Below are 56,013 nucleotides of genomic sequence, written 5' to 3'. Positions count from 1 at the left end.
GCTCTCCAACGCCATGTCGACCAGCGCGGGAACGGCGGAGGAGTCGCGGACGCCGCGCATCATGTCGCCGATCGATCCGGCGCCGGCGTCCTTCATGAACGCGCTGTCCGTGAGTTTGTCGAGGCCGGCGTAGACGAAGGTGATGCCCAGGAAGATGCGCAGGGGCACGAGGGCGTAGCGGGTGGCGGTGTCCCGCCAGTCCCTGTCGCCGCCGGAGTGTGGGGAGTGCGTGTTCGTGCGCATACTGTGAGTCATCGCTGTCCGCCGCCTCTCACTGCCGTGCCGGGGCCTCCGCGTCAGTCCATACGTGCGGCAATCGTTCACGGTTCAACCCTGGGCGCGAGGTTTTTCTTGAGAAGCAGCGTGGGTGTGTGCGGACCGGCGCGTTATGGGGTGCTCCGTGTAGGTGCGGGCCGGGGGTAGGTCGCGCAGCCCGGCGCCAGCGGGGTGCCGTCGCGCCCACCCGTGCCGCCCTGGGGGCACCTCCCAGGCCCTTCAGGCACTGGGGGGAGGCACGACTGCCCGCGGAAGCGGCGGAAGCCGCGTACGGCGCGGAGGGGACGGGGCGGGGGTGGCCGGCGCGTCCGCGCCCTCGGCCCCACCAAGCAACGTGATCCGCGCCGGTCCGAGGACGGACACCCCCGACACGGCCCCGACCCACCCACCGACCATGGGCGCTACGCCCACCTTCACCGGACCGAACGCCGCGCCGCAGGCACCCCACCGAACCCGACGCCGCGCCGCAGGCACCCGCTCCGGCCTACTCCGTCACGTCGATCGCGTACCGGTTCGTCTCCACGCCCGCCGCCGTGACGACCTGTACCTCCACCCGCCCCGGTTCCACCTCCGCCGGCACGGGCACGGTCAGCAGCGCGTCCGTCGGGTTGTCGAAGCCGCCCGTCACAGGGACCAACGGCACATGTACGTTCACCGGCCCCACCCGCACCACCATCCGCGACAACCGGTCCGCCCCCTGCGCCCCCGCCGGCACGAACCCGGCCCCCCGGATCTCGATGTCGTCCCCGGTCCGGATCGGCGCGTCCAGATCGCCGGCCTCCCGCGCCCGCACCACCGACAGAATGACCGGACGTCCACCCTCCGCGTACTTCCCCGCGAGATATGTCGCCGCCGACACCAGCACCACCACCGCGAGCCCCCACGGCAGATCCGGCAACTGGTCCGGCCGCCGGGCCAGCCGCACCGCCGCGAACGCCAGGGCGACACCGCTGATCACGACGTACTGGATGTCGGCGAAGCTCCCCCGCCCCGAGTCGTCGGTCAGCAGGTCCGCCGCCCTGGGCCGGTGCGCGCGTACCTTCTGCAGCCGCTGCCCCAGCACCCGCAGCCCGACCACCCGCCGCACCAGCACGGCGATCCCGCACACCACGGCCAGCACGGTCACCACACCGGCACCGCGGGCGAGTTCCAGCCCGTCGATCAGGGCGTCCCGCTCCCGGTTGCCGGAGGCGGCCGCGAGCCGCCCCACCAGAACGAGCACCGCGAACGCCAGGAACAGCACCCAGCACGCGGCCACCGCACGGGAGGTGGAGAGCCGGTTGTCCTCCCCGATCACCGGCGCCAGCACACCCCCGCGCGCCCGGTGGAACCACGACGCGGCGGTCAGCGCCCCGGCCACCACCAGCGCGGCCAGCAACCCGGCGGTGCGCGCGGCGGTCCATCCCGCGCCGATCGCCGTGAGCGCCTGTCCCAGGAGCAGCAGCACGACGCCCGCCCACACCACACCCGCGGTCCGCCGCCACAGCCGCACCAGCCACGCCGCGCCCTCGGCCCGCCCCCGTTCGGCGACGACCTCCGCGGCCTGCGTCAGCTCCTCCGACACCCACTGCCGGGAGGCGGAGGCGGAGTGGGCCACCGCGGCCGGCACCCCCTGCCCGGCCGCGAACTCGTCCCGCTTCAGCAGGAACGCGGCGACCGCGCGCCGATGCCCCTCACGCACCCCGTGCGGACAGTCCCCGCAGGTGCAGCCGCCCCCGTGGGCGCCCATGTCGGGGCCGCCCTGCCTCGCCTCCTGCACCGCCACGCCCGAAGCCCGCCTTCCCCACCGTCACGACCACGAATCGACCCACGATCACCGCCACCGGCCCCCACACAAGTCCCCGGTGACGACAGCGAATTGTGCCCTACCCCGTCCCCTCCCCGTCCGGCAGGCCCGGTCCGTACGGGTGAACTCCACGACGCCGGGTTGACCCGCCGCCTATGTCAGCAGATCCGGCTCGCTCCGGCTGATGTCCTGCCACATCGGCTGGTAGCTGATCCACGCCACCAGGTCCCCGCCCAGCTGCTCCCGCGTCGCCACCGCCTGCCGGTGGTCGATGAGGACGGGCCGGCCCGCCGCCTTCGCGGCGAGCTGCACCTGGCAGGACCGCTCCATCGCCACGAACCACCAGGCCGCCGCGTCCACCGAGTCGCCCACGGTGAGCAGCCCGTGGTTGCGCAGCACCAGCGCCTTGCGGGAGCCGAGCACACCCGCGATCCGCCGCCCCTCCTCGGCGTCGACGGTGACACCGCTGTAGGCGTCGTAGAGGGCGTGGTCCTCGTAGAAGGCGCAGCTCTCCTGGGTGATCGGGTCGAGCAGGCCGCCGAGGGCGGCGAGGGCGCGGCCGTGCACCGAGTGGCAGTGGGCGACGGCGACGACGTCGGGCCGGGCCGCGTGCACCTGGGCGTGCACGGTGAACGCGGCCTGGTTGACGTGGTGGCCGCCCTCGACGACCTGGCCGTCCCGGTTGGCGAGCACCAGGTCGCTCACGGTGACCTGCCGGAAGGACATCCCGAACGGGTTGACCCAGAAGCAGTCGCTGAACTCCGGGTCGCGCGCGGTGATGTGCCCGGAGACACCGTCCTCGAAGCCGAGCCGCCCGAAGAGCCGCAGCGCGCCCGCGAGCCGCTCCTTGCGGTGCCGGCGCTCGTCCTCGGCCGACTCGTGCCGGGGCGGCATGGCGAAGCGCAGTCTGTCGGTGGGTAACGGCAGGGGCGGCGTGGGCCCGTGCATGAGTCCTCCCGCGGGGGTTGCGTACGGGGCGGAAGTTACCGGTGGGCAGCCCCGGACGACAGCTCTCTTCGATAAAGAAGGGGCGCGGGCCCGAAAGAAGCGGCGCGGGCCCCTCTGCTCCATCCGGAGGACACCGCCGATATCCGACACAAGGTGTCCGGTATCCCCGCCACACTCGGCGCCATGAACACGAACTGGGAGGCTTTCGCCGCCGCCGAACCGGACTTCGCCAAGACTGTGGAGGAACGCTTCGCCGCGTACACCCACCACGTCCTCGCGACCCTGCGCAAGGACGGCTCACCACGCACCACCGGCCTGGAGGTCCGCTTCCTGAACGGAGAACTCTGGCTCGGCATGATGCCGCACTCGCTCAAGGCGCTCGATCTGCGCCGCGACCCGCGCTTCGCGCTCCAGGCGAACCCCGGTGACGGCACGGGCATGGGCGGCGGGGACGTCCGCATCGGCGGCCGGGCGGTCGAGATCGCCGACGCCGACACGGAGACCCGGGCCGGATACGCCGAAGAGGTGGAACCGCCGGAGCCGTTCCACCTCTTCCGCACCGAGCTGACGGAGGTCGTACGGACCTACGTCGAGGACGACAAGTACCTGGTCGTCCAGGTCTGGAAGCCCGGAGAGCCGGTGCGCACTCTCAGGCGGACGTGACGGCGGGGACTACTCCCACTCGATGGTGCCCGGCGGCTTGGAGGTCACGTCGAGGACGACGCGGTTGACGTCCCGCACCTCGTTGGTGATCCGGGTCGAGATCTTCGCGAGGACGTCGTACGGCAGCCGGGACCAGTCGGCGGTCATGGCGTCCTCGCTGGAGACCGGGCGCAGCACGATCGGGTGACCGTAGGTGCGGCCGTCGCCCTGGACGCCCACCGAGCGCACGTCCGCGAGCAGGACGACCGGGCACTGCCAGATGTCCCGGTCGAGACCGGCCGCGGTCAGCTCCTCACGGGCGATGGCGTCGGCCTCGCGGAGCAGGTCCAGCCGCTCCTTGGTGACCTCGCCGACGATCCGGATGCCCAGGCCCGGGCCGGGGAACGGCTGGCGCTGGACGATCTCCTCCGGCAGGCCGAGCTCCTGGCCGACCATCCGGACCTCGTCCTTGAACAGCTTGCGCAGCGGCTCGATCAGCTTGAACTCGAGGTCCTCGGGCAGGCCGCCCACGTTGTGGTGGGACTTGATGTTGGCGGTGCCGGTGCCGCCGCCGGACTCGACGACGTCCGGGTAGAGCGTGCCCTGGACCAGGAACTCCACTGCCGGACCCTCGTCCGCGATGATCTCGGCCTGGGCCTGCTCGAAGACCCGGATGAACTCCCGGCCGATGATCTTCCGCTTCTCCTCGGGGTCGGAGACGCCCTTCAGAGCCGTGAGGAACCGCTCCTGCGCGTCCACGACCTTCAGCTGCACGCCGGTCGCGGCCACGAAGTCCTTCTCGACCTGCTCGGTCTCGCCCTTGCGCATCAGGCCGTGGTCGACGTACACGCAGGTCAGCTGGGAGCCGATGGCCTTCTGGACGAGGGCGGCGGCGACGGCGGAGTCCACGCCGCCGGACAGACCGCAGATGGCGCGCTTGTCGCCGACCAGCTCGCGGATCGCGGCGACCTGCTCGTCGATGACGTTGCCGGTGGTCCAGTCCGGGGTGAGGCCCGCGCCCCGGTACAGGAAGTGCTCCAGCACCTGCTGCCCGTGCGTGGAGTGCATCACCTCGGGGTGGTACTGGACGCCGTAGAGCTTCTTGTCGTCGTTCTCGAACGCGGCGACCGGGACGACGTCCGTCGAGGCGGTGACGGAGAAGCCCTCGGGGGCGGCGGAGCAGGCGTCGCCGTGCGACATCCAGACGGCCTGCTCGTCCGGGGTGCCCTCGAAGAGGGTGGAGGAGTTCTTGGAGACGTGCAGACCGGTGCGGCCGTACTCACGGGCGCCGGTGTTGTCCACCTGGCCGCCCAGGCTCTGGGCCATGAGCTGGAAGCCGTAGCACATGCCGAAGACCGGGACGCCGGCCTCGAAGATCTCGCGGTCGAGACGGGGGGCGCCCTCCTCGTACACGGACGAGGGGCCGCCGGACAGGATGATCGCCGCCGGGTTCTTGGCGAGGATCTCCTCGACCGGCATGGTGCTCGGCACGATCTCGCTGTAGACCCGCGCCTCGCGGACGCGACGGGCGATGAGCTGGGCGTACTGCGCGCCGAAGTCGACGACCAGGACGGTGTCGGGCGCGTTGGCAGCGGGAGACGCTGATGACACGAGGTGCCTTCCGGCGGTGGGGCGGGGGTCTTGTGCCTCCCAATTCTACCGAGGTGGCGGCGGGACACGTCCCGGGCCGGGTCGGCGCCCCCGCCGGGGCCCCGTCTCACCATGCGATCCGTGTTGGACGGCCGCGGCGGGCCGGGCATACTGGCCCCATGCTCACGCACCCGACCTTCCTCTTTACCTATGGCGACCGGCCCGCCGGCTGCCATGGTCGTGCTGCTTGAGCAACTGACAAGCGACTTCCCAGGCGCCCCGGGCCGACAAGGTCCGGGGCGCCTGGCGTTTTCCTCCGGACCTCGCCGCTCCGGGGCACCGCACCCACCCACCGAGGAGCCCCGGCATGACCGCCACCACGACGGAGTCGACCGAGAGGACCGGCGCCCGCACCACCGAGGCCGCCGAGCTGATCACCAACGCCCGCGAGCGGATCGACGCGCTCGACGACCGGATCATCGGTCTGGTGCAGGAACGGATGGCCGTGTCGGCCGTCATCCAGAAGGAACGGATCGCCTCCGGCGGGCGGCGGGTGAACCTGTCCCGCGAGATGGAGGTCCTCACCCACTACCGGGACGCCCTGGGCAAGCCGGGCACCGCGCTCGCGATGACCCTGCTGGAGCTGTGCCGCGGCAGGATCTGAATCCGCGTCCGCGGTACGGGCGCACGCACGCTCCTCACCCGTCCGGCGCGTGACCGGCACCGGGACCGCTTCGTTGGTACCGGTGTCCGTGCCGGCCAGGGACGGGACCGGGAGAACCACGCGTGGCTCTCCGGAGCGATGAGGCGTGCGGTTCCGCCGTGCGCCGTGGGACCTCGCTCCGGAGGAGTGACCGGACAGCAGGGGACAGCGGCCCGGTCACCCGGAGAACGGCCGGTCCCGGGGACGCCCGGGACCGGCCGGCGGGAACCGTCCGGGACCGTGCCGGACGAACGGCGCGCGTCTCGGACAACGGCGCGCGTCTCAGGTACGGGTCACGACGCCGCACTCCTCGTCGCGCCCGTCCGCCGTCAGCTCCTTGCTGCGGTCGTACGGATCGCGCGCCTCCCCGGACGGCTCGGGAGCGGCGGTCCGCCGGTCGGCGAAGAACTGCGGACGGATCACGCCGTCGCCCTCCCGGCAGTCGTCGTTGGCTATCTCGCTGTTGACGGCGGCGAGCCGGATGTGCCCCTCGCTGTTCCGGAACCTGGCCGGGTCCACGGCTTCCACCTCGACCGACCGGCGAACGACGGCCCGGGTCACCTCGTCACCGCCGCCGGCCCGGGCCACCGGGTACACAAAGGTGTAGTCGGCCTTGATCACGGCCCTTCCGGCCGTTCCGCTCACGGCCTCGACCGTCATACGGCCACGGACCCGCACGCCGCCCACGAGTTCGACCTCCTCGGGATCGAAGCGGGTGAACGTCCACACCGGGTCGTTCTTCACCGTGGGCTCGCGCAGCCCGGCGCGCAGCTCGGCGAGGTACTCCTTCTCCAACGGGTCCACGAGGTCCAGCGCCTTCTCCGGCCGGCCGCCCTTCAGCACCGCGGGATCGAGGTTGGAGGCGACCAGGAACTCCTTCGTCCCCTTCAGCGCGGCCTCGATCCGGGCGGCCGGGACTCCGTTGACGGCCTCGGCCTCGGGCAGCCGGACGGCGTCCGCCCCCGTCTCCCACCCGGCGGCCGGGGATCCGGCGAACGGCCTCTCACGGGTGGGGACGTCCGCGGGGACGGCGGAGGGCGCGGCGCTGGGCCGGGCGGTCTCGGGGGCCAGCGGCGTGGCGTCGGCCGTCCGCGCCCCGTCCGACGCGCCGGACCCCTCACCGAGGCCGCCGGGCAGCCAGGACAGCGCGGCGGACGGATTGACGGCGACCACGGCCAGCGCCGCGGCCACCACCACGCCGACCGCGCTCCAGACCCGGCGCCGTCGCGAGGTGCGGCCGTTCCCCTCCTGCCAGGCCTGGCCCGTACGCCACCCCTCGGGCCGGGCGGGCCGCACGGGCTTCCGCTTCCTGCCCCAGCGGCGTTTGCCGCCACCGGCCGCCCCGGCCTGCGCCTCGTCCATGGCCCGCAGCCGTTCGGTCACCATGCGCGCCCGCGCCGACGGCTCCTTGGGAGCGGAGGCGCGGATGTCGCGCTCGCTGTCCCGGACGAACTTCTCCCAGACGTCGTCGGGGAGGGACGAGGACTCCGGTCCGGACTCTTCGGACGACTGTTCGGCCACGGGGTCGTGGGCTTTCTCTCGGTGGCGGTCGTAGGCGGCCGAGCGTACGCCAATGATGATCACCCTCCGCTTGTGATCCACCTCACATAAGAATTCCGTGAAGAGCAGGACAACCATCCACCGGCCTTGTTGATCGAACTCACCGAATCCTCACGGATCACACCCGTGGCTCCCTCTGCGGAGGAGCCTCCCTCTCGTACCGCACCCGAGCAGTACGCCGGACTCACCGAGGTCTTCATGAAGCTTCGCCGTGCCATGGCCGCAGCGGCCGCGACGGCCGTCATCGCGCCACTGGCCCTTCTCTCGGCTCCGGCAGCCTTCGCGACCGGCAGCGAGGAAACGCCGGGCACGTCGACGAGCACTTCCGTCGAGGACGAGAACCCCCCGGCAGAAGGCGAGAACCCGCCCGCCGAAGGCGAGAACCCCCCGGCGGAGGGTGAAAACCCGCCCGCCGAGGACGAGAACCCCCCGGCAGAAGGCGAGAACCCGCCCGCCGAAGGCGAGAACCCCCCGGCGGAAGGCGAGAATCCCCCGGCGGAGGACGAGAACCCGCCCGCCGAGGACGAGAACCCCCCGGCAGAAGGCGAGAACCCGCCCGCCGAGGACGAGAACCCCCCGGCAGAAGGCGAGAACCCGCCCGCCGAGGACGAAGACCCCCCGGCGGAGGACGAGGACGACGTCGAGCTCTGCCTCGACGAGGAGGGCAACAGCACCGCCGAGCTCAGCGCCGACCTGCGCAGCGGTCTGTCGGGGCTGCCCGAGACGATCGTCGCCGGCAGCGGCTGGACGGCGTTCTCGTTCGACGTGTCCAATCGCAGCGACGACGAGATCAAGGACATCAAGCCGCTGATCGGCGTCGCGGCCCTCGGCTGGGACGAGAAGGACTACTCCGGCCAGATCACGGTCCAGGTCTTCGACAAGGCCGCCGGGACGTGGAACACGCTCGCGGACGCCGCCGGTGAGGGCGGTACGTTCGCCGCGTTCTCGCTCGGCGCCGGTCAGTCGGTCTCGTACCAGCTGCGGCTGAGCGTCAGCGGCAAGGTGCCCGACGCGCTCGGCATCACCGGCGGTTTCGCCGAGTACGCGGACGACGAGGGCTGCTGGCTCGCCGACGACTCCAACGGCTGGATCTACTTCTTCGACATCCTGGCCGCCGGCTCCGACCCCGGTGAGCCGAACGACGCCAAGCCGCAGACCGGCGGCAAGGTCGAGCTCGCCGAGGTGAAGGACGTCAAGGTCACCGGCAGCCTCGCCGAGACCGGTTCGAACTCCGCCCTGCCGATGATCGGCCTGGCCGGCGGTCTCGCCGTCGTGGCCGGTGCCGGTGCGGTGTTCGTGGTGCGCCGGCGCAAGGCCGGTGCGGAGGCGTAACGCCGCCCGGCCGCACCGCGTGCGGCCTCACCCAGGACAAGGGAAGAGGACCTGAGCTCGGAGGGGGGCACAGGTCCTCTTCCCTTTACTTCCTCGGCGCCACCGCTCACTTCTTCGGCGGCACCGCCGGCATCCCCAGGAACGGCAGCCGCAGCGCGCCGAACGCCTCCGCCGGGACCGCCGGGGACTTCGGCTCGACCGGCTCCAGGCGCCGGTAGGCCTCCCCCTGCGCGGGGCGCGGATCGGCCTCGCCCTTGTTGGGCCAGTACGACATCGCCCGCTCGGCCTGTGCCGTGATAGTCAGGGAGGGGTTGACGCCCAGATTCGCCGAGACGGCCGCCCCGTCCACGACCGAGATGCCGGGGTGTCCGTAGAGGCGGTGGTACGGGTCGATCACACCGGTCTCGCGGGACGCGCCGATCGGGCAGCCGCCCAGGAAGTGGGCGGTCAGCGGCATTCCCGTCAGCTCGCCGACGTTGGAGCCGGCGAAGCCGTTGATCTCGGCCGCCAGCGCCGACGCGCCCTCCGTGGCCGCCTTGATCTGCTTGGGGTTGGGGGCGCCGTGGCCCTGCCGGGCGGTGAGCAGCCCGCGGCCGGCCCCGGACGGCTTGAGGTACGTCGTCAGGGAGTTGTCCAGCGACTGCATCACCAGGCCGATGATGGTCCGCTCCGACCAGCGCCGGTTGGACAGCGAACGCAGCAGCAGCCAGGGATGCCGCGCCGCGTTGCCCAGCCAGCCGAGCACCCGGGCGGCGCCCGATCCGCCGCCCGCGTACGGGACCTGGAGGATGGACAGCCCGCCCATCGAGTTGGAGCCGCGGCCGTAGCGGACCGGCTCGATGTGGGTGTTCTCGTCCGGGTGGATCGACGACGTGATGGCCACACCGCGGGTGAAGTCGGCCTTCGGCGCGCCGGTGGCCCTGCGGTAGCGGCGGTCGTCGGTCTGCGCGCCGACGAGGGCCTCGGAGTTGGTGCGGGTCAGCTCGCCCAGCCTCTCCGAGAGGTGCGGCAGCTGCCCGCCCGCCTTCATGCGGTGCAGCAGCGTCTGGGTGCCGTAGGTGCCGGCGGCCAGGACGACCCGGCGAGCGCGGAAGGTGCGGCCCTCGCCCTTGCGGCGGTCGTCGGTGGGGAGCGTGGCGACGGCGAACCCGCCCCGCGAGTCCTCCGTGACCGACACGGCCGTCGTCATGGGGTGCACGACCGCGCCCGCCTTCTCGGCGAGGTGGAGGTAGTTCTCGTTGAGGGTGTTCTTCGCGCCGTGCCGGCAGCCGGTCATGCACTCGCCGCACTCGGCACAGGCCCGCCGCGACGGTCCCGCCCCGCCGAAGTACGGGTCGGGCACCTCCTGTCCCGGCTTCGCCCGCACCTTCCCGTCGGCGTCCTCGCCGTCGCCGAAGAAGACGCCGACCGGGGCCATGTGGAAGCTGTCGCCCACGCCCATCCGCTCGGCCGCCGCCTTCAGGTGCACGTCCGACGGGGTCATCGTCGGGTTGAGCCGTACGCCGAGCATGCGCTTCGCCTGGTCGTAGTACGGGCCCAGCTCCTCCTGCCAGTCGGTGATGTGCCCCCACTGCGGGTCCTCGAAGAACGGCTTCGGCGGCACGTAGAGGGTGTTGGCGTAGTTGAGCGAGCCGCCGCCGACGCCCGCTCCGGCCAGCACCATGACGTTGCCCAGCAGGTGGATGCGCTGGATGCCGTACATGCCGAGCTTCGGCGCCCAGAGGTAGTTCCTCAGGTCCCAGGAGTTCTTGGGCAGGGTGTCGCGGGTGAAGCGGCGGCCGGCTTCGAGGACGCCGACGGTGTATCCCTTCTCGGTCAGGCGGAGGGCGGTCACGGAGCCGCCGAAGCCGGAGCCGACGACGAGGACGTCGTAGTCGTAAGCGTCCTTGGGCACGGGTGTCTCCTCGTTGAGTGTCGCGTGCGGGTGATCCGCGGTTGCTCGCGCTCGCGCGGCGGAGCCGCATATCGATGCGGCCCCGCGCCCCTGAAGGTGGTTACCTGAACCGGAACGCCTTCATCAGGCGCAGACTGCGGCTCATGAAGGCCGCGTACCTCTCGTCGTCCATGCCCAGTGAGGGGGCCATGGGCAGCACGCGCTGGTGGGCGACGGTCTGGGACTCGGTGTACTTGAGGATGCCCTCGGAACCGTGCCGGCGGCCGAGTCCGGAGTCCTTCATGCCGCCCATCGGCGACTGGACGCTGCCGTACGCGGCCGCGTATCCCTCGTTGATGTTCACCGTGCCGGTGCGCAGCCGGGCGGCGATCCCGCGGCCGCGCCGGGCGTCCCTCGTCCAGACCGACGAGTTGAGCCCGTACGGGGTGGAGTTGGCGCGCTCGACCGCCTCGTCGTCCGTCGCGAAGCGGTGGACGGAGACGACCGGGCCGAAGGTCTCCTCGCAGGCCAGGGTCATGCTGTCGGTCACGCCGTCGAGGATGGTCGGCTCGTAGAAGAACGGGCCGATGTCGGGCCGCGCCACACCGCCCGCGACGACGCGCGCTCCCTGGGCGACGGCGTCGTCCACGTGCCGCTTCACGGTCTCCAGCTGGTGCCCGCTGACCAGCGAGCCCATGTCCGCGCCGTAGGACAGCGACGTGCCCAGCCGCATCGCGCGGGTGCGTGCCGCGAAGCGGTCGAGGAAGGCGTCGGCGATCGACTCGTGGACGTAGAGCCGCTCGATGGAGATGCACAGCTGACCGGCTGAGGAGAAGCAGGCGCGCACGGCGCCGGCCGCCGCCTTCTCGATGTCGGCGTCCTCCAGGACCAGCATCGCGTTCTTGCCGCCCAGTTCGAGGGAGACGCCGACCAGGCGGTCGGCGGCGACCGTGGCGACCTCACGGCCGGTGCGCGTGGACCCGGTGAAGGAGACGTAGTCGCCGCGCTTGACGACCTCGGGGCCGACGACCGGCCCCAGGCCGATGACGGCCTGCAGGACGTCGGCGGGCAGACCGGCCTCGATCAGCAGGTCACGGGCCCACAGGGCGGTCAGGCAGGACTCGGTGTCTGGCTTCATGACGACCGCGTTGCCTGCCACCAGTGCGGGCAGCGCGTCGCCGACGGACAGTTCGAGGGGGTAGTTCCAGGGGACGATCTGTCCGATCACACCGCGCGGGTGGCGCAGTTCGGTGACCTTCGTGAGGGCCGGCACGGCGCCCGCGTGCCGCTTGGGCCGCAGGTAGGCGGCGGCCCGGCGGCCGTAGTGGCGGGCGGCGACGGCGACGGCCTGCACCTCCTCGTGGGCGTGCAGCCGGGCCTTGCCGGTCTCCAGCTGGATCAGGTCGAGCACCTCGGCCTGGCGGCTCAGCACCAGGTCGTGGAAGCGCAGCAGGACGGCGGCGCGCTCCCGTACCGGGATCCGCGCCCAGACGGCCTGGGCGGCGCGGGCCGCATCGAAGGCCTTCTCGACGTCCTCGGGCGTCGACTCGGGCAGGTCGGCCAGCTTCTCGCCGGTGAACGGCGTGTGGTTGGCGGTCCGGCCGGAGCCGGCCACGCCCTTGGTGAGCTGGGCGACCAGCTCCGGCGTGACCACGTCGGCGGCGGTGCGGGCCCCCGCCGGCGCGGGGGCGAGGGGGTTGGTGCCGGTCGTTTCCCGGGTCTGCGCGTCCGTCATGAGCCGCAGGGTATGCCCGGGGGAACACTTTGTGTACCCGTCGGTAACAGATTCGCCCACCGCTCACACATCGCCAGTGAACGCTGGCAACGAAGCTCCTGATCAGGGCGTTGGCCGCGACACCGACCGTTCAGAGCTCGCGGATGTCCCACGAGTCGACGACCGTACGGGCGATCTCCCGGCCGGCCTCGGTGAAGTGGCCCTTGCCCGGATACACGATCCAGAGCCGGTACATGTCGCCGTCCTTGTTCCGGTAGTACATGACCTGCGCCTCGCGCACCAGCGCCGGATCGGTGGTCGTCGTGTAGACGATGGTGTTCGTGGCCGCCTGGCGGTCCTTGTACGTGGTCTCGCGCGGCTGGCCCTTCGGTGCCGGGGTGTCGGCGATGCCCCAGCCGTACTCGCCGTCCTTCAGCTCTTCCCAGTGCGCGAACGCCCGTTCCGACGCCGAGGCCTCGATCTCGCCTTCCTTGTCCTCGGCCTTGACGTCACGGTCGACCTCGACCCGCACCAGCCCGCTGGGGTCGGTGAAGGAGGCGACCGTCCCGTCCGTGTCGTCGGGCTGCTCGTCCTTCACGAAGCCCTCCGGCACCGCGAGGGCGACGCCCACCCGCTCCGGGAGATCGTGGCGCTTCCAGCCGTCCGGCAGCGGCCCCGCGAACGGGTCCGCGATCACCAGGTACGCGGCCACCGCCGCCGCGACGACCGCCGCGCCCAGCGCCGTCAGCGTCTTGCGGCCGATCCGGACGCCCTTGCCCCCGGGCTCACCGGCCGGGAACCGGGCGACCTGGGTGGGCCGCGGGGCGGGCGGGTTCGCGGCCGCTTCCAGCGCGGCACGGACCTGGGCGGTGTTCGGACGGCGCGCCGGGTCCTTCTGCAGCAGCCCGGTGATGACCTCGGCCAGCGGGCCCTGCGCGGAGGCGGGCGGCGCCGGCGTGGCGTTGAGGACCGACTGGAGGGTGGCGGGGGTGTTGCTGCGGCGGAACGGTGAGACGCCCTCCGTCGCCGCGTACAGCACGACACCGAGCGACCACAGGTCGGAGGCGGGACCGGGGCGCTGGCCCAGCACCCGTTCCGGGGCGATGTACTCGGGCGAACCGACGAATCCGCCGGTGTCGGTCAGATTGGTCTCGCCCTCGATCTGGGCGATGCCGAAGTCGGTGAGGACGACCCGGTCGTACCGGCCGAGCAGCACGTTGTCCGGTTTGACGTCCCGGTGCAGGACGCCCGCCGCGTGCGCGGCCTCCAGCGCGCCGAGCACCTCCAGGCCGACCCTGGCCGCCTCGCGCGCGGAGAGGGTGCCCTCCTCCTGCAGCACGGCGCCCAGTGAACGGCCCCGGACCAGTTCCATCACGATCCACGGCCGGCCGTCGACCACCGCGACGTCATGGACGTCGACCACCGCGGGATGGTCGAGCCGGGCGGCGGCGCGGGCCTCGCGACGCATCCGCTCGAAGGCGTTGGAGCGTTCGCGTTCGGGAAGGTGGTCCGGGACGCGGGGCTCCTTGACGGCGACCTCGCGGTCCACGGTCTCGTCCACGGCCCGCCACACCGTGCCCATGCCGCCGTGTCCGAGCTTGGCGAGCAGCCGGTAACGGCCGGCGATCAGCCGGCCGACACCGGGGTCGTCCTGTGTCTGCGGCTGCGGCTGTGACTGCGGTTGTGGCCGTGCCTGCGGATGCGACTGCGGCTGCGGTCGCATCTGCGGCGGTACCACCTGGGTGGGTGCCGCGTACGGGTTGTCGGGGTGCGGCACGGCCGCGGGCGGTTTCGGGTCCGGTGGCTGCAGACCAAAACTGGTTGGCTCGTCGGCCCCGTGGCGGGCTCCCCCGTTGCTGCTCATGGCTCATCCATATCGCGCCAAGCACCCACGTATCCACTGCGGATGCCGACCGGTCACAGACCCGTGACCCTCGCGGCGACTTATCTCCCGTTTACGGGGCTATGCGGCCGGACCGAGGAGTCGGCCGGCGTGGGACCGGCCGAGGGAGGCGGGGAGCCGGAGGGCGATGTGCCCACGGGTGTCTCCGGCGCCGTGCTCGTCGGCGTGCCGCCTCCGTCGCCGCCCCGGTCCTGCAGGAGCAGCGCCGCCGCGGACAGCCCCGCTCCCACCATGGCGGCGACCGCCAGTGCCGCGACGAGCGCGCCCCTCGTGGGCTGCCGCCGGACCGGACGCGCCTCAAGCCGCCCGCCCGTTTCCTCCCGCCGCACCGGGGGCCGCCGGCGGGGCGCGTCCCGGTGCGGGGGCAGCAGTCCGGGGGGCGCCGACTCCGGCGTACGGCCCGTCTCCCGGAACGCCCGCAGCATCCGCTCGGCCCGGTCCGCGTCCAGCCGGCGGTCGGGGTCGCGCTCCAGCAGGCCGCGCACCACGGGAAGAATCGGTCCCGCTTCGACGGGCGGCCGGATCTCGTCGACCACGACGGCGTGCAGGACCCCGCCGAGCGAGTCGCGCCGGAACGGCGACTCGCCGCTGAGCGCCGTGCACAGCAGCGCGCCCAGCGACCACAGGTCGGACTCCGGTCCCGTCCTGGCGCCGGACATCCGCTCGGGAGCGGTGTACTCGGGCGAGCCGACGAAGGAGCCGGTCTCGGTGAGCGTGGTGGAGCCCGACAGCCGGGCGATGCCGAAGTCGGTGAGGACGACCCGGTCGGTGCCGTTCTCCAGCAGGACGTTGGCGGGCTTGAGGTCGCGGTGCAGGACGCCCGCCGCGTGCGCGGCCCGTAACGCCCCGAGCAGGTCGATGCCGATGCGCGCGGCCTCGGCGGCGTCGACCGGGCCCTGCTCCGCGACACGGTCGGCGAGGGACGGCCCGTCGATCAGCTCCAGGACGATGTACGGGCGTTCGTCGTCCTCGACGACGTCGTGGACGACGATGATGTGCGGGTGGCTCAGCTGGGCCAGGGCACGCGCCTCGCGCAGGGTGCGGTCCCGATGCCGCCGGGCGTCCGCCGCGGAGAGCGTCTCGTCGAGGGGGAGTTCCTTGACGGCGACACCCCGCCCGAGCAGTTGGTCGGTGGCCCGCCAGACCACACCCATGCCGCCGCGCCCGAGCCTCGATTCCAGACGGTAACGGCCCGCGATGACCCGGCCGTTGGTCCTGGCGGTCGCGTTCTCGGCGTCCCCGTCGGTCCCCATGGGCCCATCATGCCCCACCGGATGTGTCCCCTCCGGTACGGCGATCCGGCCAAGCGGCGCGCGTTTGCGTCCGCCACGGGGGTCAGGACTCGCGCCACCCCTTCAGCACCGTCTCGAACTGCCCGCTGGTCGTGGCCCAGTCCTCGGCCGGCCCGGACATGTAGATCGCGTACTCGACGCCGTCCCGCGAGAGGTACATCTGGTCGACCGCCCGCCGCGGCCCCGGGAACTCGGTGTCCTTGGCCAGCGCGGTCCAGGCGTACTCCAGCCGGGCGCTCTCGCGGTCCCGGTAGACGCGGCGGTCCAGGACGATCCGCTGGTAGTCGACCAGGCGCTGCCCTATCTGCTGGTCGAGATCGCGCAGGTGCTCGTACGGGTCGTCGAAGTCGGGCGAGTCGTCGACGGCGATGCGGATGAAGTGCTCGCCCCCGTCGGGCGTGTAGTCGACCTGCCGGGTCGCCTCGTCGAAGACCACGCGCTCCCAGTCGTCGCCGGGCAGGGCGATGCTGAAGCCGTAGGGGTCGCTGCGGCGGACCCAGCCCTCCGGGAGGCCTCCTCGCGGCTCGGTCCCGGTCTTCCCCGTCTCCGTGGGACCGGGCGTGGGTGTGGCGGTGGCCGTCGGGGACGGATCGGCCGTGGTGCCGCCCCGGTCCTCCTGCTGGAGCATCACCGCGGTCCCCCCGCCGATGATCGCCGCCAGGACGACGACCAGGGCGAGCACCCGTCCGCGCACCCGCCGGCGGGGCGCGACGGCAGGGGGCGCGTACGGCTGCTGAACGGCCGTGGGGCCGCCCTGCGGGTACTGCGGGGCCTGCGGCACCTGGGGAACCTGCGGGGCCCGGGGGACCGACTCCGGTCCGGTCTCGTACGGCAGGGGCGCATGGGCGTCGACGGCCCGGGTCGGCACGTACTCCTGCGCCGCCCGGGGCCGGCGCCCCTCGGCCGCCTCCGCGAGCATCTGCTCGGCCCGGGCCGCGTCGGGGCGGGTGCCCGGGTCCTTGCGCAGGAGTGCGCTGATGACGGGCCCGAGCGGGCCGGCGTGCCGGGGCTCCTCGGCCTCCTCCTCGACGACCGCCTGCATGGTGGTCAGCGGTGAGGTGCGGCGGAACGGCGAGACGCCCTCCACCGCCGCGTACAGCGTCGCGCCGAGCGCCCACAGGTCGGAGGAGGGGCCGGGATCGTGGCCGCGGACCCGCTCGGGCGCGAGGTAGTCGACCGAGCCGACGACCTCGCCGGTGCGGGTGATGGCCGTGTCGCCGTCGATCTGCGCGATGCCGAAGTCGGTGAGCAGCACCCGGCCGTCCCGCCCGAGGAGGACGTTGCCGGGCTTGACGTCACGGTGCAGCACGCCGGCGGTGTGCGCGGCGCGCAGTGCGCGCAGCACCCACAGGCCGATGCGCGCGGCCTCGCGGGGGTCGACGCGTTCCTGTTCCTTCACCGCGTCGGCCAGCGAACGGCCCTCGATCAGCTCCATCACGATCCACGGCCGGCCGTCGTGCTCCAGCACGTCGTGCACCGTGACGACGGCGGAGTGGTTGATCCGCGCGGCCGCCCGCGCCTCCGCGCGGGTGCGTGCCAGCAGCATGGCCTGTTCGCTGTCGGAGACGTAGAGCGCCGCGGTCAGTTCCTTGATGGCGACGGCCCGGTGCAGCACCTCGTCATGGGCGCGCCACACCCGGCCCATGCCACCGCTCCCGATGGTTTCGCCGAGCCGGTAGCGGCCCGCGACGAGCGAGCCCTGCATCTGATTCACGTTGCCCCGCAATGGTCTTGACAGGGTCAGCGTAAGTATCTCGGCGCGTCCTGGGAACCGAGGGCGTGCCATGGAGACAGCACTGTGACAGTTGTCGCTGTAGGGGACGGAAGGCAACCAAAACCCCTGCGAATGCGTGGGGTCGGTGGTTCAGCCGGTGAACCGGTAGGTCGCCGCCGCCTGCTCGAACAGCCGCGTCACCTCGTCCCGTTCGGCCTCCGGTCCGCGTACCTGCACCACGTGGTAGCGGCCGTCGATCAGCGCCGCGAGGTTGCGGACGTACAGCTCGCCGCCGTCGCCGGTCCAGGTGAACTGGCCCTCGGCCATGGTCCGTCCGCCCACCTCGATGGTCTTCAGACCGGTGGAGGTGGCCCAGCTGGAGTCGCGGTAGGGCTGCAGCTCGCGCTCGTCGTCCCGCTGGTAGGCCATGGGGTCGCTGCCGTACGTCCGCGCGCTGTCCCGGCCCGGTACGACGATGAGCTCGAAGTCACCGCTCGCGTAGACGACCTGACCGCTGCCGTTCTTCGCGGTGCGCTGCCAGCCCTCGGCGACGGCGACCCGGAAACCCTCCGGGTCCTTGGCCAGGGTGAAGCCGTCGGCGACCTCGGGGTCGGTGGTCTGCGTCTCGGCGGAGGCGTCCGACTCCTCGGGGCCGCCCTGGGAACCGTCCTCCGGCTTCGGTGAGTCCTTCCCGTCCTCCGGCTCCCCGCCGGTGTCCGGCGGGCTCGGTGCGGGGGTCACCGCACCGGCTGAGCCGGTGCGGTCGTCCGCACCCGAGGTGTCCTCACCGGACTTCGGCATGAACAGCATGGCGTACGCGATCGCCGCCGCCATGGCGAGCAGCACCACCAGCAGGAGGGTGCGACCGAGCCTGCGCGGGGAACCGGTGTCCTGTTTGGTCCGCTTGTGCCGTCCGTGGTGCGCGGGGAGCCCGGCGCGGCGCCTGCGCACCAGCTCTCCCCGGCGCCGTATGACGGGCAGCCGGCCGGCGTCCACGGGCGGTGCCGCTATGACGTGCACACCCGCCTCGGGCTCGGGCGCCGACCGCACCAGCGAACGCAGCCAGCCGCGCAGCTCCTCGAAGTCAAGGCGCTCGGTGGGGTCCTGACGCAGCAGCGACTCCACGACCGGCCGCAACGGTCCGCACTCCTCGGCGAACGCGGGCGGCTCGGCGCACACCATCTGCACCAGCTCGGCCGTCGACTCCTCCGGGTAGGGGGCGTGTCCCTGCACGGCCCGGAACAGCAGGGAGCCCAGTGCCCAGAGGTCGGTGGCGGGGCCGATCGGGGCGGCCAGCTGCCAGTTCTCGTGCACGGGGCCGGCCTGCTCCGGTGCCCACCGCTCGGTCACGGGGCCGACGACGGCCATGCGTGCCTGGCGCGCCCGCTCGGCGGCCAGCGCGGTGGTCGGGCCGCGGCGCGCGGGGGCGTGGGCCGCCGGGTCGTCCCAGCGTGCGGGCGGGGCGGCGCCGGCCGCCGGTTCGAGGGCCGCGGGGGCTCCGGGGGCGGCGCGTCCGCTGCCGCCGCCCGTGCGGGGCACGGCCTCGTGCCGGTTGGTGGCGCCCACACCGTAGGGGTCGGCTATCTGCCCCGGCGGGACCGCGGTGACGGCCGTGCCCGCGTCCTCGTCCCCCGGCCGGGAGACATACGGCGGCCGTGCGGAGTCGTTGCCGTGCTGCGGGGCGGAGGCCGGACCGCCACCCTCGGGGGCGGGCCGGGCGCCGGGCAGGGCGGCACGGCCGTTCTGCTGGGCCTCCTGCACCCGGGCGGCGGCACGGGTGCCCGCCCGGTACGCGGCGATCGCCCCCGCGCGGGCCGCCCGCACGTCGCCCGCGCTGTCGAGGGCCTTGGGGGCCGCCACGGGCGAGAGACCGCCCGCCGTGTCCGCCCCGCCACCGTGCATCCGGCCGGCCCGTGCCTCGATGGCGGCCCGGCGCGCGGCGTCGGGGTCGGGGTCGGCGGTGACCCCGGGCGGCCAGGACGGGCCGCGCCCGGCATCCGGTGTTCCCGCGGGTGTCACCGGGCCCAGGGCCTCGAGCGCCGCCGCGGGGCCCGGCTCCTCGTCGTCCGGAGGGGGCACCGGGTCGTACCCGCACAGTGCCTCCTCGGCCGCGCCGACCGCGAGACCGGTGAGCATCACCCGGCCGTCGTCGCAGACGAGCACCGTGCGCGCGGTGATGTTGCGGTGCACCCAGCCGTGGGAGTGCAGTACCCGCAGTGCGGTCAGGACGTCGGAGGCGACCTCCGCCGCCCGGTACGGGGACAGCGGCTTCTCGGCGAGCAGGGCGGCGAGCGGACGCGCCGGCACGAGTTCACTGACGATCCACAGCGAACCGCCCTCCGCGAACACGTCGAAGACCTGGTCCAGGCGCGGGTGGTCGGGGACGGCGGCCGCCGCCTGCGCGGCCTCGATGGCGCGCCGCACGACCGGGTCGGCGGGCCGTCGCGTGTCCCCGCGCGCGGGCCCGGGACCGCCACGCCGCGCACCCCCGTCACGGGCGGTGAAACCGTCGGGCAGCCCTCCCGCGTCCAGCACCTCGGCCTCGACGACCTCCGGCAACGGGACCTGCCTGACCAGGACTTCCTGCCCGCTGTAGGTGTCGAAGGCGCAGGTCTCGGTCAGTTCGTACTCGTCGGAGGGCGGCAGCGGCAGGCGGTAGCGGTCGGCGAGAACCCGTCCCGCGTAGTCGTCCACGTTGCCTCCCCCGGCACTACGGTCGGTCGGTTTCGTTCGCCCGGCGGGCCGTTCCGGCTGCGTACGGTCCGCGAGCATTCACGATACGTGCCGGAGGCAACCCGTAGAGAGGGGATGCCACATCTGACTCCCCATTCCGCGGGCCGGTCATGCTCAGGACTTCGGCCGGAACGTCTTCGTCAGCGTCCGCCAGGTGTCCTTGCGCTGGTCGCTGCCCCAGTCGGCGGCCTTGGCCGTGTACATCAGCCCGTACCCGAGCCGGTCGTGGACGACGGTCCCCCGGTCTATGGACCGGTACTTCGTCCCGCTCTCCACATAGGTGAACTCCCAGTCGGCCGTGTCCCAGCCGCGGTAGTCCACCGCCTCGATGCGGATGCGCTGGTACTGGGCACGCACCATGGCGCGTTCCTGGTTCTTCCAGTCCGCGACCGGGTCGTCCTTCGGCGTGGTCGTCCAGCCGATGAGCAGCTTCTGCCCGTTCGGCCCGGTGAACCGGTCCCCGGCGGCCCCCGTCGACTGGAACTTCCACCCCTCGGGCAGCCCGATCGAGTAGCCCTGGTTCCCGTGGTACGTCTCCGCCGCCGACGTACCACCGCCGTCTTCCTGCTTTTCCCCTCCCTCGTCCCCCGCCCCGTCTTCGTCCTCGGCCGAACCGCCGGCGCCGGCGCCCGTGGTGGCGGTCGCCCCACCCGCTCCCGTGCCCGTGCCCGTCGGCTCGGTCGTCGTGCCGTCGGTGCGGGTGCCGTCGCCTTCGTCGCCCTTGGTGTCGGCGCTCGGGGTCCCGCTGACGACGGTCGCGCCGCCGCTGCCCTCGGCTCCCTTGCCGCCCTCGTCGTCACCGCCGAGCGTGAGGGCCAGCACGGTGCCGAGCACGGCGAGCACCACGACCACCGCGATGACGATCAGTGTCCGTCGCGGCACCACATCGGTGAGCGGCGCCCGCGGCACGGTCCTCGCCGGCAGGTCCGGCGGCGTCATCACCGGCCAGCCCGAACTACGGCCACCGGCGGCCGGCCCCTGCCGCGCGGTCCTCCGCGCACCCGAGCCGGACGCCTGGGCCGGCTTCGCGGCCGGGGCGGAGGGCGATGCCGTGCCGGGCCGAGTCCCGGAGGCGCCCGCCGGCGTGTTCCTGGTTCCCGCGGCCGGTTCGGCGGCCGAAGCGGTGCCGCCACTGCCGGACTTGGCGCGGGCCGCCGCGGCGGCACCGGCCGAGCCGGCCGCCACCGCCGCCTTCCGCACGGAACGCAACGCGCCCCGCAGCTTCTCCCCGGCCTCCTCGCCGCGCCTGCCCCCGGCGTCCGGCTGCTCGGGCAGCGGCACGACCTTCGTCGCGTCCGCCGGTTCCCCGGCCTCCTTGGCCGCGGGCGCGTTGACGATCGCGTTCAGCATGGCCCGGGCGCCGCTGTCGTCGAGCCGCTGGGCGGGGTCCTTGGTGAGCAGCCCGTAGATGACGTCCCTGAGCGGTCCCGCGTTCTTCGGCTCCTCGAGCGGCTCGGTCATCACCGCCGTGAGCGTCGCGATCGCGGACCCCTTGTCGTACGGCGGAGTGCCCTCCACCGCCGCGTACAGCAGTCCGCCGAGCGACCACAGGTCGGCCGCCGGGCCCGGCTTGTGCCCGCGGGCCCGCTCCGGGGAGATGTAGGAGGGGGCGCCGACCAGCATGCCGGTCGAGGTGATGGACGGGTCGCCCTCGACCTGGGCGATGCCGAAGTCCGTGAGCACGACCCGGCCGTCCTCGGCGATCAGCACGTTCGACGGCTTCACGTCACGGTGCAGGATGCCCTCGCGGTGCGCGGAGCGCAGGACGTCCAGGATGGCGAGACCGACCTCGGCCGCGCGCCGCGGCTCCAGCAGGCCGTCCTCCCGGATGGCCTCGGCGAGCGACTTGCCCTCGACGAGTTCCATCACGATCCAGGGCCGGTCGTCCTCCTCGACCACGTCGAAGACGGTCACGGCGCTGTTGTTGCGGATCCGCGCGATCGCCTTGGCCTCGCGCAGGGTCCGGGTGATCAGCCGCCGCTTCTCCTCCTCGTCGATGTTCGACGGGAAGCGGAGCTCCTTGACGGCGACGGTCCGCCCCAGGGTCTCGTCCTGGGCCCGCCACACCGTGCCCATGCCGCCGCGGCCGAGCACATCTCCCAGCCGGTACCGCCCGGCGAGGAGACGTGCGCTCTTGTTCTGACGGGATGTCCCCGCCCGCTCCGCCTCCGACATGCGTCCCCTCATGCAACCCGCCCTGACAGAGCCTTCATTGTCCCTCACCCGACAAGTGGTCGACGCCCAGGGTGCCTCTGGCCGTACACCGGGCCCGGCGCGCACGGCACCCGGGTGACGGATGCCCTCCCCAGCCCTGCATGATGGGCCTCCGACAGGGGAGGAGCCGGGATGCCGCCGATTCGGACGCTACTGGCCGTTCCGGTGTCCCTGGCCCTGCTCGCCCTGGCCCCGAACGCCTCCTCGGCCCCGGCCGTCCCGCCTACGGACGCGCTCCTCCCGCTCCTGGTCACGCGGGGCGGCGCCCCCGCCGCGGCCCTGCTGGCCCTGGGGGAGACCGGTGTCCGCTACGCCGACGCCGGCCCGGGCATCGAGCGCGCCGACCACTTCCGCGCCGGCAGCATCACCAAGACGTTCGTCGCCACGGTCGTCCTGCAACTGGCCGACGAAGGCCGCCTGTCCCTCTCCGACACCGTGGAGGAGCATCTGCCCGGCCTGGTGCGGGGAGCGGGCAACGACGGCCGTGCGCTGTCCCTGCGTTCCCTGCTCACCCACACCAGCGGCCTCCACGACTTCTCCGCGGACACGCGGGGCACCGTGCCGGCCACCCCCCTTCAGGCCGTACGCATCGCACTCACCCACCCCCCGGCCGACCCCGGCCGCTTCTCCTACTCGAACACCAACTACGTCCTGCTCGGCCTGGTCGTCGAACAGGTCACCGGCCGCTCGTACGCCGCCGAGGCCGAGCGCCGCATCATCGCTCCGCTGCGTCTGACGGGCACCTCCTTCCCCGGTTCCCGGACCTCCCTTCCCTCGCCGCACGGCCGCTCCTACGCGGCCGACGGCACGGACGTCACCCGGCTCGACCCGCGGGTGGCCGGCGCCGCGGGCGAGCTGGTGACCACGCTCGCCGACCTGGGCCGCTTCTACGGGGCCCTGCTCGGCGGTGAACTGCTGCCCCCGCGCCGGCTGCGCGAGATGCTCGGCACCCGCACCGCACACGGCTCGTACGGCATGGGTCTGTTTCCTGTGCGGCTTCCGTGCGGCACCACGGTGTGGGGGCACAACGGGCGCATCTCCGGCAGCTACGTGCGCACCGCGGCCACCGCCGACGGCCGGCACGTCCTCACCTTCCGGGTGAACACGGACGCGATGGCGGACACCGGTCTCGAGCCCGCGTTGCTCGCGGCCGAGTTCTGCCCTCGCACCTCCTGGAACGACCGGGTTCCGAACGAAGATCCCGGTTTCCGCCACCCGTTCGAGTGATTCGCTCCGGGGCCGGCCCCCGGCGCGACTACAGCGGAGCGATGTCCGGTGCCCCCAGCCGTGCCGCGTCCGCCGTCAGGTCGTCGGGCTGCCGCTGCGACTCCCGTTCGGCCTCCACCCGCTTCTCGTAGTGCTGCACCTCGCGCTCGATCTGGTCCTTGTCCCAGCCCAGCACCGGCGCCATCAGCTCGGCCGCCTCACGGGCGCTGCGCGTCCCCCGGTCGAACGTCTCGATCGAGATGCGGGTGCGCCGGGTCAGCACGTCGTCCAGGTGCCGTGCGCCCTCGTGCGAGGCGGCGTAGGCGATCTCGGCACGCAGATAGTCGTCGGCCGCCCGCAGCGGCTCGCCCAGCGCGGGGTCCGCGGCGATGAGGTCCAGGACCTCCTCCGCCAGTGCGCCGTACCGGTGCAGCAGGTGCTCCACCCGTGCCGTGTGCAGTCCGGTGCGCGCGGCCGTGCGCGCACGCGCGTTCCACAGCGCGTGGTAGCCCTCGGCGCCGACCAGCGGCGTGTCCTCGGTGACGCAGTCGGCGACGCGGACGTCGAGTCCGTGCACCGCCGCGTCCACCGCGTCCTTGGCCATGACCCGGTACGTCGTGTACTTGCCGCCCGCCACCACGACGAGGCCGGGCACGGGATGGGCCACGGTGTGCTCGCGGGACAGCTTGCTCGTGGCGTCCGACTCGCCCGCGAGCAACGGCCGCAGACCGGCGAACACGCCCTCCACGTCGTCCCGCGTCAGCGGCACCGCGAGCACCGAGTTCACGTGTTCCAGCAGGTAGTCGATGTCCGCGCTGGACGCGGCCGGGTGCGCCTTGTCGAGGTTCCAGTCGGTGTCCGTGGTGCCCACGATCCAGTGCCGGCCCCAGGGTATGACGAACAGCACGGACTTCTCGGTGCGCAGGATGAGCCCGGTCGTGGAGTGGATGCGGTCCTTGGGGACGACCAGGTGGATGCCCTTCGAGGCCCGCACGTGGAACTGGCCGCGTTCGCCGACCATCGCCTGCGTGTCGTCGGTCCACACCCCGGTGGCGTTGACGACCTGCTTGGCGCGGACCTCGTACTCGCCACCGCCCTCGACGTCCTGCACCCGGGCGCCCACGACGCGTTCGCCCTCGCGCAGGAACCCCGTGACCCGCGCACGGTTGGCGGTCTTCGCGCCGTACGCCGCGGCCGTGCGCACCAGCGTCGTCACGAACCGGGCGTCGTCCATCTGGGCGTCGTAGTACTGCAGCGCTCCGACCAGCGCGTCCTTCTTCAAGCAGGGAGCGACCCGCAGCGCGTGACGGCGGGTCAGGTGGCGGTGCACGGGCAGGCCCCGCCCGTGTCCCCGGGCCGTCGCCATGGTGTCGTACAGCGCGACGCCCGCTCCGGCGTAGAGCCGCTCCCAGCCCTTGTGCTGCAGGGGGTACAGGAACGGAACCGGGCGCACCAGATGCGGGGCGAGCCTTCCCAGCAGCAGGCCGCGCTCCTTCAGCGCCTCCCGCACGAGCACGAAGTCGAGCATCTCCAGGTAGCGCAGGCCACCGTGGATCAGCTTGCTGGACCGGCTGGAGGTGCCCGACGCCCAGTCACGCGCCTCGACCAGGCCCGTGGACAGACCGCGCGTCACGGCGTCGAGCGCCGTACCCGCACCGACCACGCCGCCGCCCACCACCAGCACGTCCAGTTCGTGCTCGGCCATGGACGCGAGTGATTCGGCGCGCTGTGCCGGCCCCAGTGTCGCTGTCCTCACCGCTGCCTCCCGCTCATCGGTCGCATCGGCCGCACCCGTCGGGCGAAGCCCGGTCCCCCACCCTCATGCCCAAATTCTGACCGGCTTGCCCGACTTCAGCCACCACGGCTCCCGGCCTGTGGACGAACCCGCGGAACGACTCACCGAAACTCGGCCGACCAATCCCACATATCGGTCATATTTACTCCTAGTCTGACATTGCGCTCGCCTGCCCGGTCCACAGGGCTTGCGCACCTGTCGCACTCCGGTTATTGGGAAGGACGGCCCACGCCATGCCCGCAGATCTCGCCGTCATCGGACTCGGCCCGTACGGCCTGCCCCTGGCCCAGGCCGCCGTCGCCGCCGGCATCCCCACCATCGGTTACCGGACCGGCCCCGAGGAGGGCTCCCTCAGCGCCGCCGAACAGCGCCGCATGCTCGCGCAGGGTTTCCGGACGACCGCCAACGCCACCGAGCTCGGCCGGGTGCGCACCGCGGTCATCTGCGCGCCGACGCCGCGCGGCGCGGACGGCGGGCTGGATCTGGGCCAGGTGGAGACGGCCGCCCGCACCCTCGCCGCGCGGCTGCGCCCGCACACCACGGTGATCCTCGAGTCCCCCGTGCCCCCGGGGACGACGGAGGGCCCCCTGCTGCGCCTGCTCGAGTCGGTGTCGGGCCTGCGCGCGGGACACGACTTCCACCTCGCCTACTCCCCCAGCCGGGTGGACCCCGGCAACCGCGACCACACCCCCGCCAACACCCCGAAGGTCATCGGCGGCCTCACCCCCGCCTGCACCGAGTCGGCCGCCGCCTTCTACGGACGCATCACCGACAAGGTCGTACGCGCGCGCGGCCTGCGCGAGGCGGAGACCGTGCAGCTCCTGGAGACCAACTTCCGGCACGTCAACATCGCCCTCGTCAACGAGATGGCCGCCCTCTGCCACGACCTGGGCATCGACCTGTGGGACGTCCTGCGCTGCGCGGAGACCAAACCCTTCGGCTTCCAGGCGTTCCGCCCCGGCCCCGGCGTCGGCGGCCACACCGTCCCCCAGGACCTGACCGCCCACGCGGGCCGCACCCTGCGCATGGCGGAACTCGCCCAGGAGGTCAACGGCCGCATGCCGCGCTACGTCGTGCAGCGCGCCGCCGCCCTCCTCAACGAGCACGGCAAGTCCGCGCGCGGCGCGCGGGTGCTCCTCCTCGGCGTCACCTACAAGCCCGACCTCGCCGACCGGCAGGGCTCCCCGGCCCACGAGATCGCGGTCCGGCTGATGGAGCTGGGCGCCTCCGTCAGCTACCACGACCCGTACGTGCCGTTCTGGAACGTCCTCGACCACCCCGTCCCCCGCGCGGACTCCCTCTACGAGGCCGCCGCCGACGCCGACCTGACGATCCTGCTCCAGCACCACCGCACGTACGACCTCCAGGGTCTGTCGGTGAAGGCCCAGCTGATGCTGGACACGCGGGGGGCGACGCCTACGGGGGCGGCGCACCGGTTGTGAGGGGGCGCGCGGGTGCCGTCTGCGCCACGGAGGCTGGTGGTGGGAGGACGGCTGCGCCAGTACGGCAGAAAGCAGTCCGAGGACGGATCCGGTCCCAGGCGGTGGGCTTGCGGTGACGGCCCACGGCGCGCCCCCTGAGCGCCACGCGCGCCCCGCCCGACACGCAAAAGGGCCGGTCACCCAACCAGGTGACCGGCCCTTTCAGTGCCGTACGAAAGCCCGCGCAGGCCCTACCGCCGGTGCTGCGAGTCCGCCACCGTCACCTCGACGCGCTGGAACTCCTTCAGCTCGCTGTAGCCGGTCGTGGCCATCGCGCGGCGCAGGGCGCCGAAGAGGTTCATCGAGCCGTCGGGGGTGTGGGACGGGCCGGTGAGGATCTCCTCCAGCGTGCCGACCGTGCCGAGGTCGACCTTCTGGCCGCGCGGCAGCTCCTCGTTGACGGCCTCCATGCCCCAGTGGTTGCCCCGGCCCGGACCGTCGGTCGCGCGGGCCAGCGGGGAGCCCATCATCACGGAGTCCGCGCCGCAGGCGATCGCCTTGGGCAGGTCACCGGACCAGCCGACACCGCCGTCCGCGATCACGTGCACGTACCGGCCGCCGGACTCGTCCATGTAGTCGCGGCGGGCGGCGGCCACGTCGGCGACCGCGGTGGCCATGGGCACCTGGATGCCGAGCACGTTGCGCGTGGTGTGCGCGGCGCCGCCGCCGAAGCCGACGAGGACACCCGCCGCGCCGGTGCGCATCAGGTGCAGGGCCGCCGTGTAGGTGGCGCAGCCGCCGACGATCACCGGGACGTCGAGCTCGTAGATGAACTGCTTCAGGTTCAGCGGCTCGTGCGCGCCGGACACGTGCTCCGCGGAGACCGTCGTACCGCGGATGACGAAGATGTCCACGCCCGCGTCGACGACGGCCTTGGAGAACTGGGCGGTGCGCTGCGGGGAGAGCGCGGCGGCGGTGACCACGCCCGAGTCGCGCACCTCCTTGATGCGCTGCCCGATCAGCTCCTCCTTGATGGGGGCGGCGTAGATCTCCTGCAGGCGGCGGGTGGCCGCCTCGGCGGGCAGGCCGACGATCTCGTCGAGCAGCGGCTGCGGGTCCTCGTAGCGCGTCCACAGGCCCTCGAGGTTCAGCACGCCGAGGCCGCCGAGCTCGCCGATGCGGATCGCGGTGGCCGGGGAGACGACCGAGTCCATGGGAGCGGCCAGGAACGGCAGCTCGAAGCGGTAGGCGTCGATCTGCCAGGCGATCGAGACCTCCTTCGGGTCCCGCGTACGGCGGCTGGGGACGACGGCGATGTCGTCGAAGGCGTACGCCCGGCGGCCGCGCTTGCCGCGCCCGATCTCGATCTCAGTCACGTCTGTGGCCTTTCCCTGATGCGTTGCAGCGCCTTCCAGTATCCCCGACGGACACGCCGAGGGCGGTCCCGGAGGTGTCCGGGACCGCCCAGGAAGGCCTTCTGGCTACTTGCGGCTGTAGTTCGGCGCCTCGACCGTCATCTGGATGTCGTGCGGGTGGCTCTCCTTGAGGCCCGCGGAGGTGATCCGCACGAACCGCCCGTTGTCCTGCAGCTCGGGCACGGTCCGGCCGCCGACGTAGAACATCGACTGGCGCAGGCCGCCGACCAGCTGGTGGACGACCGAGGAGAGCGGGCCGCGGTAGGGCACCTGCCCCTCGATGCCCTCGGGCACGAGCTGCTCGTCGGAGGCGACGCCCTCCTGGAAGTAACGGTCCTTGGAGAACGACTTGCGGTCGCCGCGGCTCTGCATGGCGCCGAGCGAGCCCATGCCGCGGTACGACTTGAACTGCTTGCCGTTGATGAACAGCAGCTCGCCCGGGGACTCCTCGCAGCCCGCGAGCAGCGAGCCCAGCATGACCGTGTCGGCGCCCGCGACCAGGGCCTTGGCGATGTCGCCGGAGTACTGGAGGCCACCGTCGCCGATGACCGGGACACCGGCCTCCTTGGCGGCGAGCGACGCCTCGTAGATGGCCGTGACCTGCGGGACGCCGATGCCGGCGACGACGCGGGTGGTGCAGATGGAGCCGGGGCCGACGCCGACCTTGATGCCGTCCACGCCGGCGTCGACGAGGGCCTGGGCGCCGTCGCGGGTGGCGACGTTGCCGCCGATGACGTCGACGCCGGAGGAGTTCGACTTGATCTTGGCGACCATGTCGCCGACCAGGCGGGAGTGGCCGTGCGCGGTGTCGACGACGATGAAGTCGACGCCCGCCTCGATCAGCGCCTGGGCGCGCTCGAAGGCGTCACCGGCCACGCCGACCGCGGCGCCGACCAGCAGCCGGCCCTCGGCGTCCTTGGCCGCGTTGGGGTACTTCTCGGCCTTCACGAAGTCCTTGACCGTGATCAGGCCCTTGAGGACGCCGTCGTCGTCGACCAGCGGCAGCTTCTCGATCTTGTGGCGGCGCAGCAGCTCCACGGCGTCCGCGCCGGAGATGCCGACCTTGCCGGTGACCAGCGGCATCGGCGTCATGACCTCGCGCACCTGACGGGAGCGGTCGGTCTCGAAGGCCATGTCGCGGTTGGTGACGATGCCGAGCAGCTTCTTGTTGCCGTCGGTGACCGGGACGCCGCTGATGCGGAACTTGGCGCACAGCGCGTCGGCCTCGCCGAGGGTGGCGTCCGGGTGGATGGTGATGGGGTCGGCCACCATGCCCGACTCGGACCGCTTCACCAGGTCGACCTGGTTGGCCTGGTCCTCGATGGACAGGTTGCGGTGCAGTACGCCGACACCGCCCTGGCGGGCCATCGCGATCGCCATGCGCGACTCGGTGACCTTGTCCATGGCGGCGGACAGCAGCGGGATGTTGACCCGCACGTTCTTGGAGACGTACGAGGCGGTGTCGATCTCGTCGGGCGCCATGTCCGACGCGCCCGGCAGCAGCAGCACGTCGTCGTAGGTCAGCCCGAGTGTCGCGAATTTACCGGGCACTCCGTCGACGTTGGCAGTCATGACACCTTCCCCAAATGGCCTTGATCGGTGCGGATGTCCATGCTAACGGGAAGCGAGGGTGTCACATTCCACGGTTTCGCACGGCTCCTGGCTTCGTATGTTCGTACGGGAACGGCTGGTCGTCCGTTCATGCGCCGAAGGGGCGGCGCGGCGGCGGCGGTTACTGCTCCGCCAGGGCGCGCAGCCGGCTCAGCGCGCGGTGCTGGGCCACCCGGACGGCGCCGGGTGACATTCCCAACATCTGTCCAGTCTCCTCCGCCGTGAGGCCCACGGCGATCCGCAGCAGAAGCAGCTCGCGCTGGTTCTCGGGCAGGTTGGCCAGCAGTTTCTTGGCCCACTCGGCGTCGCTGCTGAGCAGGGCGCGCTCCTCCGGACCGAGGGAGTCGTCGGGGCGTTCGGGCATCTCGTCGGACGGCACGGCCGTCGAACCGGGGTGCCGCATCGCCGCGCGCTGCAGGTCGGCGACCTTGTGGGAGGCGATGGCGAAGATGAACGCCTCGAAGGGCCGGCCGGTGTCCTTGTAGCGGGGCAGCGCGAGGAGCACCGCGACGCAGACTTCCTGGGCGAGGTCCTCGACGAAGTGCCGGGCGTCGCCGGGCAGCCGCGACAGACGGGTGCGGCAGTAGCGCAGCGCCAGGGGGTGGACATGGGCGAGCAGATCGTGCGTGGCCTGCTCGTCCCCGTCGACGGCGCGATGGACGAGCGCACCGATCGCCCCGTGGGCAGTGCCCGCCTCGTCGTCGCGCATCGGTCCATGGTGCCTTGCGGACGTCTGGTCCGCGGCACCGTGTCCCTGGTTGTGCACCGAAGCGTTATGAGCAGGTGCGCCGGAACTCATCCCTTGCGCCCTCCCCTTCCGCTCGACCGACTCGTCCCCGAGGAACTCCACACCTCAAGGATGCGGCATCCGCGGCGAAACGAGCATCGGGCGTTCGGCGGCTGTCGCGGATGCGCTGGTGGACGGGGGTCTTCGTGCCTCGGGCCCGGCGGACGACGAGGGTTTCCACGCCCCGGGCACGGCGGGCGACGGATGTGTCCGCACCTCCGGCACGGCAGGTGACGGGCCTGTCCCCGCCCCCGGCACGGCGGAGCCGGCCGGCTGCGCCGGCTCGGCGTGCTACGGGGCCCGCTCGGCCGTGGCCTGTCGTGCGGCATAGTTCGGGTCCATGGGGCCGGTGGCCTGTCGTGCGGCACGGTTCGGGTCCGTGAGGCCGGTGGCGCGCCGTGCGGAACGACGGGGTCCGTGCCCACCGGCAGCGCGCCGGCCGGGGCCACGGACCTCCCGGGCGCCGACAGCACACCGCGCGGGGCCACAAACCTCGGACCCACCGGAAGCACACCACGCGGAGGTGTCGCGTCGGCGGTCGCGGCCGGATTCCGGACCGGGGCGTCCGCAGGCCCCCGCACATCGGCTGCCGTGTGATGCCGTGCGCCGGGGCGGGCCGGTCCGAGGCGGAACGGGCCCGGGGCCTCCCGCTCGGATCGCGCCGGACCCGTGACCCCGATTCCGCACCAGGCCGCGCAGGCACAAGCACAGCAGGCACAGGCGCCCGGTGTTGTGCCCCGGATCCTCGTCGCCGTCCCGCGGTGCAGGGCACGGGGCCCTGCTCGCTACCCGGCGTGATCCCCACGCAAGGCCCTAGCGCACCAGGCCCCACCGGAAGCCGAGCGCCACCGCGTGGGCCCGGTCCGACGCGCCGAGCTTCTTGAAGAGCCGCCGCGCGTGCGTCTTGACGGTGTCCTCGGAGAGGAACAGCTCGCGGCCGATCTCGGCGTTGGAGCGGCCGTGGCTCATGCCTTCGAGGACCTGGATCTCCCGTGCGGTGAGCGTGGGCGCCGCACCCATCTCGGCGGAGCGCAGCCGGCGCGGGGCGAGCCGCCAGGTCGGGTCGGCGAGCGCCTGTGTGACCGTCGCCCGCAGCTCCGCGCGGGAGGCGTCCTTGTGCAGATAGCCGCGCGCACCGGCGGCCACCGCGAGCGCCACACCGTCGAGGTCCTCGGCGACCGTGAGCATGATGATGCGTGCTCCGGGATCGGCGGACAGCAGCCGCCGGACCGTCTCGACGCCGCCCAGACCGGGCATGCGCACGTCCATCAGAATCAGGTCCGAGCGGTCGGCTCCCCAGCGGCGGAGGACTTCCTCGCCGTTGGCAGCCGTCGTCACGCGCTCGACGCCGGGCACGGTCGCAACCGCGCGGCGGAGCGCCTCCCGGGCAAGCGGGGAGTCGTCGCAGACGAGGACGGAAGTCATGGCCGCCCTCCGCAGCTGATGCGCGTCACCTTGAGCCTCCAGGCTGGTACGAAATCGTCACCTGTGCGGTCGACCGTCTCGGACACCCGTCCGAGCGCTTGTTCCTTCAACCGCCTCGCACTCTCAACGACGGTCACTCGAAAGAGTTACGGGGCCGTCTGCCACCTTCGGCACTCTACGTGAGGAGACGGACACGGTGCAGATATGCGCGACGTACCCTCGAACTTTCATCACAACCCATGCCCCATTCAGCCCCTTTTCTTCCCCTTTGCTGGTGTCCGGGACTAGATTCGCAATGAGTCATATTTTCATCTCCTTGGATCGTAGTTGTACGGTCGTGGACACCGGATCCGCCCAGAACGGCTACAAGGGGTCACGCAATGGCAGATTTCTCCCGCCTTCCCGGACCGAACGCGGACCTGTGGGACTGGCAACTCCTCGCTGCCTGCCGTGGGGTGGACAGCTCGCTCTTCTTCCACCCGGAGGGCGAGCGTGGTGCGGCTCGAAGCGCTCGCGAGAACTCGGCCAAAGAGGTCTGCATGAGGTGCCCGGTACGCGCCGAGTGCGCCGCACACGCGCTGGCGGTACGCGAACCGTACGGCGTGTGGGGCGGACTGACCGAGGACGAGCGCGAAGAGCTGATGGGGCGGGCGCGCAACCGCCTGGTGTCGGCGTCGGCCGCCGGCGGGCACGCCGCGTCGAACAACTGAGGGAACGTTTCTTCAAGGGCACGGGGCACGCATACGTGTCCTTGTTTTGTCACTGGGGGTGATCAACCGCTCCTCACGCGCGGTGACCCCGCACCCGGGCCCCCTTCATCGGGCGGCCGCTCCGGCCAGCTTCTCCAACGTCGCGGTGACCGCCGGCACCTGGGCGAGGTCCGGGAGGGTGAGCGCGACGATCTCCCGGCGCACGGCGGGCTCCAGCACCACGGTGCGCACGCCCCTGGGCCGTACCGACTCGATGGCCAGCTGGGGCAGCACCGCCACCCCGAGTCCGGCGCCGACCAGTCCGGCGACGGCCGGGTAGTCGTCGGTCGCGAAGTCGATGCGCGGTGTGAAGCCCGCCGTCTCGCACACCTCGACCAGCTGGCCCCGGCAGCGCGGGCAACCGGCGATCCAGGGCTCCTCGGCGAGTTCGCCGATGGCGACCGACTCCGCGCGGGCGAGTCGGTGCCGTTCGGGCACGAGCCCCACCAGCCGGTCCGACAGCAGCGGCCGTACGACGAGGTCGTCCCACTCCTCGGCGCCCGCCGCCCCCTCGTACCGGAAGGCGAGGGCCACGTCGCAGTCGCCCTCGCGCAGCATCTCCACGGAGCGGGGCGGTTCGGCCTCCTCCAGGGAGACCCGGGTGCCGGGGTGGGCGGCGCGCAGGGCGGCGAGGGCCGTGGGGACGAGCGTGGAGCTGCCGCTGGGGAAGGAGACGAGCCGGACCCGGCCCGCGCGGAGCCCGGCGATGGCGGCGACCTCCTCCTCGGCGGCGGTCAGTCCGGCGATGATCCCGGCCGCGTGCCGCACCAGCGCCTCTCCGGCCTGCGTCAGGCGCATCTCGCGGCCGCTGCGTATGAGCAGGGGCGTGCCGACGGACGCCTCCAGGGCCTTCATCTGCTGACTGACGGCGGGCTGGGTGCAGCCCAGTTCGCGGGCCGCCGCGGAGAAGGAACCGGTGGTGGCCACGGCGCGCAGCACGCGGAGATGACGGGCTTCGATCACCCCTCAAGGATAAGCAGACCTTTGACACGGCGCCGGATAATGCGTCGACGCTTTGACGCCCATCGCTTACCGTGCGACTCATGAAGCTTCTGTCTGTGAACCTGGGGCGACCCAAGGCCGTGCCGTACACGGATCAGCGCGACGGCGTGACCGGCATCGACAAGCAGCCCGTGGACGGACCGGTGCGGGTGGCCGCGCCGGGGGCGAAGGGGACCGGCGCGAGCGGTCTGGCCGGGGACGCCGTGTGCGAGACGCGGCATCACGGCGGGGACGACCAGGCGGTGTACGCCGTGGCCCGCGAAGACCTCGACGCGTGGGAGCGCACGCTGGGGCGCACGCTGACCAACGGGATGTTCGGCGAGAACCTCACCACCGAGGGGATCGACGTGTCCGGCGCCCTGATCGGCGAGCGCTGGGCCGTCGGTCCCGAGGTGGTGCTGGAGGTCACCTCCGGGCGTATCCCCTGCCGCACCTTCCAGGGCCATCTGGGTGAGAAGGGCTGGGTGAAGCGGTTCACGGAGCGGGGCGCGCCGGGCGCGTACTTCCGGGTGATCCGGCCCGGTGAGATACGCGCGGGTGACGCCGTACGGATCGTGCACCGGCCGGAGCACGAGGTGACGGTCGCGCTGCAGTTCCGCGCGGTGACGACCGAGCGGGCGCTGCTGCCCCGGCTGCTGGCGGCCGGCGGGGCGCTGCATCCGGAGGCGCTGGCGATGGCGCGGACGTACGTGGAGAAGTACGGGGAGGGGCCGACCGTCTGACCGCGTGTCCATGGGATGACATGAAGCGGACGGTTCCACTCCGGGTAACTACTCTTGCGCCATGACAACGGCTCTGATTACGGGATCGACGGCTGGGATCGGTGCCGCGTTCGCGCGGCGGCTGGCGGCCGACGGACATGATCTGGTGCTGGTCGCCCGCGACACCGGACGGCTGCGCGAACAGGCGACCGAGCTGCACGACCGCCACGGCATCGAGGCGGAGGTGCTGACCGCCGACCTGGCTCAGGACAAGGGCATCGAGGCGGTGGCCGACCGCCTCGGCGACCGCAGGAACCCCGTCGACCTGCTGGTCAACAACGCCGGCTTCGGCCACCGGGGCCGTTACCTCGAAGTCCCCATGGCCGACGAGCTGAGGATGCTCAAGGTGCACTGCGAGGCGGTGCTCCGGCTGACGTCGGCGGCGGTGGAGGCGATGCGCGAGCGCGGACGCGGAGGCGTCGTGAACGTCGCCTCGACCGCCGCGTTCGTGCCGCGCGGGACCTACGGGGCGTCCAAGGCGTGGGTCGTGCAGTTCACCCAGGGTGCGGCGCAGGACCTGGCGGGCCACGGCGTACGGCTGATGGCGCTGTGCCCCGGGTTCGTGCGCACCGAGTTCCACGCGCGGGCCGGGATGGGCACGGACAACATCCCGAACTGGATGTGGCTGGACGCGGACAAGGTCGCCGCGGCGGCGCTCGCGGACCTGGCCCGGGGCAAGACGCTGTCGATCCCGGATCCGCGGTACAAGGCGCTGATGGGGGCGGCGAAGCTGGTCCCGCGCGGGTTGCTGGGCGGGATCTCGTCGCGGACGGGACGGAAGTACGGGCCCCGGTAGCCGTGGTCCGGCGGTCGCGCGGTCACGGCGGGACGGACTCCGCTCCCCGGGAGAAAATGGGTGCTGACAGACCGACCCGGACCCAGGGGACCGGAGGCGAGCGCCATGACCTTCGTACAGCTCATCGACTGCCGGACCAGCCGGTTCGAGGAGATGGACCGGCTCATGGACCAGTGGGTCGAGCAGACCAGGGGGAAGCGGACGGCGACCCACGCGGTGGTCGGCAAGGACCGCGCGGACACGTCGCACGTCGTCGAGATCGTGGAGTTCCCGTCGTACGAGGAGGCGATGCGGAACTCGAAGCTGCCGGAGACCGACCGGATCTTCCGGGAGATGGTGGCCCTGTGCGACGGTGTGCCGACGTTCACGGACCTGGACGTGGTGCGCGACGCGCAGCTGAACACGGACTCCGCGCGGCGCTTCTTCGAGGTGGCCGCCACTGCGGACGACCTGTCCCCGATGACGGGCCTGGTCGAGGAGCACTACCACGACCACGATCCGGCCAACGAGCAGGACGTCATCGGCCTCGACCACTTCCGGCGCGAGATGGACGTGTGGCGCGGCGGCTTCGACTTCGCGTTCCGGATCGAGGACCAGCTCGCGCAGGGGGACCGGGTGTGCACCCGGTGGAACTGGGAGGGCACCCACAAGGGCGACTTCCTCGGCATCCCGGCGACGGGGAGGAAGGTCGCCATGACGGGCACGACCGTCTTCCGCTTCGGTGACAGCGGGAAGATCGTCGAGGGCTGGTGGCAGTACGACCGGCTGGGGCTGATGGTGCAGTTGGGGGCGTTGGAGCCGACGGAGTCGTGACGGCGGCCACGCGGTCCGACGGCCACGCGGTCCGACGGCCACGCGGTCCGGCGGCCACGCGGTCCGGCCGGTCCGGTCCGGGACCCGTGACCACGGCTTCACGAACGAGCCGGCCGGCTGCTGCTCGAACGAACGCCGCTTCCACCCCGTCGTACTCATGAGGCCGGACGCGTCGTCGCATCGGGGCACGTCGGCTCGGCCACTCCGGCCTCGCGACGTGCACGAACCCGTGCGCGTCCCAGGCGATCGCCGGGGAGGAACGATGAATCGGCCGGGACGGACCACGCGCCCACCACTGGTGGCGGCCATGCTGATGCTGGCTGTGGCCTGCACGTCGGAGAGCGGTAGCGACGAAGGAGGCGAGCAGGCGGCATCCTGCGCCGACCGCGTCCTCTACCAGGACCGCACGTACCGGGACGTCGCCGGCGTGCGGTTCACGGCAGGAGCGGAGCTCGGTCCCGCCACCCTCCCGCCGTGCGACGACACCGGCGGACGGGATGACGCCGGAGAGGCCGGGGAGACGACGACCGCCTACAAGGTGGACGGCGTCCCTCCCGAGGTGGCCGTCGCCGTCGGGAACGGCCCCGACGACACCACCTTCGTGGCCGCCCACTCGGGCGGCGAGCTTCCCCCGGAGGTACGGAAACTGATCGACGGGTCCTGACGCCGACCGCGTCCCGGCCGGGTGGAGCCCTCGGGGGCAGGCCGGTCAGCTCGTCCCGGGCGCCGGTCGCGTCCAGCGGTTGAGCGTCTCGCTCTTGTCGTCGTACGTGAGCCAGGTCCCGTCGCCGAGCGGGCGTACGTAACTGTCGACGGGGCCCGTCGGGTACGCGACCACCCCGCGTATCCGCAGGGTGTGAGCGTCGAGCAGCCAGTGGCGGGCGTCCTCCGGCTCCTCGTCGGAGTCGACCGTCGAGGCGATGACGGTGTCGGCGTCGACGAAGCCGCAGGCGTGGTCCCAGTAGGTCTCGTCCTCGTCGTCGGCCGACTCGGGCTCCTGCTCGGCTATCACCGTGCCGTCCAGGGCGTGCAGTCGCAGGTCAGCGCCGTAGTGCTCGACCGTCAGGAAGCCCGGGTGTCCCGCGTGGACGTCCGCCAGGATGCGGTCCAGGCCCTCGTTCACGTCCCAGCCGGTCAGTTTCCCGCCGTCCCGGCGCGCCCAGTGCAGCAGGACGCCGTCCTGGCCCATGCCGATGCTCAGCCCCATGTGGACACCGTCCGGGTGGGAGAGGTGGTGCGAACCGGCCGCCGCGCTCTCCAGCGGCAGCCGCGCCAACTCCCTTCCGTTGCGCGCGTCCAGGACCACCCAGCGCTCTTCCCAGCCGCCCGGCTCCGGTTCCGCCACCACGTGCGCCCACACGAGCCGGCCGTCGTCCGAGATCCGGCAGGAGCCGTGTTCCAGGCCCCGGCACACCTCCTGCTCGTCCCCCGTGTGCGGGTGGCCGAGCTCGGGACCCCAGCAGCCGTGCCGGTACTCCCACAGCGTCTCTCCGCCCTTGCCCATGGCCCGTACCGCGCGCTGCCCCGAGAACACTGCGAACGTGCCGTCCGGGCTCACCGAGTGGACGCCGTGGTCCCACCGGGGCCAGGGAAGAGGGAAGACGGCCGTCGGCGCGCGCTCCCCCGCGAACAACTTCCGGAGGTCGTGGACCTCCAGCTCGTGCCCGTTGCGGAGGAGGGCGCGGCCGGAACCGTCCCCACGGCTCTCGAACGCGAAGCCGTTGACCAGTGCGCCTCCACCCGGCAGCCTCACCGAGTCGCGCAGTTGTGCGGTGATCGACATGGGCCGACGGTAACGGGCCCCACTGACAGCGCGGACCGCCCTCCGCGCCGCCGGCGCCGCCCGCCTAGCGCTTGTAGGTGTTGCCGCCCCCGTCCTTGACGGACCTGCAGGTACGGCCGGTGTCGGACCCCGAGTAGACGGCCGGCGCCTTCTCGTTGTAGTAGCTCACGGTGTAGGTGTTGCCCGAGAACGTGTTCCCGCCCTTTCCGCAGGTGTCGGCCCTCGGGAACGCCCAGTAGGTGAACATCCCGTGTTTGCCGTTCCCCCGGGTCTTCCCCTTGTGGTCGCGGCCCTTCTTGAAGACGTTCTTCCGGACCTTGTTGCCGCTGCTGCCGTCGCTGGCGCGGACCGGGTCGCCGGAGATGACCTGGAAGGTGTTCCTCTCCACCAGGTTCCCGTTGCTCCCGGGGGTCTTCTGCGTCTGGTTGAAGGCGAGGTAGACGCCGTGGGTGTTCCCCGGGACCTTCTTGTTCTCGAGGTTGACGAACGAGTTGTTGGTGATCCTGGCCTGCGAGACGTAGTTCAGGTGCACGCCGGCGTAGCCCTTGCCGCCCTTGACCCAGGCGTTGCCGATCTGCTTGAAGGTGATCCGGTTGACCACGAGCCCCTTGACCGGACCGTCCTTCTTGGTCCCCGTGGCCTTGATCCCGCCGTCGCCGTAGCGCTTCACGGTGTACGGCCCCTGGAAGTTCAGCTTGGGGGACTTGGGGCCCACTTTCGTCCAGTACCCGGCCTTGGCCGCCCGCCCGTCGAACGTGACGGGGCCCGTGCCCGGCTGGGCCTTGACCGTGACCGTACCGTCGGCGATGCCCGGCCCCCACTCCACTCCGGCATCGGTGTAGGTGCCACCGCGGAGCAGGATCGTCGCGTTCCTCGTGTTCCTGGCCGCGAGCACGGCCTGGGCGTCCCGCAGGGACCCGACCGGACTCTGCGCGGTGAGGCCGGCCTTCCCCGCCGCCCGCAGGAGCGACTTCCCCGAGAGCCCGGCGAACGACGTTCCGCCGGAGCCCACGTAGACGGTGACGTCCTCGCCCCCCGCGGCCGGAGCGGCCAGCGCCCCCGGCCCGCTCGGAACCACGATCACCACGGCCGCCGCCAGGCACGGCAGCCCCATGCCCAGGTGCTTGCGCATGGATGTTCCCTCCCCTTCGAAAGTCGTGTGAGGCACGGGCGGGAAGTCCGCTCCCGCCGCTCGTGCGACAGGAACACTGCTCGGACCCGCGCCGCCGCGGCAAGCACTTCACGCTGTCCGGGGCTGTCCCGGACAGCCCCGGACAGCCTGACGGGTCACGACCGGGCCCGCCGCACCCCGGTGATCCGTGCTTCCCGCGCACCTCACGCGGGTCGGCCGTCACACGACCGGACGGGAAGCCGACACCCGCGCCGATCTTCCGCGGTGCCTTCAGGCCCCTCTTGCTTCAGGGCTCGGATCATGAAATCTTGCGGCCGACGCCTCCACGATCCCGTGGGGGCTGGCACCGATCTCCCTGCACGAGGTGTAAGGGGGTCCTCGTTCCGCAGGAGGCCCTCGTGCACGCCATCGACGTATCCGGCACGCCCCGTAACTGGGATCTCTACCGGACGGCGGTCGTCGACATCCGGTTCGGGGACCGGGCCGTGCGGGTCGAACCGCGACCTCGGGGCACGGCCGAGGGTTTCTTCCCGGCACCGGACGGCAGCGGTGCCGGCGTCCATGTGATCACCGCCTGGAATCCCTACGGCCGTACCGCGCCGGACGACGCCAACGCCCGCGCCCAGCGCGTACTGCTCGACGAAATCCGCCGCCGTGGTCTCACCTCGTGGCCCGCGGTGGGAGGTGACGTGCGCGGCACGCACCGGGAGGAGAGCGTCGCCGTCGTCGGCCTGAGCGATGCGGCGGCGCGTGACCTGGGGCGCCGCTTCGGCCAGGACGCGGTGTTCGCCTGGACCCCCGATGCCTGGCGGGTCCTGGCGTGCGGAAGCGGTGCCGTGGCGGTGAGCGGATGGGCGGCGTCCGCACGAGCGTCGGCGTAGGCACAGGAGCAGAGCGATGGGCATGTATCCCATGCGGACCCCGGACCACTGTCCTCGCTGCGGCAGGCGTCTCGTCGAGCCGCCGGCCGAGCGGGTCGCCGTCGACGGCTTCCCGGCCGAGGTGACGTACGCGACGGACCCGGTGTGCGGTGCGCGCTGGCACGTGTGGGACAGGACGTCCCCGCTGCGCCGCCTGGCCCGTCCCTATGTGGGCGGCACGGGGTGACGTCACCATGCCGTCGGGGGCGACCCGAGCCGCGGCGCTTCTTCCCGCCGCGCTGCAGGACCCGTGAGGACCTGCCCCGGCAGGACCACATCTGATTCATGTCGAAAACACCTCGAACAGGAATCGGCCATTCCTGAATCCGGAATCCGTCGTACGGGAACGACGTGTTCGCATTCGATCTCCTGACATACAGGCTGAGGCCGACCAGTCAGCTCACGCGGGGGGATTCATGCGCACCACGGGGCACAGACGTGTCATCGCCGCAGCCGCGACCACGGCGGTGGCGACACTCACGCTCATCGGCACACCGGCACACGCCCGGACGCCTTCACCCACCGCGACGCCGTCGGCGAGCGCCGACACCACCGAACTCACCCGCCTGTACCTCCCGTTCGCACTTCAGGAGATCGAGGAAGGTGCGCCGGAGCACGAGGAGTTGTCGCTCCCGCACACGGTGCGGTTCGCCCAGAGCCCCGACGGCGCCTGGCTGCTGTCGTCCGACGAGGCCGACGCGGAGGGCGGGCCGACGAAGTTCACCACCGGCTACACATGGGCCGGGACCGAGAACTGGTACTGGTCCGCGAAGGAGCACTCGAAGCGGACCAAGACCCTCGACAACGTGTGGAAGCCGGCCTCGGCCGACGTCCTCCAGGCGGACTTCAACCGCAACAAAGCCTGAAGAAGATCCTCTCCGACTACCCGCGCGCCTGGTGGTACGCGCACCGCACCTGACAGGCCGCTCGTCCCCTCACCGGAAAACAGGAGTGTGCTGTGCAACGTCGACGCCTCTTGGCCGTGGCGGCAGCGCTGGTCGTCGCATCCGGCTGCTCGTCCCAGAACGACGAATCCCCACCCGCCGACGGGGCCCGTGAGGCCGTCGAGTCCTATGTGCGGGCCCTCAACTCCCGCAGCGCCGCCGGGCTGATCTCGGTCGGGGGCGTCGAGGACGAGGAGTGGTCCCGGCAGGAGGCCGAGCGGATCCTCGCCGACCGGGGCGGGCGGGGGTGGAAGGTCAAGGACGTGCGGATCCAGCACGACATGGGTCCGGACGTCGGCTCGGCCCGTCTGCTGGCCGAGGACAAGACGGGCAAACCCCTGCAGGACACCTTCACCGTCATACGGGAGAAGGGCGCCTGGCACCTGACGGTCTTCACCGACCAGCCCGCCGAGCCGGGCAAGGAATCCTCCACGACCGACGAGCCGCGTTCCTGACGACCACTGTCGTGGTGGCCCGGTCCGGCGATCCGGCCCGGGCCGTCACGACGCAGGACACCGTGGGCCGGAGAGATGTGGGTCGCCCACACCCAGCGCGACGTCGGCTGGCTGCACCTGAGAGAAGGCAGGCCCACGGAGGTCTTCGGACCGCTGAGCCACGCCGTCGAGGTGACCGAGCGCGCCGGTGACGCCTACGCCAACGCCATGGCCCGTCATCTGCGCGGGATTGCCCACCGCGACCTCGGCCACTACGCGGAGGCGCACGCCGACTTCGACGCCGCCCTCGATGTCTACCGGTCGGGGGACTACGCGTGGAACGAGGCGGCCGTGGTCCACGACGTCGTCCGTGCCCTGCGGGCGGAGGACCGGCCCGACGAGGCCGACGCCCTGGAGACCGGCGCCGCCGCGGCCAACCCGTTCTTCACGGGGATGCACGGGCGGAACGGTGCCCAGGCCGTACCGGACGAGGACTGACGGCCTTCCGCGCCCACCGGTTCGTGTGGTGGCTCCATCGGCCCGGGGACCCACTCGGGCCCGGGTGTTCCGCCGTTCCGCGGCGGACGGTCGCTCAGTCGTTCTTCACCGGCCGCCGCACGGATCGCCGCCCGCGGGCACCGGCACGGTATCGGCCGCCAGGCAGGAGGAGTACACCCGCGGCGGTACGGGCGGCGGCTCCGGTTCCGATTTCGACGTGGCGCCCACGGCAATGATCGCCACGGCACCTACGCAGGTCAGTCCAGCCATCGCGGCAAGCCGTGCACCGCGGCTCACCGATCGCCCCGGAGGCGGTCGCGGAGTTCGTCGTCGCAGTCGTCCCCGGTGCCGGTCCGGACTCGGGAGAAGGCCAGCACTCCGTTTCCCCTGCTTTCCCGCTGGGCCTCGGCCAGTTGCCTCTCGATGTCCGCGACGTACTCGGCGCACTCGGCGCTGACTGGCTTCTCGGGCCGCGGGTCCGGTGCCGAGGAGGTGTTCAGTCCGGCGGTGGCGGCGAGACCGGCCGCGCACAGCACCACCCACGCGGCAACCCACGTGCGGCGGTTCGTCCGTATCGGCTTGGGCATCCAGGCATCCTACGAGCGCTGCGGCGGGCTGTCGCCGCAGCGCGGCCTCCCCGTCGATCCGGTCTGCGCGAGGTGCTGCCCCGGGTGCATCGGTGGTACGGCGAGTACGACGAGGACTGGGAGGACGGCGGGCACGTACGCGTCGAGGTCAGCGACGCGCGGGGCGAGCGGCTGCCGGAGGCACGGGACGCCGGAAGCCAGGAGGACGGCGGGCGGGGACTTCTCCTCGTCGCCGCCCTGACCGAGGCGTGGGGAACGGTCCCGCGCCCCGGCGCCCCGGGCAAGACCGCCTGGGCGGTGGTGGCCACCGCGCCGGTCCGTCAGTAGTGGTACCGGGCCTTGATGATCACGACTTCCTTCTCGGTGGCCCGGTAGACGAGTCGGTGTTCGTCGTCGATCCGGCGTGACCGGTAGCCCGAGAGGTAACCCTTCAGCGGCTCCGGCCTGCCGATGCCGGTGAAGGGGTCGCGCTGGATCTCGCCGATCAGGCGGACCAACTTGCGGAACAGCGTCTTGTCGGCGGCCTGCCAGTACAAAAGGTCCTCCCAGCCGGTGGGACGGAACCGCACGTCCCTCACTCGCCGTCCTCCGCCAGGGCCTCCAGCTCCGCCATGCTCCTGGTGATCACCGGGGTGTCGGCGGCCTTGTCCGCGGCGACGGCCGCCATGAGGTGGGCGGCGTTGGCCGGCGAACGCAGCAGGTAGACGGTCTCCTGCCAGGAGCGGAAGTCGTCGGCCGACATCAGTACGGCGTTGCCGCCCCTGGAAGTGATCTCCACCGGCTCATGGTCGTCGTTGACCTGCTGGATCAGCGGGAAAAGCCTGGCCCGAGCCTCGCTGGCGGTGATGGACACAACCCCTCCTCCAACAGAACTGGTACAGGGAAGCCGTACCAATTCAATGGTACAGGGATCCGGTACGAGTCGCATGGCCCACCGACAGGAAGGGACCCCCCGTGGGGAAGCGGACACATCCTGTCCTGTACGTCCCCGAGACTCTTGCCCTCCGCGGCCACAGGGGCCGCTCGTTCCGCAAGGAGTCCGCGCGTGTTCTCCGTTCTCGCCGACATCAATTGGCCGGCCGTCGCGATCGCGGCCGTCGCCTCGGTCCTGCTGGCCGGTGTGTGGTTCGCGGTCGTGATCGCCAAGCCGTACGCCGTGGCCCTCGGCCGTGAGGGCGCGCCGGCGCCCGCGCAGACGGCGGTGACCATGGCGGGGCCGCCGGTGTGCCTTCTCGTCACCGTCCTGACCAGCGCCGTGCTCGTCGAGGCGCTCGACATCACGGGCATGGGGGACGCCGTGGTCTTCGGGCTCCTCGTCGGCGTCGGCTACCTCAGCGCGATGACCTTCCAGATCGCCGTCAACCCGAACTTCCCGCGCCCGCTGTACTACGGGGTCCTCAACGCGCCGTTCTTCGTGCTCACGAGCGTGCTCACCAGCGTCGTCCTGGTCGCGATGCGCTGAGTCCCCGCCGACTAGTCGCCGCCTCCGCCGCCTCCGCCGCCTCCCCCGTCACCGCCGCCGCCGTCGCCGCCGCTTCCGCCCCCGTCGCCGCCCTCCCCGCCGTCGCTGCCCCAGCCGTCGCCGCCGCCGCGCTCGTTGTCGTCGCGGCCGGTGCCGAGGTTGCTGAACCAGTGGAGGTCCCAGGTGTCGGCTCCCGCCTCCGCACGGGAGCGGGGGCGGAACCTGGCCAGGCCCGTCGTGTCCCCGAGGCCGAAGGAGACGGCGACCGCGTGGGCCATCACGGCGTCCAGGGGGTCGGGGCTCTCGTGGTGCACGGTGGCCAGCGGCAGCAGTACCGTGCCGGGTACAGGGTCGGGCCGGCGTGGCGGACGGGTCAGCAGCGCTGCGCGGCGGCCGTCGCGCAGCAGCCACGAGCTCTCCGCGTTCTCGCGCCGCAGCGTCCAGTGCCGGTCGGGCAGGCGTATCTCCACGCTGCTCTTCGACTTGCGGAACATGCGGCGAAGTTCGAGGTGTGCGATGACGTTGTCAACGATCACCTGCAGGCCGCCGTCCAGGGCGGTGGAGCCGGCGTGGAAGCCGTACGGCGCCCTGAGCCGTACGGAATGATCAGGCGGGCCCCACACGTCCACGCGTACCGAGCGCCGGTCCACGGCGACGGCGACCGGTCCGGCGGGGCCGGGCGCGTAGCGCCGCGCGATCCACAGCGGTACGCCCTCCGCGTGCGCCCGCACGGAGAGCACGCCCACCTGCTCCGCACCGCCGCACCCGCGAACCGCCAACTCGCCCAGCGCGCGGGCGAAGTCGGCGGCCCGACGCACCTTCAGGGGCGTGGTCGTGCCGGTCACGCGGGTGACCGGCACGGTGCCGGGGCCCTGGGGCAGCGAGGCCAGGGGGCGTTCCGCGCCGCCGCCGCCGAGCCAGCACCCCCGCAGGTACGCCTCGGCCATGGCACCGAGGTTCAGCTCGGACATCGGAGTCGTCCTGCCGCCCCTGCGCAGCCCGTCCTCGGTGAGTTCCACGGTCCGCGCCAACGGGTTCCGGGACCGTTCCCCGTAGAGCACCTGGCTCATCACATCCCCCTCCTGTTTCCCCGCCCGCACTGCGGTCCCCACCCTCACACACCGGGCCCCCGCCGAAAAACATCCCCACCGCGCGGCAACCTCCCGCCGTGCGGCGGCGACTACGGGGCGGTGGACAACGAGGGCCATCGCACATCGAACGAAAGCCGTGACATGCGCAGTACTGGTAACACCGCCCCGCGCGCGGGGCACCGGAGAAAGAACGGCCGGCGCCGTACCGTCCTGATCGGTGCTCTCACCACATCGCTCGTGGGCGGCGCCGTGGTCGGCGGCGTGCTGATGTCGGCGTCCGCGGCGGAACCGGGCGCGGGTACCTACCGCCTGGTGAACGCGGCGAGCGACACCTGTCTGGAGGTTCCGTCGGGAAGCACGGGCGCCGGGGTGCAGCTGGCCCTGGCGGACTGCGACGGGGGCGCGGACCAGAGCTGGGAACTGGCCGACTCCGGTGACGGTTTCACCGTGACGTCGTCCGCCACCGGGTTGTGCGCGGGCGTCAAGGGCGACTCGGCCTCCGCCGGGAAGCCCGTGCAGCAGCAGGACTGCGGCGAGGGCTCCTCCCAGGTCTGGAAGGTGAGCGCCGTCGGTGACGCCTACCGCCTGGTCAACGCGCACAGCGAGAAGTGCCTGAACCCCAAGGGCGGGCTGCTGCAGCAGAACTCCTGCGACAACGCCGCCGGCAAGACCTGGACCCTGCAGGAGGTGAACGGCTCGACGCCCCCGGCGTCCACTCCGACGGCGAGCGCCCCCGCCTCTCCCTCCGCGCCCGCCTCGCCCTCCACCCCCGCGAACGACGAGCCGGCCGGTGACACCGCGTTCGCCTCCTGGCCCACCGCCACCGACGAGCAGCCCGTCTCCTCGACCATCGAGGTGAAGGGCGTGTACGACGGTTCCCTGAAGCGCTTCCACGGCTCGGGCGACCTCGGCGGCAGCGGCCAGGACGAGGGCCAGGACCCGATGTTCAAGCTCGCCGACGGCGCGACGCTGAAGAACGTGATCCTGGGTTCGCCCGCCGCCGACGGCGTGCACTGCTCGGGCAGCTGCACCCTGATCAACGTGTGGTGGGAGGACGTCGGCGAGGACGCCGCCAGCTTCAAGGGCAAGTCCGCCTCGGCGGCCTACGTCGTCGACGGCGGCGGTGCCCGCAAGGCCGACGACAAGGTCTTCCAGCACAACGGTGCCGGCACCCTGACCGTCAAGAACTTCCAGGTGTCCGACTTCGGCAAGCTCTACCGCTCCTGCGGCAACTGCGGGACCCAGTACGAGCGCCACGTCGTGATCGACAACGTCCTGGTCACGAGCCCCGGCAAGGTCATCGCCGGGGTCAACGCCAACTACGGTGACACCGCGACCCTCTCCGACGTGACGATCGTCGGCGACAGCAAGAAGAAGATCATCGTCTGCGAGCGCTTCGAGGGCAACGACAGCGGCGACGAGCCGACCGCGCTCGGCAGCGGCCCCGACGGCAAGTCCTGCGTCTACGAGCCCTCCGAGGTCACGTACGAGTAGGGCACACCGCACAGGGCGAGGGCCCGGCACCGCCGAACAGCAGCGGTGCCGGGCCCTCGGGGCGTTCTGCGAGCGGGTCGCTCAGTGGGCGTGGCCGTGGCCGTGACCACCGGCGGCGGCCGGCTCTTCCTCTTCCTTCTTCTCGACGACCAGGGTCTCGGTCGTGAGCAGGAGGGAGGCGATGGAGGCGGCGTTCTCCAGGGCGGAGCGGGTCACCTTGACCGGGTCGATGACGCCGGCCTTGACCAGGTCGCCGTACTCGCCGGTGGCGGCGTTGTAGCCGTTGCCCTTCTCGAGCTCGGCGACCTTGGAGACGATGACGTAGCCCTCGAGGCCGGCGTTCTCGGCGATCCAGCGCAGCGGCTCGACGGCGGCCTTGCGGACCACGGAGACACCGGTGGCCTCGTCGCCGGTCTTGTCGAGGTTGCCCTCGAGGACCTTGACGGCGTGGACCAGCGCGGAGCCACCACCGGAGACGATGCCCTCCTCGACCGCGGCGCGGGTCGCGGAGATGGCGTCCTCCAGACGGTGCTTCTTCTCCTTCAGCTCCACCTCGGTGGCGGCGCCGACCTTGATGACGCACACGCCGCCGGCCAGCTTCGCGAGGCGCTCCTGGAGCTTCTCGCGGTCCCAGTCGGAGTCGGTGGTCTCGATCTCGGCCTTGATCTGGCCGACGCGGCCCTGCACGTCCTCCTTGTTCCCGGCACCGTCGACGATCGTGGTGTCGTCCTTGGTGACGGTGACGCGGCGGGCGGAGCCGAGCACGTCCAGGCCGACCTGGTCGAGCTTGAGGCCGACCTCCTCGGAGACGACCGTGGCGCCGGTGAGGACGGCCATGTCCTGCAGCATCGCCTTGCGGCGGTCACCGAAGCCGGGGGCCTTGACGGCGACCGCGTTGAAGGTGCCGCGGATCTTGTTGACGACCAGGGTCGACAGGGCCTCGCCCTCGACGTCCTCGGCGATGATCAGCAGCGGCTTGGAGGCGTTGGCCTGGATGACCTTCTCCAGCAGCGGCAGCAGCTCCGCGATGGAGGAGATCTTGCCCTGGGTGATGAGGATCTGGGGCTCGTCGAGGACGGCCTCCATGCGCTCCTGGTCCGTCACGAAGTACGGCGACAGGTAGCCCTTGTCGAAGGCCATGCCCTCGGTGAAGTCCAGCTCCAGACCGAAGGTGTTGGACTCCTCGACGGTGATGACGCCGTCCTTGCCGACCTTGTCCATCGCCTCGGCGATGAGCTCGCCGACCTGCTGGTCCTGGGCGGACAGCGCGGCGACGGCGGCGATGTCGGACTTCTCGTCGATCGGGCGGGCCGAGGCGAGCAGGTCCTCGGAGACCGCGGCGACGGCGGCGTCGATGCCCTTCTTCAGCAGCGCCGGGGAGGCACCGGCGGCGACGTTCTTCAGGCCCTCGCGGACCAGCGCCTGGGCCAGCACGGTGGCGGTGGTGGTGCCGTCACCCGCGATGTCGTTGGTCTTGGTCGCCACCTCCTTCACCAGCTGCGCGCCGAGGTTCTCGTACGGGTCCTCGATCTCCACCTCGCGGGCGATCGTGACACCGTCGTTGGTGATGGTGGGGGCGCCGAACTTCTTGTCGATGACGACGTTGCGGCCCTTGGGGCCGATCGTCACCTTCACCGTGTCGGCAAGCTTGTTGACGCCGCGCTCGAGGGCGCGACGGGCGTCCTCGTCGAACTTCAGGATCTTCGCCATGGCAGCGGGAGCCCTCTCGGAATTCTGGGTGAAATCACTGCGCCCCGGGCGCCCGGTCCTTGTCGGATGCTGGGGCCAGGGGCGCAGTGGTTCGAGCAAAAGTGCTTGCTACGAGGTCGGGTTGTCCGGGGTGACCCCCGGATCTCCCTTACTTCTCGACGATCGCGAGGACGTCGCGGGCCGAGAGGACGAGGTACTCCTCGCCGTTGTACTTGACCTCGGTGCCGCCGTACTTGCTGTACAGAACGACGTCGCCGACCTTCACGTCGAGCTCGACGCGCTTGCCGTCCTCGAAGCGACCCGGACCGATGGCCAGGACGACGCCCTCCTGGGGCTTCTCCTTGGCGGTGTCCGGAATGACCAGGCCCGAAGCCGTGGTCTGCTCGGCGTCGAGCGGCTGGACCACGATGCGGTCCTCGAGCGGCTTGATGGCAACCTTGGAGCTGGCGGTCGTCACGATCCGACCTCCCCCTTCGGAGATCTCACGGGGTTAACTGTCTGAGGTGGCGACCAGGTGGATCCGTCGTCGCGGGTGCCGGACCTGCCCGTCGCGTGTTTGGCACTCTCCAGGGGGGAGTGCCAGACCTGAGACTATGACTGCGGTTAGCACTCGGTCAAGCGGAGTGCCAATTGCCTGCGGCGCGTCGCGGGGTGGGTGCGTTGTTCACACCGGGGTGCGCAGCCGACGGTGTCGCAGTGACCGTCACCGGGGGCCGCCGCCCCCAGGCCCCCGCTTCGGCCCTGAACGGGCCTCGCCCTCAAACGCCGGACGGGCTGAGGGGTGAGCGGTGCTCGCCGGGAACCGCCGGCGGACCGGTCTGCCCGACGTGGTCCTCCAGCTTGCCCACCCTCAGCCCCCGTTCCTCCAGTTCGTCCAGCACCCGCGCCGTCCGCTCCGCCAGCGACAGGGTCGGGGCCTCGCCCGACGGCACGGAGATGATGTCGCCGGGTTCCAGGTGGTGGGGGCCGTCGGTGTAGGTGAGGTGGCCGTCGGGTTCCAGGGTGACCCGCCACAGCACCACCGCCGCGATGCCGCAGTCGGCGGCGGCGCGCAGGGTGGTGGCGTCGTACGTGCCGTAGGGCGGGCGGAAGAGGCGGGGGCGGACGCCGAAGCGGGACGTGAGCTTGCGCTGCTGGCCGCAGATCTCGGCGCGCTGGCCGGCGTACGGCAGACCGCGCAGGGCGGGGTGGTCGAGGGTGTGGTTCTGCAGGCTCGCGCCGACCGAGCGCAGGCGGGCGAAGTGGGCGTATCCGGGGCCGGCCACCGTGTCCGTGAGGAACAGGCTGACGGGGAGCCGGTGCTCGCGCACCAGGTCGATGAAGCGGGGGTCGCGTTCGGCGCCGTCGTCGTAGGTGAGGAAGACGACCCTGTCACGGGTCGGGGCGCGGTCGACGACGGGCGGGAGGGCGCCGGACCCCGGTGCCGGCCCGGCTCCGGGCGACCGGCCCGCCCCGTTCCCCGTCCCGTCCCCCACCCCGCCCGACGGACCGCATCCGGCGACCGCGGCCAGTAGGGCGACCGCGGCCAGCAGGGCGACGGCGCCCGCCAGGAGGCCGGCCCTCACAGGTAGTCCTCCAGGCGGGCCACCGCGTACCCCTCCGCCGTGGCCTTGTCCAGGAAGCGGCGGATCATGTCCGGCATCGTGCCCTCCCAGTCCTCGCGGCCCCGGAAGTGGCTGAGGACGATGTCGCCGGGATGCAGGTCGCGGTCCCACTCGCGGTACTCCCAGCGGTCGGCGAAGACCTCCTCGTTCCAGAGGGGGACGTGGGTGATCCCGCAGGCCTTCGCGGCGCGCAGGGTGGCCTTGTCGTAGTTGCCGTAGGGCGGACGGAAGAGGACGGGGCGCTCGCCGTAGCGCTTCTCGATGACGCGCTGCATGCCGCAGATCTCGCGCTCCTGACGGGCGTAGGACAGGGCCGGCAGGTAGGGGTGGCGGAGGGTGTGGTTGTGCAGGCCGACGCCCCGGTCCTGCATCTCCTTGAAGTAGCCGTAGTCCTCCTTGACGAGGTAGTCGCTGAGGAAGGCGCTGTACGGGACCTTCAGCTCGCTCATCATCCGCAGGAACGCCGGGTCCTTCTCGGCGCCGTCGTCGATGGTGAGGAAGAGGATCCTCTCGTCGGTGGGGACGGTGGTGAAGACCGGGGGGAGTCCCAGCCGCCGGTGGCCGTCGACCTCGAAGCCGTCGCGGGTGGTGATCCTGGGTTTCCTCGCCGGGGGCGGCGGGGCGGTCAGGGGCACCTTCTTCAGTCCCCAGCGTTTCGCGGCGGCGACCCTCGCGGCGTGCGCCGCGCGCAGCTTGGTGGCGTAGGCGTCGAGCGCGCGGGCCGGGGGCGCCTTCAAGGGCTGCTGGCCGCCCGCCGGTTCGACCGGAGTGCCGTCGTCCGGTCCGCAGCCCGAGGCGATGGAGGCGAGAGCGAGTACCGCGAGGCCGATCCGCACCCCACCGAGCGGCCACTTTTTATCGTTTTGTCCTACTTCTCGCATGGTGCCGGATCCTCGCAGCCGTCCGGTCCGGAGCCGGCCCGACACCGCGGCCGGAGGCATACGGTCCACCGACTGGCCCACAATGAGGCCGTGAACGACCTCGCTCCCCTCCTCACCCCCGAAGGCCGCGCCCTCCTCGACGAGGTCCGCGACACCGACCCCGCGCACGAACTCGCCGTCGCCACCCGGCTGCGCCGCGAGCACCCCGCCGACCTGGTGTCGGCCGCGCTCGGCCAGGCGCGGCTGCGGCAGCGGGCGGTGGCCAAGTTCGGGGCGGAGGACGCCCGGCGGATGTTCTTCACGCCGAACGGGGTGGAGCAGTCGACGCGGGCGAGCGTGGCGGCGTACCGGGCGGGGCGGTTCAAGGAGCTCGGCGTGACCTCCGTGGCCGACCTGTGCTGCGGGATCGGCGGGGACGCGATCGCGCTGGCCCGCGCCGGGATCCGGGTGCTGGCGGTGGACCGGGACCCGCTCACCGCGGCGGCCGCGCGGGCGAACGCCGAGGCGCTGGGGCTCGCCGGGCTGATCGACGTACGGCAGGCGGACGTGACGGAGGTGGACACGGCCGGCTACGACGCCGTGTTCGTCGATCCGGCCCGGCGCGGCGGGCGGGGCCGCATCTTCGACCCCGAGGCGTACTCGCCCCCGCTGTCCTGGGCGGTCGAGGCGGCCCGTACGGCGTCGCGCGCCGCCGCGCTGAAGGTCGCGCCGGGCATCCCGCACGAGGCCGTCCCCGCCGACGCGGAGGCCGAGTGGATCTCGGACGGCGGGGACGTGAAGGAGGCGGTGCTGTGGTTCGGCACGGCGCCGGCGGCGGTCCGGGCGACCCTTCTCCCCGGCCCCCGCACCCTCCTCTCCCGCCGTCTGCCCGACCCCGCGGTCCGCCCGCCCGGCCGGTATCTGTACGAACCCGACGGCGCCGTCGTCCGGTCGCATCTCGTCGCCGAGGTCGCCGCGGAACTCGACGGCGGGCTCATCGACGCGACCATCGCCTACGTCACCGCGGACGAGCACCGCCCGACGCCGTACGCCACCGCCTACGAGCTCACCGACCACCTCCCCTTCAACGTCAAGAAGCTGAAGGCGCTGCTGCGCGAGCGTCAGGTCGGCACGCTGACGGTGAAGAAGCGCGGCTCGGCCGTCGAGCCGGAGGAGCTGCGCCGCAAGGTGCTGCCCAAGCCGCACGGCCCCGCGTCCGTCACGGTGTTCCTGACCCGTGTCGCCGGCGCCCCGACGATGCTGCTGGGGCACCCGGTGCGCTGAGGCACCGGACCGGGTCGCCTCAGGACGCGACGATCGCCTTGCCGATCGCGAAACCCTTGGCCGGCCCCTCGGGGATCACCGCGTCGGTGCCGTAGGGGACCCGGTGCTCGTCCGCGTACTTGCCCTTCTTCCGGTCGGGCGAGGTCAGGACGAGCACCGACCCGTCGTCGTCGAAGTCGTCGACGACCACGTACACCGGGATCCCGGCCCGCGCGTACTCGCGGCGCTTGCGGACCCGGTCGCGCTGGAGGTTCCGGTGGCCCGGCGAGGTGCCCTCGACGACCATCTTGACCCCGGCGGCGGCGACACCGAGACCGTCCTCGTCCGGGATCTCGTCGAGGTCGAGCGGGGCCACGAAGAGGTCGGGGATCCAGGCTTTCTGACGGTGGATGACGTTGCCGTCGTGGTGTGCCGCGTAACCGCTGCCTGCCAGATGCGCGTCCAGCGCTCTACGGAGACGGCCGATGAGCACGGTGTGACGACGGCGACCGGTAGGCGACACCTCGATGGCCCCTTCGATGATCTCGGCCCGGTAGCCCTCGGGGAGATCCATGGCCTTCCACGCCTGCCACAGGACCTCGTCCAGATCGGAAGCCTGCTCGGAAACGGGCTTGTCCACCATCACCGGGGCCACCTCTTCCGCGAGAGCGGTCATCGAGAAGCACCTCCTCCTTCAAGTGTGGGCGCGGGCGCCGCTGCGGCACAAGCGACACGGTGGCGCTACGAGTTCGGGGTGCGCGGCGTGCCGGGACCGGCGTCGATCAGCCGAACGAGTGATCACCTCACCTCAGCGACGCCCACAGCTCCCCCGCCTCCGGCTCGTCCGCCACCACGCGGTTGCGGTCCCAGGGGGCCGGGACGACCGGCATGGTGAGGGTCGTGACACCGTCGGACGGGAGGCCGCGCAGGCTCTGGGCGAGGCGCGTCAGTTCGCCGAGCGAGTCCAGGCCGGTGTCGGTGGTGAGGCTGCCGGTGACGGTGTCGGCGACCTGGTACAGCCGGGTGGGGCTGGTCAGCAGGTCCTCGTCCGCGATCTGCTCCAACAGGGCCTTCACCAGCCGGTGCTGGAGCCCTATGCGGCCGAGGTCGCTGCCGTCGCCGATGTCGTACCGGGTGCGGGCCAGGGCGAGGGCGTCCGTGCCGTCGAGGTGGTGGGTGCCGGCGTCCAGGGTGAGGTGGCTGCGGTCGTCGTCGATGTCCTCCTCGGTGGTGACGGTGACCCCGCCGAGCGCGTCGACCAGGCGGGCGAAGCCGGAGAAGTCGATCTCGACGTAGTGGTCCATGCGGACGTCCGTGAGCGACTCGACGGTCTTCACCGCGCACACCGGCCCGCCCACCTCGTACGCGCTGTTGAACATCACGCCGGAGGCCGGGCTGGTCGCCTCCCCGTCCTCCAGGGGGCAGGAGGGCCGGTCGACGAGGGTGTCGCGCGGGATGCTGACCACCGTCGCGGCACTCCGGCCGGCGTCGAGGTGGACGACCATGGCGGTGTCGGAGCGGGCGCCGCCGCTGTCGCCGCCGCCGAGCGCCCGGTTCTCCTCGCCGCTGCGCGAGTCGGAGCCGAGCACCAGGATGTTCAGGGACCCGGTCGGCAGGGGCTGGGCCGTGGCGGACGCGCCCGGGGACGGGGACGAGGACGGGGCGACCGCGGCCCTGGCGGGGCGGTCGTCGCCCAGGGCGTTGTCGATGTCGACGCCGGTGATGTTGTCGTTGAGCTGCCAGTACACCCAGCCGGCGGCTCCGGCGCCCAGGACCAGCAGGCCCGCCAGCGCCAGCCCCGTGATCCTCAGCGCCTTCGCCCGCCGGCCCGTCCGTATGCCCGAGCCCCCGGCCTCGGCCCCGTCGTCACCTGTCCCGCCGTCATCGGTCCCGCCGCTCTTCTCATGTCCCCTCACGAGCGAGAACATAAGTCCGAATTATGTCGAGCGGTGATTCCTGGTCGGCTTTCTTGTGAAATTCTCAGACTTCCGGCACGGCGTCCGGCGGTTCGAAACTTTCGGAGCGGCTCACGCCCCCGTCGGCGCCGCCGTACTGCTCCGCACCACCAGGCTCGTCGCCAGCTCCACCCGGGTCGCCGCCGCCGGGTCCTCGCCCCCGCCCAGATCGAGGACCAGCTTGGCCGCCGCCTCCGCCATCTCCGTCAGCGGCTGCCGCACGGTCGTCAGCGGGGGCCCCACCCAGCGGGCCACCGGCAGGTCGTCGAACCCGACCACGCTCAGGTCCTCCGGGATCCGCAGCCCCAGCTCGCGCGCGGCCTCGTACAGCCCGAGGGCCTGGAGGTCGTTGCCGGCGAAGACCGCGGTGGGCCGGTCCTCGCGGCGCAGCAGGGCGAGGCCCTGCCGGTAGCCGGCCTCGTGGTGGAAGTCCCCGGTCATGATCAGCCCGGGGTCGACCGGCAGCCCGGCGGTCTCCAGGGCGGCCCGGTAGCCGTCGATGCGGGCGCGGCTGCACATCATCCGCGTGGGTCCGCTGATCGCGCCGATCCGGGTGTGGCCCAGTTCGACCAGGTGCCGGGTCGCGGCGAGCCCGCCCTGCCAGTTGGTCGCGCCGATGGAGGGCACGTCGGTGCCCGGGTCGCCGGCCGGGTCCATCACCACAAACGGGATGGAACGGCTGGTCAGCAAGGCCCGCCCGGACTCGTCGAGGCCGGACAGCACGAGGATGACGCCGTGCGGGCGGCGCGCGGCGACCTGGTCGGCCCAGGTGCGTCCGGGCGTGAGCCGGCCCGCGCTCTCGGAGAGGACGACGCTCAGGCCCGCGTCCCGGGCCACGTTCTCCACGCCCCGGATGACCTCCATCGCCCAGGCGCTCTCCAGTTCGTGGAAGACCAGGTCGATCAGGGGCGAGCGGGTGGTCTCGGCGCGCCGGCGCCGGTAGCCGTGGGCGCGCAGCAGCCCCTCGACCCGGCTGCGGGTGGCGGGGGCGACGTCGGCACGACCGTTGAGGACCTTCGAAACAGTCGGGGCGGAGACGCCGGCCTCGCGGGCGATCTCGGCGAGGGTCGCCGTCCGGGCGCTGCGCCCTTGCGTCCGGGTTTCAGCGGGCTGCGGGGAAGTCATGGCGGCGATCGTAACCCTGCGAACCCTTCTGACGAACCCTTTCGGGAGCCACGGACCACCTGAACATTCGATTACCTATCCGAAACATTCGCCGAGAACCGTACGCAGGAGGGCCGTCCGTCCGCCCGGCGGGAACTCCATGACCACCGCGCCCCGGCATGACCCCGTCCCGCCCGGCGTCCGTCCGGCGTCCGTCCGGCGTCCGCCCGGCGGCGGGAGTGCCGCCGGTCCGCGTCGCCTCCTCCGCCCTCCCGTTCTCGCGATGTGCGCCCGGGGACAAGCGGGGCGTACCCCCTCTATCGTGAAACTGCTCACCAGGAGGGGGACTGATGGAGCAGTGGAGGAAGAGCGACTTACCGCGGTACTCCGCGGACGCCGTCACACGGGAACTGGTCGGACACATCTACCGCCGCATGGACTTCGCCGTGGCCATGACCAGGATGCTGGTGGCGGAGAGGTTCCGGGCGCACGGTCAGCCCCAGGGGATCGACCTCGTCGCCGTGGTCCGGCACGCGCGTCGTGCGGGGCGGCTGTTCCTGCTGCGCGACGCGCTCCTCCTGATCTGCTTCGCCGCGTTCACGGCGGGGGTGATCGCGGGACTCGCGGCACTCGTGGCGCAGGACGCCGCCCGGCTGATCAGGTGTCTGTGCCTCGTCCTCGGCGCGTTCGTCACGGGGACGGTCCTCGTGTTCGTCTGGACCTGGATCATGTGGCGGATCGCGCAGGCCGTCCAGTGGGGCGAGGCCCCGCCACGCGACCGTGCCCCGGCGGTGGGCGCCGAGCTGGAACGGGAACTGGACGCCCTCGACGACGCCAACGTCATCGTGTACACGGCCAAGGGACCGGACGGCGACCAGCCCTTCCTCGGCAGCGGCATCGGCGTGCTGGAGACCGTCTGGGCCGGCATCGACGTGAGCCGCCCCGCCGAGGACGCCAAGGGCGGGAAGCACACGGTCGAAACGTTCACCGCCCAGGAGTTGCACGCGTATGTGGCGGAGCACGTGGGCGACCTCGCGGGGATCGACGGACTGCGCATCGGCAACCGGCTGTACATCCAGGGGCATCACGCGCGGGACCTCGGTGAGGAACT

General features: G+C 72.2%; 50 protein-coding genes and 2 pseudogenes (2 of these 52 only partly in view). 21 read left to right on the top strand and 31 right to left on the bottom strand.

All coding sequences use genetic code 11. The features are described from left to right. From AB0A94_RS01685 to AB0A94_RS01675, 3 genes are all read right to left on the bottom strand, one after another. Positions 1–243: the beginning of a DoxX family membrane protein gene (locus tag AB0A94_RS01685; RefSeq protein WP_361737144.1), read on the bottom strand. 273 nt of this gene lie to the left of the window's left edge; only the first 243 of its 516 coding nucleotides appear in the window; the start codon lies at positions 241–243; its stop codon lies beyond the left edge, outside the window. Positions 244–760: 517 nt separating this feature from the next. After that, positions 761–2,041, bottom strand: coding sequence for a hypothetical protein (locus AB0A94_RS01680; protein ID WP_361737141.1), 1,281 nt, complete (start codon positions 2,039–2,041; stop codon positions 761–763). Positions 2,042–2,215: 174 nt separating this feature from the next. Then, the gene (locus AB0A94_RS01675; RefSeq protein WP_361737138.1) at positions 2,216–3,010 is read right to left on the bottom strand and encodes a class II aldolase/adducin family protein; all 795 of its coding nucleotides are present in this window, start codon (positions 3,008–3,010) and stop codon (positions 2,216–2,218) included. A gap of 183 nt (positions 3,011–3,193) precedes the next feature. Between AB0A94_RS01675 and AB0A94_RS01670 the strand changes: the two genes are divergently transcribed. Next, positions 3,194–3,673, top strand: a complete 480-nt coding sequence (locus AB0A94_RS01670; protein ID WP_361737135.1) for a pyridoxamine 5'-phosphate oxidase family protein — start codon at positions 3,194–3,196, stop codon at positions 3,671–3,673. A 9-nt stretch (positions 3,674–3,682) separates the two neighbouring features. Here the strand turns inward: AB0A94_RS01670 and guaA are convergent, their stop codons facing one another. After that, the gene (guaA, locus tag AB0A94_RS01665) at positions 3,683–5,263 is read right to left on the bottom strand and encodes a glutamine-hydrolyzing GMP synthase (RefSeq protein WP_361737132.1); all 1,581 of its coding nucleotides are present in this window, start codon (positions 5,261–5,263) and stop codon (positions 3,683–3,685) included. 346 nt (positions 5,264–5,609) lie between these two features. Here guaA and AB0A94_RS01660 point away from each other — a divergent pair, with 346 nt between their 5' ends. After that, positions 5,610–5,906: a chorismate mutase gene (locus AB0A94_RS01660; RefSeq protein ID WP_361737130.1), complete on the top strand. Its 297-nt coding sequence runs from the start codon at positions 5,610–5,612 to the stop codon at positions 5,904–5,906. A gap of 321 nt (positions 5,907–6,227) precedes the next feature. Here the strand turns inward: AB0A94_RS01660 and AB0A94_RS01655 are convergent, their stop codons facing one another. Continuing rightward, the gene (locus AB0A94_RS01655; protein ID WP_361737127.1) at positions 6,228–7,466 is read right to left on the bottom strand and encodes a hypothetical protein; all 1,239 of its coding nucleotides are present in this window, start codon (positions 7,464–7,466) and stop codon (positions 6,228–6,230) included. A gap of 237 nt (positions 7,467–7,703) precedes the next feature. Here AB0A94_RS01655 and AB0A94_RS01650 point away from each other — a divergent pair, with 237 nt between their 5' ends. After that, on the top strand, positions 7,704–8,837 hold the full coding sequence (locus AB0A94_RS01650; protein ID WP_361737546.1) for an LAETG motif-containing sortase-dependent surface protein: 1,134 nt from the start codon (positions 7,704–7,706) through the stop codon (positions 8,835–8,837). Between the two features lie 106 nt (positions 8,838–8,943). Here the strand turns inward: AB0A94_RS01650 and AB0A94_RS01645 are convergent, their stop codons facing one another. From AB0A94_RS01645 to AB0A94_RS01615, 7 genes are all read right to left on the bottom strand, one after another. After that, positions 8,944–10,731, bottom strand: a complete 1,788-nt coding sequence (locus tag AB0A94_RS01645; RefSeq protein WP_361737125.1) for a GMC family oxidoreductase — start codon at positions 10,729–10,731, stop codon at positions 8,944–8,946. A gap of 100 nt (positions 10,732–10,831) precedes the next feature. After that, positions 10,832–12,445, bottom strand: a complete 1,614-nt coding sequence (locus AB0A94_RS01640) for a succinic semialdehyde dehydrogenase (RefSeq protein ID WP_361737122.1) — start codon at positions 12,443–12,445, stop codon at positions 10,832–10,834. A 130-nt stretch (positions 12,446–12,575) separates the two neighbouring features. Further along, positions 12,576–14,288 (bottom strand): serine/threonine-protein kinase, encoded by a 1,713-nt coding sequence (locus AB0A94_RS01635; protein WP_361737119.1) that lies wholly within the window; start codon positions 14,286–14,288, stop codon positions 12,576–12,578. Between the two features lie 80 nt (positions 14,289–14,368). Further along, entirely contained in the window at positions 14,369–15,580 is a 1,212-nt protein-coding gene (locus AB0A94_RS01630) for a serine/threonine-protein kinase (protein WP_361737116.1), read from the bottom strand. Positions 15,581–15,662: 82 nt separating this feature from the next. Further along, positions 15,663–17,324, bottom strand: coding sequence for a protein kinase (locus AB0A94_RS01625; protein ID WP_361737543.1), 1,662 nt, complete (start codon positions 17,322–17,324; stop codon positions 15,663–15,665). 159 nt (positions 17,325–17,483) lie between these two features. Next, positions 17,484–20,027, bottom strand: a complete 2,544-nt coding sequence (locus tag AB0A94_RS01620; protein WP_361737113.1) for a protein kinase — start codon at positions 20,025–20,027, stop codon at positions 17,484–17,486. Between the two features lie 153 nt (positions 20,028–20,180). Then, positions 20,181–22,241 carry a protein kinase gene (locus tag AB0A94_RS01615; protein ID WP_361737110.1) on the bottom strand — a complete coding sequence of 687 codons (2,061 nt, stop codon included), beginning with the start codon at positions 22,239–22,241 and terminating at the stop codon, positions 20,181–20,183. Between the two features lie 171 nt (positions 22,242–22,412). Here AB0A94_RS01615 and AB0A94_RS01610 point away from each other — a divergent pair, with 171 nt between their 5' ends. Then, positions 22,413–23,507, top strand: a complete 1,095-nt coding sequence (locus AB0A94_RS01610; protein ID WP_361737107.1) for a serine hydrolase domain-containing protein — start codon at positions 22,413–22,415, stop codon at positions 23,505–23,507. A gap of 28 nt (positions 23,508–23,535) precedes the next feature. Here the strand turns inward: AB0A94_RS01610 and AB0A94_RS01605 are convergent, their stop codons facing one another. After that, on the bottom strand, positions 23,536–25,242 hold the full coding sequence (locus tag AB0A94_RS01605) for a glycerol-3-phosphate dehydrogenase/oxidase (RefSeq protein WP_361737104.1): 1,707 nt from the start codon (positions 25,240–25,242) through the stop codon (positions 23,536–23,538). Between the two features lie 272 nt (positions 25,243–25,514). On the opposite strand from AB0A94_RS01605, the gene AB0A94_RS01600 reads away from it, so the two are divergent. Next, the gene (locus tag AB0A94_RS01600; RefSeq protein WP_361737101.1) at positions 25,515–26,723 is read left to right on the top strand and encodes a nucleotide sugar dehydrogenase; all 1,209 of its coding nucleotides are present in this window, start codon (positions 25,515–25,517) and stop codon (positions 26,721–26,723) included. A 230-nt stretch (positions 26,724–26,953) separates the two neighbouring features. Here the strand turns inward: AB0A94_RS01600 and AB0A94_RS01595 are convergent, their stop codons facing one another. The 4 genes from AB0A94_RS01595 to AB0A94_RS01580 all read right to left on the bottom strand — a co-directional run bounded on the left by AB0A94_RS01595 (position 26,954) and on the right by AB0A94_RS01580 (position 31,940). Then, a complete protein-coding gene (locus AB0A94_RS01595; protein WP_145867692.1) occupies positions 26,954–28,078 on the bottom strand; it encodes a GuaB3 family IMP dehydrogenase-related protein in 1,125 nt (374 codons plus the stop codon). A 105-nt stretch (positions 28,079–28,183) separates the two neighbouring features. Further along, the gene (guaB, locus tag AB0A94_RS01590) at positions 28,184–29,689 is read right to left on the bottom strand and encodes an IMP dehydrogenase (protein ID WP_361737098.1); all 1,506 of its coding nucleotides are present in this window, start codon (positions 29,687–29,689) and stop codon (positions 28,184–28,186) included. Between the two features lie 160 nt (positions 29,690–29,849). After that, complete coding sequence (locus AB0A94_RS01585) at positions 29,850–30,437, bottom strand: sigma-70 family RNA polymerase sigma factor (RefSeq protein WP_217128125.1); 588 nt, start codon at positions 30,435–30,437, stop codon at positions 29,850–29,852. Positions 30,438–31,328: 891 nt separating this feature from the next. After that, positions 31,329–31,940, bottom strand: coding sequence for a response regulator transcription factor (locus AB0A94_RS01580; RefSeq protein WP_003948568.1), 612 nt, complete (start codon positions 31,938–31,940; stop codon positions 31,329–31,331). Between the two features lie 380 nt (positions 31,941–32,320). On the opposite strand from AB0A94_RS01580, the gene AB0A94_RS01575 reads away from it, so the two are divergent. Further along, positions 32,321–32,650: a WhiB family transcriptional regulator gene (locus AB0A94_RS01575; protein ID WP_344557836.1), complete on the top strand. Its 330-nt coding sequence runs from the start codon at positions 32,321–32,323 to the stop codon at positions 32,648–32,650. 105 nt (positions 32,651–32,755) lie between these two features. Here the strand turns inward: AB0A94_RS01575 and AB0A94_RS01570 are convergent, their stop codons facing one another. After that, the gene (locus tag AB0A94_RS01570) at positions 32,756–33,652 is read right to left on the bottom strand and encodes a LysR family transcriptional regulator (protein ID WP_361737093.1); all 897 of its coding nucleotides are present in this window, start codon (positions 33,650–33,652) and stop codon (positions 32,756–32,758) included. 80 nt (positions 33,653–33,732) lie between these two features. Between AB0A94_RS01570 and AB0A94_RS01565 the strand changes: the two genes are divergently transcribed. From AB0A94_RS01565 to AB0A94_RS01550, 4 genes are all read left to right on the top strand, one after another. Beyond that, positions 33,733–34,413, top strand: a complete 681-nt coding sequence (locus AB0A94_RS01565; RefSeq protein ID WP_361737090.1) for an MOSC domain-containing protein — start codon at positions 33,733–33,735, stop codon at positions 34,411–34,413. Between the two features lie 61 nt (positions 34,414–34,474). Next, entirely contained in the window at positions 34,475–35,248 is a 774-nt protein-coding gene (locus AB0A94_RS01560; RefSeq protein ID WP_361737087.1) for an SDR family oxidoreductase, read from the top strand. A gap of 105 nt (positions 35,249–35,353) precedes the next feature. Beyond that, positions 35,354–36,061 (top strand): ester cyclase, encoded by a 708-nt coding sequence (locus AB0A94_RS01555; protein WP_361737084.1) that lies wholly within the window; start codon positions 35,354–35,356, stop codon positions 36,059–36,061. Between the two features lie 307 nt (positions 36,062–36,368). Next, on the top strand, positions 36,369–36,725 hold the full coding sequence (locus AB0A94_RS01550; RefSeq protein WP_361737082.1) for a DUF6281 family protein: 357 nt from the start codon (positions 36,369–36,371) through the stop codon (positions 36,723–36,725). Between the two features lie 45 nt (positions 36,726–36,770). On the opposite strand, the gene AB0A94_RS01545 is transcribed toward AB0A94_RS01550, so the two are convergent. Beyond that, positions 36,771–37,844 (bottom strand): hypothetical protein, encoded by a 1,074-nt coding sequence (locus AB0A94_RS01545; RefSeq protein ID WP_361737079.1) that lies wholly within the window; start codon positions 37,842–37,844, stop codon positions 36,771–36,773. Positions 37,845–37,908: 64 nt separating this feature from the next. Continuing rightward, entirely contained in the window at positions 37,909–38,976 is a 1,068-nt protein-coding gene (locus AB0A94_RS01540; RefSeq protein WP_361737076.1) for a hypothetical protein, read from the bottom strand. A gap of 398 nt (positions 38,977–39,374) precedes the next feature. Here AB0A94_RS01540 and AB0A94_RS01535 point away from each other — a divergent pair, with 398 nt between their 5' ends. The 5 genes from AB0A94_RS01535 (at position 39,375) to AB0A94_RS01515 (ending at position 41,772) form a co-directional block, all read left to right on the top strand. Beyond that, entirely contained in the window at positions 39,375–39,857 is a 483-nt protein-coding gene (locus AB0A94_RS01535; protein ID WP_361737073.1) for a DUF3293 domain-containing protein, read from the top strand. A 16-nt stretch (positions 39,858–39,873) separates the two neighbouring features. Further along, positions 39,874–40,083: a hypothetical protein gene (locus tag AB0A94_RS01530; protein ID WP_361737070.1), complete on the top strand. Its 210-nt coding sequence runs from the start codon at positions 39,874–39,876 to the stop codon at positions 40,081–40,083. Between the two features lie 229 nt (positions 40,084–40,312). Then, a complete protein-coding gene (locus AB0A94_RS01525) occupies positions 40,313–40,762 on the top strand; it encodes a hypothetical protein (protein WP_361737067.1) in 450 nt (149 codons plus the stop codon). A gap of 92 nt (positions 40,763–40,854) precedes the next feature. Beyond that, positions 40,855–41,295 (top strand): hypothetical protein, encoded by a 441-nt coding sequence (locus AB0A94_RS01520; RefSeq protein WP_361737064.1) that lies wholly within the window; start codon positions 40,855–40,857, stop codon positions 41,293–41,295. Positions 41,296–41,370: 75 nt separating this feature from the next. Continuing rightward, positions 41,371–41,772 (top strand): hypothetical protein, encoded by a 402-nt coding sequence (locus tag AB0A94_RS01515; protein ID WP_361737061.1) that lies wholly within the window; start codon positions 41,371–41,373, stop codon positions 41,770–41,772. 293 nt (positions 41,773–42,065) lie between these two features. Here the strand turns inward: AB0A94_RS01515 and AB0A94_RS01510 are convergent, their stop codons facing one another. After that, positions 42,066–42,359, bottom strand: a complete 294-nt coding sequence (locus AB0A94_RS01510; protein WP_361737058.1) for a hypothetical protein — start codon at positions 42,357–42,359, stop codon at positions 42,066–42,068. A gap of 84 nt (positions 42,360–42,443) precedes the next feature. Here AB0A94_RS01510 and AB0A94_RS01505 point away from each other — a divergent pair, with 84 nt between their 5' ends. Next, positions 42,444–42,686 carry an ATP-binding protein gene (locus tag AB0A94_RS01505; protein ID WP_361737055.1) on the top strand — a complete coding sequence of 81 codons (243 nt, stop codon included), beginning with the start codon at positions 42,444–42,446 and terminating at the stop codon, positions 42,684–42,686. Here AB0A94_RS01505 and AB0A94_RS01500 read toward each other — a convergent pair. Further along, positions 42,680–42,937: a Txe/YoeB family addiction module toxin gene (locus AB0A94_RS01500; protein ID WP_361737052.1), complete on the bottom strand. Its 258-nt coding sequence runs from the start codon at positions 42,935–42,937 to the stop codon at positions 42,680–42,682. The two genes, AB0A94_RS01505 and AB0A94_RS01500, sit on opposite strands and share 7 nt — an antisense overlap. Continuing rightward, a complete protein-coding gene (locus tag AB0A94_RS01495; protein WP_006130733.1) occupies positions 42,934–43,212 on the bottom strand; it encodes a type II toxin-antitoxin system Phd/YefM family antitoxin in 279 nt (92 codons plus the stop codon). Before AB0A94_RS01495 ends, AB0A94_RS01500 begins: the two co-directional genes overlap by 4 nt. A gap of 192 nt (positions 43,213–43,404) precedes the next feature. On the opposite strand from AB0A94_RS01495, the gene AB0A94_RS01490 reads away from it, so the two are divergent. Further along, positions 43,405–43,821 carry a DUF1761 domain-containing protein gene (locus tag AB0A94_RS01490; RefSeq protein WP_361737048.1) on the top strand — a complete coding sequence of 139 codons (417 nt, stop codon included), beginning with the start codon at positions 43,405–43,407 and terminating at the stop codon, positions 43,819–43,821. Between the two features lie 11 nt (positions 43,822–43,832). Here the strand turns inward: AB0A94_RS01490 and AB0A94_RS01485 are convergent, their stop codons facing one another. Beyond that, a complete protein-coding gene (locus AB0A94_RS01485; RefSeq protein ID WP_361737045.1) occupies positions 43,833–44,891 on the bottom strand; it encodes a hypothetical protein in 1,059 nt (352 codons plus the stop codon). Positions 44,892–45,053: 162 nt separating this feature from the next. Between AB0A94_RS01485 and AB0A94_RS01480 the strand changes: the two are divergent. Further along, positions 45,054–45,557: pseudogene (locus tag AB0A94_RS01480) on the top strand (RICIN domain-containing protein); the annotation flags it as partial. Positions 45,558–45,719: 162 nt separating this feature from the next. Further along, positions 45,720–46,406, top strand: a pseudogene (locus AB0A94_RS01475) (pectate lyase); the annotation flags it as partial. Between the two features lie 81 nt (positions 46,407–46,487). On the opposite strand, the gene groL reads toward AB0A94_RS01475, so the two are convergent. The 4 genes from groL to AB0A94_RS01455 form a co-directional block, all read right to left on the bottom strand. Further along, the gene (gene groL / locus AB0A94_RS01470; protein ID WP_361737042.1) at positions 46,488–48,116 is read right to left on the bottom strand and encodes a chaperonin GroEL; all 1,629 of its coding nucleotides are present in this window, start codon (positions 48,114–48,116) and stop codon (positions 46,488–46,490) included. 148 nt (positions 48,117–48,264) lie between these two features. Beyond that, positions 48,265–48,573: a co-chaperone GroES gene (gene groES / locus AB0A94_RS01465; RefSeq protein WP_006130737.1), complete on the bottom strand. Its 309-nt coding sequence runs from the start codon at positions 48,571–48,573 to the stop codon at positions 48,265–48,267. 301 nt (positions 48,574–48,874) lie between these two features. Further along, positions 48,875–49,681, bottom strand: a complete 807-nt coding sequence (locus AB0A94_RS01460; protein WP_361737038.1) for a polysaccharide deacetylase family protein — start codon at positions 49,679–49,681, stop codon at positions 48,875–48,877. Then, positions 49,678–50,556, bottom strand: a complete 879-nt coding sequence (locus AB0A94_RS01455) for a polysaccharide deacetylase family protein (protein WP_361737035.1) — start codon at positions 50,554–50,556, stop codon at positions 49,678–49,680. The genes AB0A94_RS01460 and AB0A94_RS01455 overlap by 4 nt, the downstream gene beginning before the upstream one ends. Positions 50,557–50,691: 135 nt before the next feature. On the opposite strand from AB0A94_RS01455, the gene AB0A94_RS01450 reads away from it, so the two are divergent. After that, a complete protein-coding gene (locus AB0A94_RS01450) occupies positions 50,692–51,864 on the top strand; it encodes a methyltransferase domain-containing protein (RefSeq protein ID WP_361737032.1) in 1,173 nt (390 codons plus the stop codon). 19 nt (positions 51,865–51,883) lie between these two features. On the opposite strand, the gene AB0A94_RS01445 is transcribed toward AB0A94_RS01450, so the two are convergent. From AB0A94_RS01445 to AB0A94_RS01435, 3 genes are all read right to left on the bottom strand, one after another. Continuing rightward, positions 51,884–52,519 (bottom strand): Uma2 family endonuclease, encoded by a 636-nt coding sequence (locus tag AB0A94_RS01445; RefSeq protein WP_361737029.1) that lies wholly within the window; start codon positions 52,517–52,519, stop codon positions 51,884–51,886. A gap of 127 nt (positions 52,520–52,646) precedes the next feature. After that, a complete protein-coding gene (locus AB0A94_RS01440; RefSeq protein ID WP_361737026.1) occupies positions 52,647–53,771 on the bottom strand; it encodes an LCP family protein in 1,125 nt (374 codons plus the stop codon). A gap of 99 nt (positions 53,772–53,870) precedes the next feature. Next, complete coding sequence (locus AB0A94_RS01435) at positions 53,871–54,923, bottom strand: LacI family DNA-binding transcriptional regulator (RefSeq protein ID WP_361737023.1); 1,053 nt, start codon at positions 54,921–54,923, stop codon at positions 53,871–53,873. 329 nt (positions 54,924–55,252) lie between these two features. On the opposite strand from AB0A94_RS01435, the gene AB0A94_RS01430 reads away from it, so the two are divergent. Next, on the top strand, positions 55,253–56,013 hold the beginning of the coding sequence (locus AB0A94_RS01430; protein WP_361737020.1) for a hypothetical protein. 784 nt of this gene lie beyond the right edge of the window; the window shows 761 of its 1,545 coding nt (coding positions 1–761); the start codon lies at positions 55,253–55,255; the stop codon falls past the right edge of the window.

It is taken from the genome of Streptomyces sp. NPDC044984, from assembly GCF_040646935.1.
In the GTDB taxonomy this organism is placed as follows: domain Bacteria; phylum Actinomycetota; class Actinomycetes; order Streptomycetales; family Streptomycetaceae; genus Streptomyces.
Note: the sequence above shows the minus strand (reverse complement) of the source record. Positions and strands in the feature narration are given on the sequence as shown.

What these genes read in the sequence shown, in the direction of transcription:
- AB0A94_RS01675 (WP_361737138.1), bottom strand. Translation starts at nt 3,010, where the DNA reads ATGCACGGGCCCACGCCGCCCCTGCCGTTACCCACCGACAGACTGCGC.
- AB0A94_RS01670 (WP_361737135.1), top strand. Translation starts at nt 3,194, where the DNA reads ATGAACACGAACTGGGAGGCTTTCGCCGCCGCCGAACCGGACTTCGCC.
- AB0A94_RS01660 (WP_361737130.1), top strand. Translation starts at nt 5,610, where the DNA reads ATGACCGCCACCACGACGGAGTCGACCGAGAGGACCGGCGCCCGCACC.
- AB0A94_RS01650 (WP_361737546.1), top strand. Translation starts at nt 7,704, where the DNA reads ATGAAGCTTCGCCGTGCCATGGCCGCAGCGGCCGCGACGGCCGTCATC.
- AB0A94_RS01640 (WP_361737122.1), bottom strand. Translation starts at nt 12,445, where the DNA reads ATGACGGACGCGCAGACCCGGGAAACGACCGGCACCAACCCCCTCGCC.
- AB0A94_RS01635 (WP_361737119.1), bottom strand. Translation starts at nt 14,288, where the DNA reads ATGAGCAGCAACGGGGGAGCCCGCCACGGGGCCGACGAGCCAACCAGT.
- AB0A94_RS01630 (WP_361737116.1), bottom strand. Translation starts at nt 15,580, where the DNA reads ATGGGGACCGACGGGGACGCCGAGAACGCGACCGCCAGGACCAACGGC.
- AB0A94_RS01625 (WP_361737543.1), bottom strand. Translation starts at nt 17,324, where the DNA reads ATGCAGGGCTCGCTCGTCGCGGGCCGCTACCGGCTCGGCGAAACCATC.
- AB0A94_RS01615 (WP_361737110.1), bottom strand. Translation starts at nt 22,241, where the DNA reads ATGTCGGAGGCGGAGCGGGCGGGGACATCCCGTCAGAACAAGAGCGCA.
- AB0A94_RS01610 (WP_361737107.1), top strand. Translation starts at nt 22,413, where the DNA reads ATGCCGCCGATTCGGACGCTACTGGCCGTTCCGGTGTCCCTGGCCCTG.
- AB0A94_RS01600 (WP_361737101.1), top strand. Translation starts at nt 25,515, where the DNA reads ATGCCCGCAGATCTCGCCGTCATCGGACTCGGCCCGTACGGCCTGCCC.
- guaB (WP_361737098.1), bottom strand. Translation starts at nt 29,689, where the DNA reads ATGACTGCCAACGTCGACGGAGTGCCCGGTAAATTCGCGACACTCGGG.
- AB0A94_RS01585 (WP_217128125.1), bottom strand. Translation starts at nt 30,437, where the DNA reads ATGCGCGACGACGAGGCGGGCACTGCCCACGGGGCGATCGGTGCGCTC.
- AB0A94_RS01580 (WP_003948568.1), bottom strand. Translation starts at nt 31,940, where the DNA reads ATGACTTCCGTCCTCGTCTGCGACGACTCCCCGCTTGCCCGGGAGGCG.
- AB0A94_RS01575 (WP_344557836.1), top strand. Translation starts at nt 32,321, where the DNA reads ATGGCAGATTTCTCCCGCCTTCCCGGACCGAACGCGGACCTGTGGGAC.
- AB0A94_RS01565 (WP_361737090.1), top strand. Translation starts at nt 33,733, where the DNA reads ATGAAGCTTCTGTCTGTGAACCTGGGGCGACCCAAGGCCGTGCCGTAC.
- AB0A94_RS01560 (WP_361737087.1), top strand. Translation starts at nt 34,475, where the DNA reads ATGACAACGGCTCTGATTACGGGATCGACGGCTGGGATCGGTGCCGCG.
- AB0A94_RS01555 (WP_361737084.1), top strand. Translation starts at nt 35,354, where the DNA reads ATGACCTTCGTACAGCTCATCGACTGCCGGACCAGCCGGTTCGAGGAG.
- AB0A94_RS01550 (WP_361737082.1), top strand. Translation starts at nt 36,369, where the DNA reads ATGCTGATGCTGGCTGTGGCCTGCACGTCGGAGAGCGGTAGCGACGAA.
- AB0A94_RS01545 (WP_361737079.1), bottom strand. Translation starts at nt 37,844, where the DNA reads ATGTCGATCACCGCACAACTGCGCGACTCGGTGAGGCTGCCGGGTGGA.
- AB0A94_RS01540 (WP_361737076.1), bottom strand. Translation starts at nt 38,976, where the DNA reads ATGCGCAAGCACCTGGGCATGGGGCTGCCGTGCCTGGCGGCGGCCGTG.
- AB0A94_RS01530 (WP_361737070.1), top strand. Translation starts at nt 39,874, where the DNA reads ATGGGCATGTATCCCATGCGGACCCCGGACCACTGTCCTCGCTGCGGC.
- AB0A94_RS01525 (WP_361737067.1), top strand. Translation starts at nt 40,313, where the DNA reads ATGCGCACCACGGGGCACAGACGTGTCATCGCCGCAGCCGCGACCACG.
- AB0A94_RS01515 (WP_361737061.1), top strand. Translation starts at nt 41,371, where the DNA reads ATGTGGGTCGCCCACACCCAGCGCGACGTCGGCTGGCTGCACCTGAGA.
- AB0A94_RS01510 (WP_361737058.1), bottom strand. Translation starts at nt 42,359, where the DNA reads ATGCCCAAGCCGATACGGACGAACCGCCGCACGTGGGTTGCCGCGTGG.
- AB0A94_RS01485 (WP_361737045.1), bottom strand. Translation starts at nt 44,891, where the DNA reads ATGAGCCAGGTGCTCTACGGGGAACGGTCCCGGAACCCGTTGGCGCGG.
- groL (WP_361737042.1), bottom strand. Translation starts at nt 48,116, where the DNA reads ATGGCGAAGATCCTGAAGTTCGACGAGGACGCCCGTCGCGCCCTCGAG.
- AB0A94_RS01445 (WP_361737029.1), bottom strand. Translation starts at nt 52,519, where the DNA reads ATGACCGCTCTCGCGGAAGAGGTGGCCCCGGTGATGGTGGACAAGCCC.
- AB0A94_RS01440 (WP_361737026.1), bottom strand. Translation starts at nt 53,771, where the DNA reads ATGTTCTCGCTCGTGAGGGGACATGAGAAGAGCGGCGGGACCGATGAC.
- AB0A94_RS01435 (WP_361737023.1), bottom strand. Translation starts at nt 54,923, where the DNA reads ATGACTTCCCCGCAGCCCGCTGAAACCCGGACGCAAGGGCGCAGCGCC.